This window comes from uncultured Shewanella sp., assembly GCF_947497935.1.
In the GTDB taxonomy this organism is placed as follows: Bacteria; Pseudomonadota; Gammaproteobacteria; order Enterobacterales; family Shewanellaceae; genus Shewanella.
This window is the reverse complement of the sequence record NZ_CANMIO010000010.1, coordinates 57,672-115,342: the sequence shown is the minus strand read 5'-3', so window position 1 is coordinate 115,342 and position 57,671 is coordinate 57,672. Positions and strand designations below refer to the sequence as shown.

Annotated in this window: 52 protein-coding genes and 1 tRNA gene (1 of these 53 only partly in view); 41 read left to right on the top strand and 12 right to left on the bottom strand. The window is 45.0% G+C overall.

What is annotated here, in order from left to right:
- On the top strand, positions 1-824 hold the 3' portion of the coding sequence (locus Q1A86_RS13195; protein WP_299807273.1) for a DUF6268 family outer membrane beta-barrel protein. It extends 76 nt beyond the left edge of the window; the window shows 824 of its 900 coding nt (coding positions 77-900); the start codon falls outside the window, past its left edge; it ends in the stop codon at positions 822-824.
- 19 nt (positions 825-843) lie between these two features.
- On the opposite strand, the gene Q1A86_RS13190 is transcribed toward Q1A86_RS13195, so the two are convergent.
- The 3 genes from Q1A86_RS13190 to Q1A86_RS13180 all read right to left on the bottom strand — a co-directional run bounded on the left by Q1A86_RS13190 (position 844) and on the right by Q1A86_RS13180 (position 4,466).
- Complete coding sequence (locus Q1A86_RS13190; protein WP_299807271.1) at positions 844-1,419, bottom strand: chalcone isomerase family protein; 576 nt, start codon at positions 1,417-1,419, stop codon at positions 844-846.
- Between the two features lie 29 nt (positions 1,420-1,448).
- Positions 1,449-1,928: a DUF2947 domain-containing protein gene (locus Q1A86_RS13185; protein ID WP_299807269.1), complete on the bottom strand. Its 480-nt coding sequence runs from the start codon at positions 1,926-1,928 to the stop codon at positions 1,449-1,451.
- Positions 1,929-2,036: 108 nt separating this feature from the next.
- On the bottom strand, positions 2,037-4,466 hold the full coding sequence (locus Q1A86_RS13180; protein WP_299807267.1) for a 6-hydroxymethylpterin diphosphokinase MptE-like protein: 2,430 nt from the start codon (positions 4,464-4,466) through the stop codon (positions 2,037-2,039).
- Between the two features lie 343 nt (positions 4,467-4,809).
- Here Q1A86_RS13180 and pseB point away from each other — a divergent pair, with 343 nt between their 5' ends.
- A complete protein-coding gene (gene pseB, locus Q1A86_RS13175) occupies positions 4,810-5,811 on the top strand; it encodes a UDP-N-acetylglucosamine 4,6-dehydratase (inverting) (protein ID WP_299807265.1) in 1,002 nt (333 codons plus the stop codon).
- Positions 5,808-6,956, top strand: coding sequence for a UDP-4-amino-4,6-dideoxy-N-acetyl-beta-L-altrosamine transaminase (gene pseC, locus Q1A86_RS13170; RefSeq protein WP_299807263.1), 1,149 nt, complete (start codon positions 5,808-5,810; stop codon positions 6,954-6,956). The genes pseB and pseC overlap by 4 nt, the downstream gene beginning before the upstream one ends.
- A 58-nt stretch (positions 6,957-7,014) precedes the next feature.
- Here pseC and Q1A86_RS13165 read toward each other — a convergent pair whose 3' ends face one another.
- Positions 7,015-8,220 carry an NTP transferase domain-containing protein gene (locus Q1A86_RS13165; protein WP_299807261.1) on the bottom strand — a complete coding sequence of 402 codons (1,206 nt, stop codon included), beginning with the start codon at positions 8,218-8,220 and terminating at the stop codon, positions 7,015-7,017.
- Positions 8,221-8,223: 3 nt separating this feature from the next.
- The gene (locus Q1A86_RS13160) at positions 8,224-10,173 is read right to left on the bottom strand and encodes a glycoside hydrolase (RefSeq protein ID WP_299807259.1); all 1,950 of its coding nucleotides are present in this window, start codon (positions 10,171-10,173) and stop codon (positions 8,224-8,226) included.
- A gap of 347 nt (positions 10,174-10,520) precedes the next feature.
- On the opposite strand from Q1A86_RS13160, the gene Q1A86_RS13155 reads away from it, so the two are divergent.
- The 6 genes from Q1A86_RS13155 to Q1A86_RS13130 all read left to right on the top strand — a co-directional run bounded on the left by Q1A86_RS13155 (position 10,521) and on the right by Q1A86_RS13130 (position 17,555).
- Positions 10,521-11,471 carry a hypothetical protein gene (locus Q1A86_RS13155; RefSeq protein ID WP_299807257.1) on the top strand — a complete coding sequence of 317 codons (951 nt, stop codon included), beginning with the start codon at positions 10,521-10,523 and terminating at the stop codon, positions 11,469-11,471.
- Positions 11,472-11,618: 147 nt separating this feature from the next.
- Positions 11,619-12,539 carry a class I SAM-dependent methyltransferase gene (locus Q1A86_RS13150; protein WP_299807255.1) on the top strand — a complete coding sequence of 307 codons (921 nt, stop codon included), beginning with the start codon at positions 11,619-11,621 and terminating at the stop codon, positions 12,537-12,539.
- Positions 12,540-12,574: 35 nt separating this feature from the next.
- Entirely contained in the window at positions 12,575-13,786 is a 1,212-nt protein-coding gene (locus Q1A86_RS13145; RefSeq protein ID WP_299807253.1) for a methyltransferase domain-containing protein, read from the top strand.
- Positions 13,787-13,788: 2 nt separating this feature from the next.
- The gene (locus Q1A86_RS13140; RefSeq protein ID WP_299807251.1) at positions 13,789-15,567 is read left to right on the top strand and encodes a 1-deoxy-D-xylulose-5-phosphate synthase; all 1,779 of its coding nucleotides are present in this window, start codon (positions 13,789-13,791) and stop codon (positions 15,565-15,567) included.
- Positions 15,567-16,319, top strand: coding sequence for an SDR family NAD(P)-dependent oxidoreductase (locus Q1A86_RS13135; protein ID WP_299807357.1), 753 nt, complete (start codon positions 15,567-15,569; stop codon positions 16,317-16,319). Before Q1A86_RS13140 ends, Q1A86_RS13135 begins: the two co-directional genes overlap by 1 nt.
- A gap of 3 nt (positions 16,320-16,322) precedes the next feature.
- Positions 16,323-17,555, top strand: a complete 1,233-nt coding sequence (locus Q1A86_RS13130; protein ID WP_299807249.1) for an ATP-grasp domain-containing protein — start codon at positions 16,323-16,325, stop codon at positions 17,553-17,555.
- Positions 17,556-17,648: 93 nt separating this feature from the next.
- Here Q1A86_RS13130 and Q1A86_RS13125 read toward each other — a convergent pair whose 3' ends face one another.
- Positions 17,649-18,518, bottom strand: coding sequence for an N-acetylneuraminate synthase family protein (locus tag Q1A86_RS13125; RefSeq protein ID WP_299807247.1), 870 nt, complete (start codon positions 18,516-18,518; stop codon positions 17,649-17,651).
- Between the two features lie 434 nt (positions 18,519-18,952).
- Here Q1A86_RS13125 and Q1A86_RS13120 point away from each other — a divergent pair, with 434 nt between their 5' ends.
- The gene (locus tag Q1A86_RS13120; RefSeq protein ID WP_299807245.1) at positions 18,953-19,705 is read left to right on the top strand and encodes a class I SAM-dependent methyltransferase; all 753 of its coding nucleotides are present in this window, start codon (positions 18,953-18,955) and stop codon (positions 19,703-19,705) included.
- A 424-nt stretch (positions 19,706-20,129) separates the two neighbouring features.
- The gene (locus Q1A86_RS13115; RefSeq protein WP_299807243.1) at positions 20,130-21,383 is read left to right on the top strand and encodes a dicarboxylate/amino acid:cation symporter; all 1,254 of its coding nucleotides are present in this window, start codon (positions 20,130-20,132) and stop codon (positions 21,381-21,383) included.
- Positions 21,384-21,522: 139 nt separating this feature from the next.
- Here Q1A86_RS13115 and Q1A86_RS13110 read toward each other — a convergent pair whose 3' ends face one another.
- From Q1A86_RS13110 to Q1A86_RS13100, 3 genes are all read right to left on the bottom strand, one after another.
- Entirely contained in the window at positions 21,523-22,353 is an 831-nt protein-coding gene (locus Q1A86_RS13110) for a sterol desaturase family protein (protein ID WP_299807241.1), read from the bottom strand.
- 534 nt (positions 22,354-22,887) lie between these two features.
- Positions 22,888-22,963, bottom strand: a tRNA-Arg gene (locus Q1A86_RS13105).
- A 176-nt stretch (positions 22,964-23,139) separates the two neighbouring features.
- Positions 23,140-24,309, bottom strand: a complete 1,170-nt coding sequence (locus Q1A86_RS13100) for a flagellar assembly protein FlgT (protein ID WP_299807239.1) — start codon at positions 24,307-24,309, stop codon at positions 23,140-23,142.
- A 277-nt stretch (positions 24,310-24,586) separates the two neighbouring features.
- Between Q1A86_RS13100 and Q1A86_RS13095 the strand changes: the two genes are divergently transcribed.
- Complete coding sequence (locus Q1A86_RS13095) at positions 24,587-25,216, top strand: FlgO family outer membrane protein (protein ID WP_299807237.1); 630 nt, start codon at positions 24,587-24,589, stop codon at positions 25,214-25,216.
- Position 25,217: 1 nt separating this feature from the next.
- Entirely contained in the window at positions 25,218-25,664 is a 447-nt protein-coding gene (locus Q1A86_RS13090; protein ID WP_299807235.1) for an LPP20 family lipoprotein, read from the top strand.
- 358 nt (positions 25,665-26,022) lie between these two features.
- Here the strand turns inward: Q1A86_RS13090 and Q1A86_RS13085 are convergent, their stop codons facing one another.
- From Q1A86_RS13085 to flgA, 3 genes are all read right to left on the bottom strand, one after another.
- A complete protein-coding gene (locus Q1A86_RS13085; protein ID WP_299807233.1) occupies positions 26,023-26,448 on the bottom strand; it encodes a flagellar export chaperone FlgN in 426 nt (141 codons plus the stop codon).
- A 96-nt stretch (positions 26,449-26,544) separates the two neighbouring features.
- Positions 26,545-26,862, bottom strand: a complete 318-nt coding sequence (gene flgM, locus Q1A86_RS13080; protein ID WP_299807231.1) for a flagellar biosynthesis anti-sigma factor FlgM — start codon at positions 26,860-26,862, stop codon at positions 26,545-26,547.
- Between the two features lie 89 nt (positions 26,863-26,951).
- Positions 26,952-27,725 carry a flagellar basal body P-ring formation chaperone FlgA gene (gene flgA, locus Q1A86_RS13075; RefSeq protein WP_299807229.1) on the bottom strand — a complete coding sequence of 258 codons (774 nt, stop codon included), beginning with the start codon at positions 27,723-27,725 and terminating at the stop codon, positions 26,952-26,954.
- 207 nt (positions 27,726-27,932) lie between these two features.
- Here flgA and Q1A86_RS13070 point away from each other — a divergent pair, with 207 nt between their 5' ends.
- The 28 genes from Q1A86_RS13070 (at position 27,933) to fliJ (ending at position 57,559) form a co-directional block, all read left to right on the top strand.
- Positions 27,933-28,853 (top strand): chemotaxis protein CheV, encoded by a 921-nt coding sequence (locus Q1A86_RS13070; RefSeq protein ID WP_299807227.1) that lies wholly within the window; start codon positions 27,933-27,935, stop codon positions 28,851-28,853.
- Positions 28,854-28,990: 137 nt separating this feature from the next.
- Positions 28,991-29,824 carry a protein-glutamate O-methyltransferase CheR gene (locus Q1A86_RS13065; protein ID WP_299807225.1) on the top strand — a complete coding sequence of 278 codons (834 nt, stop codon included), beginning with the start codon at positions 28,991-28,993 and terminating at the stop codon, positions 29,822-29,824.
- A 165-nt stretch (positions 29,825-29,989) separates the two neighbouring features.
- Positions 29,990-30,388, top strand: coding sequence for a flagellar basal body rod protein FlgB (flgB, locus tag Q1A86_RS13060; RefSeq protein ID WP_299807223.1), 399 nt, complete (start codon positions 29,990-29,992; stop codon positions 30,386-30,388).
- A 2-nt stretch (positions 30,389-30,390) separates the two neighbouring features.
- On the top strand, positions 30,391-30,807 hold the full coding sequence (flgC, locus tag Q1A86_RS13055) for a flagellar basal body rod protein FlgC (RefSeq protein ID WP_012154594.1): 417 nt from the start codon (positions 30,391-30,393) through the stop codon (positions 30,805-30,807).
- A gap of 34 nt (positions 30,808-30,841) precedes the next feature.
- Complete coding sequence (gene flgD, locus Q1A86_RS13050; protein WP_299807355.1) at positions 30,842-31,645, top strand: flagellar hook assembly protein FlgD; 804 nt, start codon at positions 30,842-30,844, stop codon at positions 31,643-31,645.
- An 88-nt stretch (positions 31,646-31,733) separates the two neighbouring features.
- The gene (gene flgE, locus Q1A86_RS13045; RefSeq protein ID WP_299807218.1) at positions 31,734-33,095 is read left to right on the top strand and encodes a flagellar hook protein FlgE; all 1,362 of its coding nucleotides are present in this window, start codon (positions 31,734-31,736) and stop codon (positions 33,093-33,095) included.
- A gap of 668 nt (positions 33,096-33,763) precedes the next feature.
- Complete coding sequence (gene flgF / locus Q1A86_RS13040; protein WP_299807216.1) at positions 33,764-34,507, top strand: flagellar basal-body rod protein FlgF; 744 nt, start codon at positions 33,764-33,766, stop codon at positions 34,505-34,507.
- 10 nt (positions 34,508-34,517) lie between these two features.
- On the top strand, positions 34,518-35,306 hold the full coding sequence (gene flgG / locus Q1A86_RS13035; RefSeq protein ID WP_220760114.1) for a flagellar basal-body rod protein FlgG: 789 nt from the start codon (positions 34,518-34,520) through the stop codon (positions 35,304-35,306).
- Positions 35,307-35,328: 22 nt separating this feature from the next.
- Entirely contained in the window at positions 35,329-36,003 is a 675-nt protein-coding gene (flgH, locus tag Q1A86_RS13030; protein ID WP_299807213.1) for a flagellar basal body L-ring protein FlgH, read from the top strand.
- Between the two features lie 40 nt (positions 36,004-36,043).
- Positions 36,044-37,135, top strand: coding sequence for a flagellar basal body P-ring protein FlgI (locus tag Q1A86_RS13025; RefSeq protein ID WP_220760202.1), 1,092 nt, complete (start codon positions 36,044-36,046; stop codon positions 37,133-37,135).
- Positions 37,136-37,163: 28 nt separating this feature from the next.
- Entirely contained in the window at positions 37,164-38,270 is a 1,107-nt protein-coding gene (gene flgJ / locus Q1A86_RS13020; RefSeq protein ID WP_299807211.1) for a flagellar assembly peptidoglycan hydrolase FlgJ, read from the top strand.
- Positions 38,271-38,313: 43 nt separating this feature from the next.
- On the top strand, positions 38,314-40,236 hold the full coding sequence (gene flgK, locus Q1A86_RS13015) for a flagellar hook-associated protein FlgK (protein WP_299807209.1): 1,923 nt from the start codon (positions 38,314-38,316) through the stop codon (positions 40,234-40,236).
- A 51-nt stretch (positions 40,237-40,287) separates the two neighbouring features.
- Entirely contained in the window at positions 40,288-41,478 is a 1,191-nt protein-coding gene (flgL, locus tag Q1A86_RS13010; RefSeq protein WP_299807207.1) for a flagellar hook-associated protein FlgL, read from the top strand.
- A gap of 94 nt (positions 41,479-41,572) precedes the next feature.
- Positions 41,573-42,394: a flagellin gene (locus Q1A86_RS13005; RefSeq protein ID WP_299807206.1), complete on the top strand. Its 822-nt coding sequence runs from the start codon at positions 41,573-41,575 to the stop codon at positions 42,392-42,394.
- Between the two features lie 291 nt (positions 42,395-42,685).
- Positions 42,686-43,504: a flagellin gene (locus Q1A86_RS13000; protein WP_299807204.1), complete on the top strand. Its 819-nt coding sequence runs from the start codon at positions 42,686-42,688 to the stop codon at positions 43,502-43,504.
- A gap of 140 nt (positions 43,505-43,644) precedes the next feature.
- Positions 43,645-44,031 (top strand): flagellar protein FlaG, encoded by a 387-nt coding sequence (locus Q1A86_RS12995; protein WP_299807202.1) that lies wholly within the window; start codon positions 43,645-43,647, stop codon positions 44,029-44,031.
- Positions 44,032-44,073: 42 nt separating this feature from the next.
- Positions 44,074-45,438, top strand: a complete 1,365-nt coding sequence (gene fliD, locus Q1A86_RS12990) for a flagellar filament capping protein FliD (RefSeq protein WP_299807200.1) — start codon at positions 44,074-44,076, stop codon at positions 45,436-45,438.
- 32 nt (positions 45,439-45,470) lie between these two features.
- Positions 45,471-45,791 (top strand): hypothetical protein, encoded by a 321-nt coding sequence (locus Q1A86_RS12985; protein ID WP_299807198.1) that lies wholly within the window; start codon positions 45,471-45,473, stop codon positions 45,789-45,791.
- Positions 45,792-45,797: 6 nt separating this feature from the next.
- The gene (fliS, locus tag Q1A86_RS12980; protein ID WP_299807196.1) at positions 45,798-46,208 is read left to right on the top strand and encodes a flagellar export chaperone FliS; all 411 of its coding nucleotides are present in this window, start codon (positions 45,798-45,800) and stop codon (positions 46,206-46,208) included.
- Positions 46,209-46,488: 280 nt separating this feature from the next.
- Positions 46,489-47,922, top strand: coding sequence for a sigma-54 dependent transcriptional regulator (locus Q1A86_RS12975; protein WP_299807194.1), 1,434 nt, complete (start codon positions 46,489-46,491; stop codon positions 47,920-47,922).
- A 444-nt stretch (positions 47,923-48,366) separates the two neighbouring features.
- Entirely contained in the window at positions 48,367-49,476 is a 1,110-nt protein-coding gene (locus Q1A86_RS12970) for an ATP-binding protein (protein ID WP_299807192.1), read from the top strand.
- Positions 49,469-50,821 (top strand): sigma-54 dependent transcriptional regulator, encoded by a 1,353-nt coding sequence (locus tag Q1A86_RS12965; RefSeq protein ID WP_299807190.1) that lies wholly within the window; start codon positions 49,469-49,471, stop codon positions 50,819-50,821. The genes Q1A86_RS12970 and Q1A86_RS12965 overlap by 8 nt, the downstream gene beginning before the upstream one ends.
- A gap of 875 nt (positions 50,822-51,696) precedes the next feature.
- The gene (fliE, locus tag Q1A86_RS12960) at positions 51,697-52,029 is read left to right on the top strand and encodes a flagellar hook-basal body complex protein FliE (protein ID WP_299807187.1); all 333 of its coding nucleotides are present in this window, start codon (positions 51,697-51,699) and stop codon (positions 52,027-52,029) included.
- A gap of 42 nt (positions 52,030-52,071) precedes the next feature.
- Positions 52,072-53,772, top strand: coding sequence for a flagellar basal-body MS-ring/collar protein FliF (gene fliF, locus Q1A86_RS12955; RefSeq protein WP_299807353.1), 1,701 nt, complete (start codon positions 52,072-52,074; stop codon positions 53,770-53,772).
- On the top strand, positions 53,762-54,811 hold the full coding sequence (gene fliG / locus Q1A86_RS12950) for a flagellar motor switch protein FliG (RefSeq protein ID WP_299807185.1): 1,050 nt from the start codon (positions 53,762-53,764) through the stop codon (positions 54,809-54,811). Before fliF ends, fliG begins: the two co-directional genes overlap by 11 nt.
- On the top strand, positions 54,811-55,761 hold the full coding sequence (gene fliH / locus Q1A86_RS12945) for a flagellar assembly protein FliH (RefSeq protein WP_299807183.1): 951 nt from the start codon (positions 54,811-54,813) through the stop codon (positions 55,759-55,761). Before fliG ends, fliH begins: the two co-directional genes overlap by 1 nt.
- Complete coding sequence (fliI, locus tag Q1A86_RS12940) at positions 55,733-57,073, top strand: flagellar protein export ATPase FliI (RefSeq protein ID WP_299807181.1); 1,341 nt, start codon at positions 55,733-55,735, stop codon at positions 57,071-57,073. The genes fliH and fliI overlap by 29 nt, the downstream gene beginning before the upstream one ends.
- Before the next feature lie 39 nt (positions 57,074-57,112).
- Entirely contained in the window at positions 57,113-57,559 is a 447-nt protein-coding gene (fliJ, locus tag Q1A86_RS12935) for a flagellar export protein FliJ (protein ID WP_299807179.1), read from the top strand.
- The last annotated feature ends 112 nt before the right edge of the window (positions 57,560-57,671 follow it).

Genomic DNA, 57,671 nt, shown 5'->3' with positions numbered 1-57,671 from the left:
AGCCGCCATCCTCTTCATATCGACCTAGCCCTTTTAGCCTGAGTGCGTCGCGGATCACGACCAGTACAGCCGATGTAGGAGATGCAGGTAATGAGTTGCAGCGTGATCAGTGGATGTTTGATTTCAAAGCCAGTATGTCGTTAAACAGGCAGTGGTCGATTGGAGCGGGGGGGGGTTACGATAATCTTGATTATGATTGGCGCTCGCCAAGTTTGCGCGATAACACCCAAACTTGGGATAAGATTGAGCGTTACAGAGCGAGTTTAACGCTTTCATATCGGCCTAATAAACACTGGATGTTTATGTTAGCGCCAAAGCTGCAATATGCTTATGCCGATACGGCGTCAGCCAGTAATGCTGAGAGTTATGGTGCGGTGTTGTCAGGTATGTACCGCTTCGATTCTGGCAATATGTTAGGTTTCGGCGTGGCTTACTTAAACGATATTGATGAAGTCAGAACCGTGCCATTTTTAGCGGTGAACTGGCAAATTACTGAAAACTTGAGACTCGGTAATCCCTTCTCGGCAGGCTTTAGTGGCCCTGCGGGTCTGGAGCTGAGTTATCAATTAAGTTCTGATTGGAATGTGGGTCTTGGTACGTCAAAACGCACAAACCGATTTCTTATTGCCGATGAAAAACAGACGGCGGAAATTGAGGAGTGGGTGAGTTTTGCCAGAGTGGGTTGGGATATTTCCCGCTCGGTAAGCGTTAATGCCTACGCGGGGTATTTCTTTAATGGCGAGTTAGAGTTAAATCCACAAAATACCAAAGAGAATATCGACAACCAAGGCGCAGCGGCCTTGGATGTCACATTTAAATTTTAGATTGACTCTAAAGTTTAAATTACTCGCCCAACATGGCTTCTTTTAGGCTGTCTTGGGCAGGTTCTTTTCCTAACCAAATCTTTAATACCGCTTGGCGGAAATCTTCGCCGGCGATTGTCGCTTGAGCCTGACCATTTTTATAAGCGGTCACGCCAGTGGCTTTATCTGCAAGCAAGGTAAATTGGTCGCCCTCAACAATTTCTGCGCTAAATAGCCCCATAAACTGCTCGATTTTTGCTGCAATCGGCGCGGTATTGCCATCGGTTGCATCATCAAACCCTTGGTTAATCGCATCTTTCATCTTATCGGCAGTGATCATGCCTGATGTGATATTAAGACGAACGGCGCTGCTGGGGGCATCGATTACCGCTTGGGCTGAATCTAGGTTTGTAGGCACATATAAGCTACCAACATACAAGTCGATAAAGAACTTACTGCGCACGCCAGCACCGTTAAGCACCAGAGTTTTGCCGTCGAGTTGCACCGAATCATCGAGTTGTACGCCAGAGACTTCTTTAGCCTGTAGTGCCGATGAAACTAACATGCTTGTTGCTAGCACACTGGTTGCTAATAGTAGGGTAGAGAGGGACTTCATAAAAACCTCAAAAAATAAAAACGCGGTAATTAACCGCGAGAACCTAACTGGAATTGGCCGCTTTGGTGGAATATTGCAGCTTGTTTTTGTTTTGGAGAGACCAGCAGTGGACCATCATCGAAGAACAGGAAGCACTTCCAGTTACGTACAAAAACATCCCAGCGTGTTTCAATTACTTGGTATTTTTCATAGCAAAAATAAACGGTTGCATCATCAGTCCAATCAAAGTGCTCGATAAAGCCTTCTGGTAGAGCGGTTTCTTCACTGTCCCAAGGGCCCTGCCAGTCTTCAGTTAACACCCAAGCACTGTCTTTGGCTGCCCAGTCACCTTTGGTGAACTGTTCGGTGCGGCTACTCTTGTTGCTAATCCATTTATTCCATACTTCCATCGACGACTTTTGATCGAGCGGTGAGATCAACGCCTTATCTTCATCGCTAACCGGAAGATCTTTATGATTAAAAATCCATTTACGTTTGTATTGTTCAAATGGAATATAAGTATGTGCCAAGCGATGCTCTCCGAAACCAAATCATAGAAAATTAATGATGGCGATTATAAGACTTTGTATGGGATTTAGATACCGCTGCTAACACAATGTTGGCAGCGGCTTGAGGCGTTAAGCTATCTTGGCTAATTGATTGATTGCAATTTGATTGTTTGGGTCAAGGTTAAGTACTTGGTTAAAGACATCTTTAGCCGTTTGTATTTGTTCGATTTCATACAGAAATGAGCCCAACTTTAACCATATTAAGATGTCATTAGGATATTTATTTAGATAATCCATATAGGTGTTCAACGCGAGTTGATCTTGCCCTTGAAGCTTGAGTAAATGTGCATATTGGGGCAGGTACTCATCGCTTAAACTTACCAACTGTTGTAATGCAAGGGCTGCTAGTTCTAGTTGACCAAGTTTTAGTGACAACACACTCACTTGTTTAAACTCAACTTCAGTAAATAGATTAGAACCTAACTCTAGCAATGTAGTGAGTGCCTGTTGAGGCTTGCCCTGTAGATCTAAACAGTAGGAGTCAGCTAAGTGATACAAGCGTTTTGCTAGATCACTTTCTACAGCCCGAGGCTTGAGTGTGCTAGCCATGAGTGTAAGTCCTTGAAGGTTTTTCTTGATGACCAAAGTCATTATCTTATTAAAGGCTTCTTCAAGGGAGTAACCCGCTGCAAGCTTTGACTGGTAACGCTGATGATCGGTTAGTTGTAACTGAAACTCATGAGCCAAAGGTTCTAATGCTAATACTTCTTCTGTAGATAGTTCACGAGTTAAATAATGTGTCCAGACGAGTGAACGTCCTGGTTGATTATCTTGTAGCCATTGTTGAATTAGAGGCTCCACATCGCTTTGTGGGTTTAATTCGTCAAGGCGTGAAAGGCAGCGTTGTTGTGCTTGCTTGAAGATGACTTCAAGCTTTGTAGACACGCTGATAAACGCCTCATAGTAGTTGGCTGTCATCTGCTCAACGTGTACTTGAGACCACTGACTACTCTCAGTTGTAGAGAGAAAACGGCTAAATTCCAAGTAGCCGTAGAATTTAATGACTTTAGCAAGCTTACCGTGATGTTTATTGATCTTGTGTTCAATTTTATCTAGCTGTTCTGCTTGGTCTCGTTTTTGATTGAGTTTTAGGGCATTGGTTGCCAATTTTAATATTGCCTGTAGGGATGACACGGCCTCACTCATCTGTTTTAGACAATATTGGTAGTGCTTTTTCAAATCAACTGTTTGGCTATCAACGAATGAAAATAGCTCTTGGTGGCTACAGTTCGCTGCTTCAATAACGATATTATCCAATGCTAGATGAGCCACATTGGCTATGACTGCAGCATTAAGTGATAGGTTGATGACATTGCACTGTGGCAGGGTCGACACCTGATAGGCTAAGGCTTTTTTGGCTTCAGTTAATTGGAAAATAGTCTCGGCTTTATCGCCACTATAAGTTTCAACCCAGTCACCTATATGACCCATATTGGGCCCTAGATTAGCCTCTAGGGTCCCGCTGGTGTGAGTATGCCCAGTTTTCGAGTAGCAAAAATCTGCACCAGTTAGTAGCACTTGAGTAAAACCTAGTTCCGCTGCAATTGTGATAGCTGCATTCGTCACCGTTGGGCCAACAGATTCAATATTGTGTTTATCGTTAGTCTCATCCCATAGCAGGCGATTGCCAGTGAATAGGTGGCGTCCACGCCATTGAGAAAGAATTCTTGAACAGATGTGATAGGAGTGAATGAGCAAAGAGCTGTCATACAATGCCATCATTTCGCTGTTGACTTCTAAGCTAAGCTCTTGGGGATCGACAGAAACAATAATCTGCGGTGGCACTCCTTCTTTGGTTAATTTAGCTGCGACTCTCGAAACCGCAATAATAAAGAGCTTGTCTTTATTATCCTTAATCCATGGCATATGTTCATCTAATGAGGGCCCGCCAGCGGTGACAATACAGGTTTTGCCTTGATAACGTCCTTTTAGGATTGATGCCGGAATATGGTTTTCAGTTAAATTAAGCAGTTGTTGCTCTACGAAGATCTCTTGGTTAAAAGAGGTTTTATGTTCGCATGTTGCTTGATTAACCACAGCCATAACATCACTGCTCAATTGGGCATATTCGGCTAAATGCTGGGCTCTTACACCAAGAGACTGGTGAACGGCAAGCTTATCTTTAATGATGTAAACGGGATTACTACGACTATTGAGTATTTCAGCAAGCTCGTTAATAGTACAAATAGAGACTTGTTGTTTTAATGGCTCAGGGATTTCTACATTGAGTAGCTCCAATACACTATCTAGTTCAACAAATATAAATTGGCTGTCGGCAGGAAGGGATGACTCAAGAACATAGTTGGCAAGTAGCCCTGAATCGATACCGATAATAACATGCAGCTGATTCTCTTTGGCAAACTCGATTTTAAATAATTTGTCGAAGTGAGTTTTCGAATCAATAGTTTCAAAGATTTGGCGATTGACACTAGGTAAGTAGTATTCGTTAAACTGACTTATCGCAAAAGTGTTAAAGGTATTTGGATTGGTGCTTTGCATTTTGTCCTCAGTGTTTTGATCGCGAGTGCTTCGGAACTTGTTATTACACGAGCATTACAGCTAGAAAATCGGTATTCTTTTAATAAAGCAATTTTAATACCACCTTTGTTAAATAAATAGGAGCTAGCTCCTATGAGAATGCTTATTTAGTGGTATAAAGACGTTTTCTGGTTAATCGATGTTGTAGTATGTATGTTTTTCGGTAGTTTACAGCTGATTTTATCGATTAGAGCAGCGGTGAGTGTTTTATTTTGTGGCACACTTTTTGCCACAAATTGTATTAAAGATAACCCAGTGATATTTTTTTGACAGCTTATATTCTGAAGGGCGATGGTGAAAAATAATGTTTAATAATAAATCAATTTTGATAACGGGTGGAACAGGTTCATTTGGAAGAATGTACACAAAAACCATCCTTGAACGTTATAAACCAAAACGTCTTATTATATTTTCACGAGATGAGCTAAAACAATACGAGATGCAGCAAGAGTTTAACCAGCCTTGCATGCGCTACTTTATTGGTGACGTACGTGACGGCGATAGACTTAAGCAAGCGTTTCGTGATGTGGATTTTGTTATTCACGCAGCAGCACTAAAGCAGGTCCCCGCAGCTGAATACAATCCGATGGAGTGCATTAAGACTAATATTCATGGCGCAGAAAATGTGATTAAGGCCGCCATCGAAAATGGTGTAGAGAAGGTTATCGCACTATCAACAGATAAAGCGGCTAACCCAATCAATTTATATGGTGCGACTAAGCTAGCTTCTGACAAATTGTTTGTCGCTGCAAATAACATTGTCGGTGAAGGAAAGACACGATTTTCCGCTGTGCGTTATGGCAATGTAGTTGGTTCTCGTGGCTCTGTTGTACCGTTATTTAAGTCGATAGTGGCAAAGGGCGAGACGTGCTTACCTATCACCCATGAAGAGATGACTCGTTTTTGGATCTCTCTACAAGATGGGGTCGATTTTGTCCTGAAGAACTTCTCGCGTATGCAAGGCGGTGAGATTTTTGTACCTAAGATCCCATCAGTACGTATTACCGATCTAGCTAAAGCTTACGCCCCAAATTTAGAACATAGAATCATCGGTATTCGTCCTGGCGAAAAGATGCATGAAATTATGTGTCCAGCTGATGACTCCCATCACACAATCGAGTTTGATGATCATTTTGTGATCACACCGAGTATCACCTTTTTTGGCCGAAGTAATGAATACTCAACCAATATGCTAGGCGAGCAAGGCAAGTTAGTTGAGTTAGGTTATGAATACCATTCAGGTAATAATCCTCACTTTCTGAGTCCGAGTGAAATCGTCGCCTTGGATGAGAGCTTGGGTTTATGATCCAATACGGAAAACAGCAAATTAACCAAGAGGATATTGATGCTGTTGTGAGTGTGCTTAAGTCTGATTTTCTGACCCAAGGCCCGCAAGTTCCTTTATTCGAATCGCGATTATGCCAGTTCACTCAAGCTAAGTATGCTATAGCCGTTAATAGTGCAACTTCGGCACTGCATATTGCCTGTTTAGCCCTTGGGGTCAGTAAGGGAGACAGAGTTTGGACCAGTCCGATTACATTTGTCGCTTCTGCTAATAGTGCGCTGTACTGCGGCGCTGATGTGGACTTTGTCGATGTCGAGCTGCTCACTGGTAATATGGATATGACTCAGTTACGGCTTAAACTTGCAGATGCTAAGCGTAAAGGGCTGTTACCTAAGGTCGTGATCCCGGTTCATTTAGCTGGCCATTGCTGTGATATGAAATCTTTAGCGCAGCTGGCCAAAGAGTATGGCTTTAAGGTGATTGAAGATGCCTCTCACTGTATCGGCGCCCGCTATAGGCAATCCCCAGTTGGTCACTGTCAATATAGCGACATTAGCGTATTTAGTTTTCATCCTGTGAAGATCATCACCACTGCAGAGGGCGGCGCTGCGACAACCAATGATGCCGCTTTAGCTAAGTCTATGCAGTTATTGCGTAGTCACGGGGTGACGCGGGATGATTTACATTCAGACCATAGTGATGAAGCTTGGTATTACGAGCAACAGGCATTAGGTTTCAATTACCGAATGACTGAGCTTCAGGCTGCGTTAGGTGTTAGTCAGTTTAATCAATTAACTGAATTAGTCAGCCGTAGAAATATCCTTGCAGATTATTACGCTGAGCAACTAACGGCACTAAATATTGAGTTTGTAGCGCCGAGTGAAGACAGCTACAGCGCTTGGCACTTGATGATTATTTTGTTGCCAGAGTTGGTCGATAGAAAGTCTGTTTTTGATCAGTTACGTGAGGCGGATATTGGCGTTAATGTGCATTATATCCCCGTTCATACTCAGCCATATTATGGCAAACTCGGGTTTAAGGCTGGAGACTTCCCAGTGGCTGAAGCATTCTATCAGCGTATTATCACCTTGCCATTACATCCACAATTAGAGTTTGCTCAACTCGATTATATTTGTGAGCAGTTAAAGTCTTTCATTTCTCGCTAAATGGACTTTCTAAAATATAAATAGCGGCGATAATTGCTGGCCGCTATTTTACACTGGGCTATAGCAAGCTTGTTATGAGTTTCGTTAATTGTTCAAGGGTTAACCCATCGATTACAACATCTTGCTCTGTGGTTTGTTCTACTCCGTTATTTAACCACTTAAATGCGATATTGCGGGAGGACTGGCAGTGATCTCTAGCATCAAAAAGCTCAATGGCAAGGCTGTTATTAGCTGAAATCGCATGCTTAAATTGCTCGACTTTGTGCTGTAAGAGAGTAGGGAGCAGACAAAGTGTTAGGTGTTGAGTGTCGTGTTTTAATGCGTCAATAAATACCTGTTCATCATGGTAGTTTTGGCTATTTTGTGACGCTGTTGCTTGCAGCTCTTCTCTTGTAAGCACATGTAGTTGAGTGCCTAAGCCGTAATGCTCCTGTAACGAAGCACCTAGCTTTACACTCAATTGATATAGGGCGTCATCAGCAGCTTGATAAACGCAATAAAGTGACACCGACAGGTATTTCTGATCCGCTTTTTTTTGCTTAACATGACCATTTATTAGTCTTAGAGAGGTCTCTTCTTTAAGAGTGTGTACGACCCACTTCAAAGGCACGATGGAATCGGAACTGTTTTGTGCATACCAACGTTGATATATCTGTTGCATAAAAAGGTAATCGGCATTGGTATCGACTGAAATCCTATGTTCTATGCCAGAGTAGTCATCACTGTCTTGGATTAATAACGGAGTTAGGCAATGGCATCTTTGATTAGCATAGCCGACATGCTCTTTTTCCATATCACTTACGCTATTAATAAACAGACTATCCCAACCTTGGCGTGTATAAAATGCCATTCCCTCATGGATTGAGCGCACATCTGGCGCAAGAGAGATACTATTGGCTTGTGGATTTTGACGTAATTGGTTGACTGCATGGTCGATAAAACCGGGATCAATAAGTGGGCAATCCCCGCAAATATAGACGACTATATCGGCTTGATACTGCTCGACAACGGCATTAATCCGCCCCATCAAGTCATTAACATCGCCAGAATAAGCAAGGCATTGGCTATTATCATTTGCCCAGTCTATGAGTGGCTGGTTGAATTCATCTAAGGTGGTAGCCAGCACGATTTCCGTCAATGTCTGACAGCGCTCTAGGCGGTTTTGAATATGCGCAATGATAGGCTTCCCAGCAAGGGGAAGAAGATGCTTTCCCGGAAGGCGGCTTGAGTTTAGGCGAGCACCGATAATTGCTATGATGTTCATGACTTAACTGATATCCGTTTTAAAGCATGGAGTGATTTGATAGCTAAAGTTCAACAGCTCGCCATCCGCTTTGAGCGTTTCATCGGCCTCAGAGAGTGAAAACCAGGCACGATTTAAGTAACTATCATCGATCCTTTGGCTAGAAAGCATAGGCAGGGCGGCGCAAGACTGAGGCGACCAGCTGATCTTAAGACCTAGCTCGTCGCAACCAGTGTAAAAAACACCTTCTGTCGCACCTAAGGCACTATTAGCGGAAACAATTGATGATACTGGGGTTCCATGGTTAAAGTCTTGTTCTGCATGATAGAACTCCAACAATTTTCCGCCATTGTGACAGGCGAACCAATTGCGTAGCTTGCAGTTTAGTAGTGTGAGATAGCCGAGTCTGATAGTCGCTTCGGGTCGATGTTGATTCTCAAAATCGAAACCACACTCGACTTGCTCGCTTTCGAGTCTATACCATTTAGTTAATTTACCCTGTGGTGTTGTTATCTCTGCACTGATGAGTAGCCCCGTGCTGGTGTGAGTCACATTAAACTGAGTTCGGCTTAAGTCTGTGACTCGGTCTCTCTCGCTATAGCGTTCAATGACTAAATGGTTCGAATAAAAATCGGCGGCATAGCTGATATGATCAAAATACCCATGGGCAAGCGTACCTATAATGGGCTTAAAATTGTGCCGAGCAAAAGCCAGTGACTTTATCGTCATGCCTCGTTTACCATTAAGCACTAGCTTAAGTTGAGGGTGTTCAACAGTGAGTATGTTACGTTCGCTACAGTGATAAACCTGATAGTCGCTATTAGATTTACAGGCAGCATCTAAATATGCTTTTGGAGCCGTTTGGCATGCCGCTCTTTGCGCGATGGGGTAACGGCTCAGTAAGTCTTGATAGCGCTTATGAGTAAGGTGTGTGCGTAAATCACTGGCCCAGAGACGGCAAAGCTCTCTCCACTGCTGCTCACTGACGTGTTCTAAACCCTTTAGCTGGGAAAACTTTCTATAACAGAGGCTGTTAAGGCTAAGATCGTTTCGTCCCGATAGCGCCCAGCGGGTTACATTGTATTTTGCCTGTTTCTTTACCGAGATGGGATGGGCAGGCGTCTGAACCTTAAGCGTGGTGCACTCTTGAGCCACAGATAATAGCTCGCTTGGAGCGACCCAGCGGTATTGTTCTTGGGATTTTATCTGAGTAAATAAGCGTTCAATGCGTTGCCACTCATCTAAATCGAGTTTCGTTTCTGTATTAAAACGCCCTGGTCGGTAATTGAAGACTTCAGCATCACTGCCATAGAGTGAGAAGGCTGTTGCGCCGTTAGTCGCCTTCGCTAGGTATTCGAAGTATTCGGCTAGGGTCATTTCATCATGGGCATAGCGCTGAAACTTTTGAAAAGCCACGGCATGGTTCCAGATTACTTTGATAGTCCGTCCAGAAGCCGCTACAAGTTGCTGCGGCTGATCGCGAGATGATTTATCCCAATCTGTATTGTGAGAAAAGGGGTTATCCCATTCAACAACAACAGCATCAAAGCCGCAGTCAATATAGCAATCTAATAACCCTGCCGATACGGCTTGCTCATTGATGTAGGCAATCTTAGGTTGGTAGCTGACGAGGGCTTGGTAACTTTTTTGCCCAAGTGACAAGTTTTGTATATTCACTTCCCAAGGCAGCAGTGGCCCAATAATTTGGCTATCTCCGCTGGCGATAAGCTCACAACGCCTCTTTGTCAGTAGAGCTTTAAATTTTTCGATCCAGCTAGAGTCAACTGCTTGGATACATTCGAGAGTATAAGCGGTGAGCTCAATTCCTAAAGGGATATTATCGCGCTCAATTAAGTGCAGCAACGGCCAGTAACACAGATCGACTACACGTTGATGTTCGCTGGTGTCGATAGAGGAAAACGCTAAGTTTAAATGGAAAATCGCGTAGACATTAGGGAGCTGGGTGTTGACCATAGGGACTCTTAACGCAATAAAACTTTTTAACAGTAAACAGCTTTATAGCTGTCAGAGGGATTTTAGTTTAAGCATAAATGAGGCGATTCTCAATCACTAGTCACGGTAATTGTTTGACCTAAGATGGTGAATCACTGCAATAAACGCACTTGAATCTTAGCTTTTAGCTACAGGTGTTTTGGTGTGCTAACAAATTAGCACCGATAAGCTACCGTTTGGACTACAAAAGTGTTAAAAATGCAGTTCATTACATGGAAGGTGGATAACTTACTTTATACTGTGAGCTTTGCTTTATGTTGGTCGTGACATTTCATTATACAGCTACTAAATATGGGTACTAAAACAATATGACTATTCAACATGTGATGTTTCGCTGTGATGCATCAATTCAAGTCGGAATGGGCCATGTTGTTCGCTGCATCTGTTTAGCTAACTCCTTCGTAGAAGCGGGTCATAGAGTCACCTTTGTGGTTAATAATGATGCTATTGCTATGCAGGCATTAGAAGGGCATGGCTTTGATGTGCAGTTGTTTGAGCACCTTGATTACATGCAATGGTGCCAGCAAGTGATTAAGCAACAATGCCCTGATATCTTTATCGGTGATATTCGTGATGGTCTGCCTGTGCAGGTAATAGAGACAATGAAACAAGCGAATATCTTGACCGTAGCTATCGATGAACCAAGTGATTACCGCTTAGGTTGCGATCTACTCTTTTATCCTCCGAGCCCGCTAGTGGAAGCGCTAAATTGGCAAGGCTTTAATGGCACTCGATATGTGGGCTGGGATTACTTACTTGTCAGAGGGGCGTTTTTTGAACCATTTGTAAAGCCCTGTAATCAAGTGCGTAAGGTGTTGGTCATGATGGGGGGAACCGATCCTCAGCTTTTAACCTTGCCCGTTGTTGAGCGGTTATGTCAGTTGGACAGTGAACTTTCCCTACATGTTGTTATAAAGCAGAGTCATCCAGACTATACGTCTTTGAGCCACCAACAGCAGTTGTCTGAAAATTTAACCTTGTATTCCAATCTTACGAATATAGCTGAGTTAATGCGGCAGATGGATTTTGCTGTTATCACATTTGGCATGAGCGCATATGAGCTTGCCGTGCTGAATATTCCAGCCTGTCATATCTGTACTCAGCCCGATCACCATATCGCCAGCCAAAGTTTTGCCGAAAAACAGATCGCCAGAACGATTGATATGACAGAGTTGCACAAAATTTGTTTATTTGAATCCGAACCATGCTCAATTCCCAATGGCATAGACAATATTATGAGTAAAATACTCACCGCATGATTTTTGCCAATTAATGATCCTTCCTTTAAAGGTTAGTGAAAAGTTCGGCCTAGCTTCAACATCACTTTTGGTGTTTTTTATTCGTCAAAATTTTATCGGTACGTATTTTGCTTATCACAGCGAAGAATGCGTAAAGGAGAAGTAAACATGGCTGGCACAAACAACGATGCTCAACAGCACACTGGTAAAGTCATCGATAATCGTCATGGCTTCAATGTCATCGATTGTGAAGTATGCGGTTTTAAGCATGTATCGCCAATGCCAACAGCACAGGAGTTGGAGCAGGTTTATCGGGAAGAGTATTACACAAAAGATAAACCTTTGTTTTTAAGCCAAAGCAAAGAGGACGCTATCTGGTGGGAGCGTGTTTTTGCAGACCGATTTGACACGTTTGAAGCGCATCTACCTGTGGGAAGCCGGCGTGTCTTTGATGTCGGCGCTGGTCCAGGTTTTTTTCTGCATCACGGTCAGCAACGAGGATGGGAGACTCAAGGTATTGAGCCCTCAAAGCAGGCGAGTGAGCATGCCAGAGAACTGGGGCTGGATGTGGTGAGTGACTTTTTAAGTCCTGCTAGTGTAAAGCAATTTGAACCTTTTGATGTGGTTCATGCTTGTAACGTGCTAGAGCATATCCCTAATCCTATCGAGTTACTGGAGTGTATTCACTTATTAGTCAAGGAAGGCGGGCTGGTATGTATCTCTGTTCCCAATGATTATAACCCATTCCAAAAGACCGTCAGAGAGGTCGATGGACTTGAGCCCTGGTGGTTAGCGCCTCCTCATCATCTGAATTATTTTGATGCCAACTCTCTGACTCAATTGTTGAATAACTCGGGGTTTGATGTCTTCTTGAAAGAGTCTAGTTTCCCGATAGATATGTTCTTGTTGATGGGGGATAACTATGTCGGTAACGATGAGCTAGGTAGGGCCTGTCATAAGAAAAGAATGAAATTTGAAATGAGCCTGATCGAGTCTGGTCAGAATGATCTGAAAAGGGCTTGGTATCAATCCATGGCTGAAATTGGTGTAGGCAGAGAGATCTGCATATACGCCCGTAAGCGCAGTTGATAATGCAAAATAAAGCCGCTTCAATAGGAATTAACATGATAAAAACAAGAGTATTAGTGCAAGCCAGTTCACGCTCATGGGCTGGTGGCGTCGATATCTGTATGGGGATGGTAGAGGACGAGATTGCCGTTGTTCGAACTATTCGCCGTGTCTTGAGCCACTTTACCGATTTAGACGTTGTCTTGGTTGCTCCAGAGTTTGATCGCGGTGGAGAGCTCGACGAGATCGTTAAGCTTATCGATGATGAGCGTCTCTCTCTGTACTACGGCCACGATGCAAGTCCGCTTAATCGAATGATTGATGCTTGTTCAGATTTAGCTGATAACGATTATGTCATCAGAGTCGATGGTATCCATTTTTGCTTCGACCCTCAAGCTAGTCTAGCAATGCTGGATATCGCGATCAGTGAGCAATTAGATTGTATTAAGTTACCTGATGATTTTCCTGTGCATTTTACTTCAGAAGTCTTTCGTATCGGTGCACTTAAAGCTATTAATGATGAACTAACTCAGCCTGAGAATGCCAAGTTTCTTGTGCACCCTAAGTGCTACTTTTCGATGAATGCTCAGCGGTACAAAGTTAAGTTCTTAACAGAGTTACCAAGCTATGCAGATGATTACTTGAATGAATGTCGCCGCTTAGCAACGCAAATATATGCGATTCCGCGTCAAGAGGTGAATGAGCACCGTATTGTCTCTGGAGACCGATTGGGCTTTCATTACGAGCTCGCCTTGCAGCATCTTAAGCCTGATATGAAGATTATCGACATCGCCTGTGCCGATGGTTACGGCGTCAACATTATGGCGAGTCATTTAAAAGAGGTTCATGGAGCCGATTTAGATGAGCTGAGTGTGGAATTTGCTAAGAAAAATAATAGCGCTGCCAATACCGATTACTTTGTCGAAGACATCACTAAGTTGTCCTTTGCAGATGAGTCCTACGACGCTGTAACCAGCTTTGAAACTCTTGAGCATGTTCCTGAGCATGAGTGCTTAAGTGAAATAAAACGCGTACTGAAACCTGGTGGTGTCTTAGTGTTAAGTACACCTCAAAATAGCATAGGCCATATCCCCGTTAACTCTTGCCACCTTATTGAATATTCTCTCGATGAGCTACTGGCATTAGTTAACCAGTATTTTATTGTCGTCAAAGTGATCGGTATTAAAGCGGGTATTATTTATGACGAAACAGACCCCTATGGCACCAATACTGTGCTTATCTGCGTAAAGCCTAATAGTAAGGATTGATAATGAAAACCCATCAATTAATTGTGCCGACTCTCAATGAATTGAAACTGCAGTCGGCGGCGCAATTAACCCAATTAGCCGAAGATATTAGGCAGTTTCTTATTAGCAATATTTCTGCGACAGGCGGACACATCGGCGCTAACTTATCAGTGGTCGAACTCACGGTTGCCATTCATGCACTCTTTGACTCTCCAGATGATAAAGTGATTTTTGATACGGGCCATCAAGGTTATACCCATAAGATTTTAACGGGGCGCGTGGATAACTTCGCCACATTAAACCAATATCGCGGCATGAACCGATTCGTTGCCAGAGATGAAAGCGAGCATGACGCCATCGATGCGTCACATGCCGGCACTTCACTCTCTATTGCGTCAGGCTATGCCAAAGCCCTTAAGCTTACTTCGCCAGCTCACTATGTCGTTTCTTTGATCGGTGATGGCTCAATGGTTGAGGGGATGGCTTTCGAAGGGCTTAATTACTGTGCTGAAGATAAAGACAGTAAGCTTGTGATTGTGATTAACGATAATGAAATGGCGATTGCTAAGTCTGTTGGAGGAATGCGCAACCTTACAGCAGGGAAAAACTGGCAGAGCAATAGCCGAGCCTTCTTTGAAGGGATGGGCTTTGCCTATCTGCTGGTCGAAGATGGCCATGATATGCCGACTCTACTTGAGCAATTAGCTGTTGCGAAGCAATTAGCTCGGCCTGTTATTGTTCATGTTAAAACCGAGAAAGGTAAAGGCTTAGCATGTGCAAAAGATCATCCCTATAAAATGCACTTCTCTATGCCATTTGATGCAGCTACCGGTAAAGGTGCAGCAGCAACAGTTGTGGGGCGAACCTACGCGGTTGTCGCGGCTGAAGCGCTGAAGCAGAAGATGGCAACGGATGACGATGTATTTGCTATGACACCAGCTACCCCTTACGCCTCATCATTGGATGAGTGTTTGGCTCTGTTTCCTGAGCGTGCACTGGATGTGGGAATGGCTGAGCAGCAAGCGGTAGGTATGGCATGTGGTCTAGCTCTAGGTGGTAAGAAGCCCGTTGTCTGTATGCAAACGACCTTTATGCAACGCGCCTACGATCAGCTTATTCATGACGCTTGTTATATGGATTTACCTGTGACGGTATTTGGCGTACGTGCAGGCTTTGCTGGTTATGATGGCGCAACCCACCACGGAATTTATGATATTCCCTATCTGCGCTCATTCCCAAATATGCAGGTGGTGTACCCCGCGAGCTCTGTTGCATTAACAGAATTGATTGAGAAGCGTCTCGACAATCCTCAGGGACCGATGGTTATCCTATATCCCTATGAGCCAATTCCAACTCCAGAACCCGATGCTGGCTTGATTGAGCCTTGTGGCCTATCTGTCCCAGTGCAGGGTTGTGATGGCTATTTAGTCTGTTTGGGCAACCGTTTAGTTGCGGCATATGAGCTTAAAGCATTATTAGCAGCGCAAGGCAAAGACTACGGCATCATCTGTGTGCAATCGATTAAACCTTTCCCTGCAGAGCGTTTTATTGAGTTAGTTGCACAAACAAAGCACCTGATAACACTTGAAGAAAGCGTGCTAAATGGTGGTTTTGGCTCTCTAGTGCTTGAAACCCTTGCCGATGCAAACTTATCTATGCAGGTACTGAGAAGCGGTGTTGATGACAAGTTTGTTTACCCAGGTAGTAAAGATGAGTGCAGCAGTGAGTGCGGCATGATGCCAGGGCAAATCATTGAGCAAATTGCACAGCAATGGCCAAACTATTTAGGAGTAAACAAGTGATGCGTTTAGCCGGTAAAGTCGCGGTTATAACTGGATCTTCAAGAGGCATTGGTGCCGCGATCGCACAGGAGTATTGCGCTCAAGGAGCCAAGGTCGTGATCAATTATGTCCATAGTGAAGAGCAAGCTAAGGCGTTAGCCGATAAGCTTAATCTGGATGGATACAATGCCATAGCTATTAAGGCTGATGTTACCGAGCGAGCAGAGATAAAGCAGCTATTCGAACAGGCTGTAGCCGCTTTTGGAAAGATCGATATCTTGGTCAACAATGCCGGGATCAATAAGCGCGGTTGGTTTGATGAAGTGACCGATGAAGCTTGGGACGAGATAATGGGAGTGAATCTTAAAGGACCTTTTATCTGTTGCCAAGAAGTGTTCCCTTACATGCAAGCGCAGCAGGGCGGTCGCATTATCAATATTTCATCTGTAGCCGGACAATACCATGGTCCTAAAACGGTTCACTATGCGGTATCTAAAGCAGGGCTCAATAGCTTAACTAAGGTGATTGCACGATATGGTGCAGAGCACAATATTCTTGTTAATGCCGTCGCGCCAGGGATTGTTCGTACAGATCAAACCGCTGATGAGATAGATAGTCCTGCGGGGCAAAAAGTGATCGATATGACATTGCTAAAGAAGGCGGCTCGTATGGAAGATATCACCAGTGCTTGTGTGATGCTGGCGTCTGATGAGCAACAGTATATGACGGCTCAGGTACTCGCCGTGAGTGGCGGCGCCATTTTAGGAGCTTAATGGATGTCGCTAACCAAATGTCATAAAACAGTATTGCTACTTGGTGGCAGTCGTGATCAGCTATTTTTGATCAAAACAGCGAACAAGATGGGCTTACACACGGTCGTTGTCGATGCAAACCCGGAATCTCCCGGGTTTGCGATTGCCGATGATTATGCTGTTGTCAGTACCATGGACTTAGTAGCCTTAAAAGCTTTTGTCGATGACTACCAAGAGCGGCATCGAAAAATTGATGCCGTGTGCGTCATGGGCAGCGATATATCACAATATGTCGCTCAGCTGGCTGAACATATTCAGGTGCCACATATTCCAATCGAAGCGGCAATGGTTACCACCAATAAGCTTAAGATGAAGCAATGCTTTGAGCATCATGGTATTGCCATTCCTTGGTTTTGCTTATTAGAAAGTGCCGAGCATTTGGCGGATATAGCAGCTAAAAGAGGGCTACCGTTAATCATCAAACCACTCGATCGCTCCGGTGCCAGAGGGGTGTTTTTACTGACACAGGACTCGGATTTATCAGCGCTTTATGACAAGGCGAAAAGTGAGTCTTTTGCTGGTGAAGTTATGGTGGAGGAGTATCTTGCAGGGCCTCAAATAAGCACTGAGACCATCATGTATAGAGGACAAGCCTATACACCAGGTTATGTCGATCGTAACTACGAAATGTTAAGTCGCTTTGCACCTAATATTATTGAAAATGGTGGTTGGCAGCCAAGTTTAATTCAAGGTGAAAAAAGAGCTAAAGTTGAAGCCTTAATTGAGCAAGCAGCTTTAGCTCTTGGTCTGACAGATGGCGTTATCAAAGGAGATATCGTTTATACCGATGTTGGACCGAAAATTATTGAGGTTGCAACTCGTCTAAGCGGTGGTGATTTTTCTGAAAGCCTGGTTCCTTTAGGCTTAGGGATTAATTACGTAGAAGCGGCGCTCAAAATTGCCTTAGGTGAACCTCCTGAGTTAGAGAAGCTAACTCCAATTATCGACCAAGCGGTAGCGAATCGTTACTTCTTTCCAAAGCCTGGAAAAGTCACGTCGATCTCGGGAATTGAAACTATTCAAGCTGAAGACTTTGTTAAGAAGCTTGAGATCTGGTATCAAGTGGGTGACGTGGTACCTGAAACCACCAGTCACGCGAGTCGGTTCGGAGTCTTTATCGTCACCGCCGATAATCGTCAGCAATTGGAGCAGAGAGTAAACTGGGTGTATGACACCTTAAAAGTCTCAACCCTATAGCGTTAACATGAAAGCCCTTAAGCAGTGATAAGGGCTTTTTGTTAGGAACAAGCTCCGTCTCGTAGTAGAGCTCCCCCCCTGAAAACTATTTCGTTAAGCGTTATCTCCCTGAAAGCTTTCACGGATCTGTTTAAAAGGGCGTAAACCATCATCGGGATCGGCGCGCCACTCTCTATCTGAAGTTTCACAGGGTACAAACTGTTTAATAGGGTTACCATCAATAGCATCTATCAGTTTTGCACCTCGAATAACTGGGGCAATCTGTTGCGGTAACCAGCAGTGTCCTGCGGCGTATTCTGCGCCTTGCTCATCAAGATCGAGGTGAAATTCAATGGTGTCGGCCTGCCAGCGATGAATCGCGCGATTGAGCACCGCTGGTGATACCGTATGATCAGACCAACCGACTTTGACGCCATATCGCTCTCTAAAGCTCTGTAGCACGGCTAAGTTACACTGTTCTTCAGGAGTGGGATAAGCAGAAACACAGTGGAGTAGGGTGATATCTTCTGCGCCGTGTTCCTTCAAGGTGGCGATTGCTGTATCAATTTCTTCAATGGTTGCCATGCCACTCGAGATGACAATGGGCAATTTAGTTTTGGCACACTCGATGAGCAAGTCTGTCCAAAGCAGCTCATAAGATGCGATTTTGAAAAAATGCACGTAAGGTTCTAGTTCTTTTACGGCCTTTAGATAGAAAGGCGTACAGGAAAACTGAATATTAAAGTGCTCACAGGCTTCCCGTAGTGCTGGAATAAACTCGACCGGGAGTTCCCACTCTCTTCGGTCTCGGTGCATCGCGCTTTTTTCAAGGATCTCAGGCGAAAACAACTCATCAATTTTAAAAAGTTGGAATTTGACGGCATCGCAGCCAATTGCTGCTGAGGTTTCAATAAACTCGATACAGCGATCTAAGCTTTTGTGGTGATTACTAGAGACTTCTGCAATAAATAGGGGGTGACTCATAGAATTATAATTTCCTATTTTCGAGGAACAATTGAAAGCAGTTTTAGTTCTGTTACTGTTTAGTTTACTAGGCTCGGTAAATTTAAGCTCAGCCAAGTGAGAATACCACAACCTAAGGCATTGGCAGCCGAGAATCTATCCGATTACCAATAAGCGTTGGGGATTTTTATTTATCGACCGCCTTTCGTCGTGATTTAGCCTGTTTTTACTCAAGCGTGAACCGTTAAATAACAAGCAGTCTCATAGGTCAAGTTACTGTATTTCTAGTCGGGGAAGGAGTCGCAGACGCTAACCCTGTGGACGCAAACTTCTAGGATGTTCTGGCGCTAATTTAGTGAAATTGAGAACTGTGCTAAAAGCGCTCAATTATCTGCTTCGCAAATTTGAGCAATTAGTATAGTATGCGCCACCCAAAAAATTCACGGTAAACCCCCTTGCTTACAACGCAAACCAATGCCTTATACACTGACCTGTCTGGTTATTATGATTTAATGTGTGCCGACATTAACTATCAGGCACAGAGTGACTGTATACGCCGTCTGCATCAGCTATTCGGAAACAGAGGTGTACGTCACCTAGACTTGGCCTGTGGTACAGGGCCGCACGTTCAATATTTTATTGAAAATGGCTATCAAAGTACCGGGCTCGATATCAACCAGCCTATGCTAGATATTGCCAAGTTACGCTGCCCCGATGCCGAGTTTGTCTGTCATGATATGGCGAACTTCACGGTCGATGAGCCATTGGATCTGATCACCTGTTTTCTCTATTCAATTCACTACAGCGATGGAATTGAAAAGCTAAAAGAGTGTATTCGCAGCGTACATAAAGCGCTGAGCCCTGGTGGCATGTTTTGTTTTAATTCTGTCAAGAAGAGCAGAATTGACAACAGTTCAGTGGTTAGCCATAGCGCAGTTCACGAAGATAGTCAGTTTGTATTTAGCTCAGGTTGGTATTACTCGGGAATGGGTGAGAAGCAGGCACTGAAACTCAGCATACAAAAAACAACGGGTGATACCACTCAGTCTTGGCAAGATGAGCATCCTATGGTTGCAATCGGTTTTGCAGAATTACAATTACTTCTGCAGCCTTACTTTGAAGTGCATATTCTTGAGCATGACTATGACAGATTAATGCCTTGGGATGGTGTCTCCGGCAATGCCATATTTGCCTGTGTAAAAATCTAATTGCATGCTCAATAGCAGCCAGCATAAGCAGTTGAGAGTTTGAGAGCCATCTAGATTAGATGGTAAATCAGTATCATTGCATCAAACACGCCAGTGAATGAACAATGATACTGAGACTCGCAGCTGTTTAATCTACTTTTCTATAAGACTAATAGCAGGCCATACGCAGTAAATTCAAATACATATAAATTAATTATTACCAGCGAGTAATAGTAAATTACTAAATCAGATAATTATCATTTCTTCATTATTCCCTATAATCCCGCCCCCGACTCACTCATTAGACTCATTTATTAGATTCGCTCATTAGGCGCGCAATAGTTTTAACTGCGATTGACTCGCTATTCGTCAGTTGTTTAACCCTAACCGTTATAGAGCAATGGTTCATAGCCCGTTAACCCATTAAGTCAATTTGGAATGCCCCATGTGGAATAAAATTCGCAGTTCTTTGCCACTGCAGTTAATCATAGCAGCGGCCGCAGCATGGTTATTCGCAACCTCGCTAACCTCTCTTGCTCAACCTAACGCGATAGCTGAAGTTGGACAGCAAGCTTGGTATCAATTTTTGATGCTGGGTAAAACCGTATATATCGGTTTGCTTAAGATGGTTGTAGGCATAATGGTGATGCTGTCGCTTATCGAAGGGATAAGTAACATAGGCGCGATAACTAAATTAAAAACATTGGGATTGCGTACGCTTGGCTTTTACACCTTCACCACCACGATAGCGATAAGTCTCGGTTTGGGGGCTGCGTTATTTTTGCCTGAGTGGCAACCTTTAACTCAGCCAGTGCCTCTAGCCGAAGGGACTAGGCTTATTGGCGAGCAGGCTGCATCGGGCGGGGCCATTGCCACTAAGCTGCTGAATATGGCGTTAACTAATCCGGTTGCTGCAATCTCAGATGGAAACCTGCTCGCGGTGGTGGTGTTTTCAATTATGTTTGGCATCGCACTGTTAACGGCGTTGCCAGAAAAGCACCCGCTGTTTGAGGTGATATCGGGTCTTAACAAGGGCATTAACGCCATGATTGGCGGTATTATTCGCCTATCCCCTTTGGCAATATTTGCCATCGTATTCGAGTTTTCCCTCACGGGAGGCGAGGCGCTATTTAGTCAATTAGCCCTATTTGCACTTTTAGTTTTTGTATTAACCATGATCCATGGGCTGGTGGTATTACCTAGCCTAGCTAAGTTGTTCACTGGGATTAAAATAACTACCCTGTTTAAAGGCATTAGCGCGCCGTTAGCGATGGCCTTTGCGACCTCATCGAGCGCAGCGACTCTACCTTTGTCGATGCGAAGTGCTGAGGAGCTAGGGGTATCACCTTCTACCAGTAGCATGGTGCTGCCCTTAGGTTCGGTGATGAATATGGACGGTACCGCGTTATTTGAAGGGGTCGCCGCTATATTTCTCGCGCAACTGTTTGGTGTAGATATGACGACAACAGGTATGGTGATGATTTTTATCATGGCGATGGTGTCTTCCATCGGCGCCCCAGGCATGCCATCGGGCTCGATGTCGGGAATGCAGTTAGTGCTATTAGCCGCAGGGATCCCCTTAGAAGCTATCGCAATCTTGCTGATTATCGAGAGACCACTTGATACCTTCCGCACAGCCGTTAACGTTGAGGGTGACATCATCGCTGCGCTAGTGGTGGATAAGTGGCAGAAAGATTAATGGGTTACTGATGGTATGGCGGATAGTGTAAATGGCAATGTGGCAGCTAGTATAATTGCGTGTGTAAGTGCACATGTAAAAAGTAGAGATAGGACAGCTCTCTGAGAACGAAAGGGAAAGGAGATAGCTGCCAGCTGCATTAAGTATCGATTTTTTTTGGTTGTGGTGCCTCAGATTTTTTTAAATAAGAACTTAGTTTAAAGGGGTAAAGTAATTGACCTAAAATACTCCCTCCGACATTGTAAGATACTCCAAGAGGAATATGACAAAGTCCTGGAACTCTGTATGTACCGAAAGCACGGTCAAAGATTGAGAATATAGTTGCGAAATTAGTATGGTAGGCAGCAGGATCAGCGGCGTGATGCCATTGATGCATTACTGGTGATACGAATACTTTATTCCACGCACCATAATTCCACGGCAGATCTGCATGGATAAAGTAGCCATAATAGTGACGAACAAGATTATTAGCGACAAGTGCATAGGGAGGAAAACCTAGACACATTAATAAACCCGTATCAATAATCAGTGTAGATATGCGATTAAATGGATGAAACCTTTGTAGAGTCAGCCAACTCATTTGAGTATCAGAATGATGCATAGCATGGGAAGGCCAGAGTATTCGAGAATGCTCAAATCTGTGCCGCCAATAGCCGATAAAGTCACCACAAAAAACCGCAGATAGAATCACTAGCCACTCTGGAAGTGATGCCCAAATCTGAGATAAACTTTCCCCAATATCTATCGAATATAGCCACTTAAGGTGATTCGAAATTAATGAGATAAAAATCAAGTTAAAACACATGATACTAATATTGAAAATACTATTAGGTAAGCTGGTACGAAATGCTGTTACTGCTTGTTTTCTTTTAAGAAGGTAGGCGAATAGGCAAAAAAATAGCATTGGGAAGATTAAGTGCTGTAGGGCTGTTCCCACATTTCCAATTATGTTGTAGAACTCATCTATCATTGAGCTTCCCTAATCAATTTTCAATGTGTCGGTTAGTTATCTATTTAAGCATATCTGATACATCTTGCTAATAATCTTTAAAGGGGATTGCGCTTCTCATGGTCTGCTTGCATAAACCAGGTGCTTACTGCGATTTTAAGCCTAGGTATAAAGGAAGTATTCTGGGGAGGTATTGAGAGTTCAGAATCTGCTAACTCTAAAACTAGCGCAGGTTTGCTTGATTTAACGGTTTCTGAAGTTTGGTTTTTGGAATAACTCTAAGGGAGCGAACTGTGCAGCGCGATACAGAAAAAGTTCCTATGCTGACTTCTAAGAGGAATAAACATAAGAGTAGTTACTACTAACGCTTAAGCCTGTGAGGATAGTCATTAGAGCCACTTATACTTATGCCCTGTAGCGATAAGGCTTTGCTGAGTCCGCTCTTAATCACTTCGCTTGCTCTGAAGTAAACGGATTTTATATCGTAAGCAGCTTGGTTACAACAGAGAGTAACGGACTAAAACTTATTGAATTGCATATACAAAGGAGTGTATATGGTCTCCCCACAGGGACTCGAACCCCGATCGATCGCTTAGGAGGCGACTGCTCTATCCTGTTGAGCTATAGGGAGACGTGAGTGATTATACTGGTTTTACTCTAGATGAAAAGAGCTGATGAAAAGTCTTTAAATTTAGTTGCTTAATAAATGTTCGCAACGGGGCGTTTTGCAGGCTAATCGTCATGAATTCGCTTTAGCTTGTAGCTATTGCTTGTCATACGAGCCTGCAATTTTACTCAATACTTTAGCTATAGCTTTATCGCTAGGTCATTGATTTGGATGTTTAGCGATGCGGCTATGCCATCTAATACTGCGGTGGCGCTCTCTTCTGTTACTTGATCTATGGTGATGCTTGCTTTGCTTTTACCTGCTACTGCGCGCATGTTATCGAGCCTGTCTGGCATATTTTGTTGTAATACTAGCTGCAGGGTATCACCGACGCGAATGCCATGACGCCTGCCCAGATTAAGGATGATTCTATTGGCTTGTCTTGAAACAACCTGGCCCAGTAAAGGGCGACAGTTAAGGCTGCTATCTATATCGTGACTCACCTTGGCGAGTACTTGATCGATTGCTTGGCCGTACTCACTGCTCCAGAAGTTTTCACTGTTTGAATTTACCGTTTGTTGACGCTTAAACTCCCACTCTGCAGATTGGCTATATTGCTGGCTCCAGATTTTTTCGCCGCTGATGCCGTGGAACAAAGAGACGCGAATATGGAAATTGCGCATAGGGTCATTGTCCCAAAGCCCCAAGGTCGTGGTGAATGGCTCGGTTGAGATATCGATGATCTCTGGTAGTAAAATATACTGACTGTCGGTGATTTCACTTAGCCAGCTGGGTAAGCGATAGCCGCGCACATCCACTAGGGCTTGATCTATGTCTAAACGTTCATTGGCGTGAGTCAGTGGAAAGCTGTTACTGGCGCTCTGCTCTAGGGTGCTAGCGAGACGTTCAGATAGGTTTTGTTCGAAAAGGCCAAGGTTGCCGTATCTAAGTTGGGTTCTATCTTTAATCAATGCCTGAGGGATTAAGATTGCCGCTTTGAGTTGAGTGGCTTGGCAAGTGTCGTTGAGCGGCTCAATCATATCGATGCGTACGTTAACCGTGATTTGACCGTCTTCAATAAGCTCACTCACCAGTTCAACATTCTGGCTTTGTGCTTGCTGCTTAAGGGTAAAAGAGTCGTTAACCAGTTGGCCATTTTTGACAGTCTGTTGACTGCTAAAACGCGCACCAGATTGCAATGTTGCATAGCTAATGGCTTGATGAATGGCGTTCTCTCTAGCTTGATTGACATTGTTGTCATTAATTTGGGCTTGACCGCTGGCGCTGATCCACTTTGCTTGAACCGGTAAAGTCATTACTGATGACGCTAAGCACACGAGTGCGATTGTAAAATATTGCGCTGGTTTCATCTCACCTTTCCAGTTTTAGAAATTGATAGCCGAAGATATTGCATGTCGGATAACTGACGAACTTGAATGCTTAACCTAGTATTAAGCAATTTGCGTGCCGCTCCTAGTTTTTGAGGGCGGTTTCTTAAGATGAAAAGCGATAAAGTTATTCGCATATTTGCCGATAATAATTAATAGCGCTAACTTCTGTCGATAAATCTTGTCCCAAAAATGGGCTGAGAGTGAGATAGTGAGCGAGGTTAACCGTGGCGATTACTGCCCAACAGGAATTTAAAAAATGTATAAACTAATCATTTTTTTACCTATTTTGTTTGCTTTAGGCTGCACAAGCACTGAAGCCGATAATCAGGCTGAACTACAGATGGCTAACGGCCATGGCTTGCCGCATACCGAGGCAATTAATCATTTGTCTAAGCAGATGGTGAATGAACTGGTGCGTCAAAATGACGGTTTACGCTCAAATCAGCCTTTACTGGTTACGACACCAGTGTTGTTGTCAGATATGAAGTCTACCAATGCGCTAGGGCTGCAATTTCAGCAAGGCCTGATTGCTAGTTTGCATGATCATCAGTTTAATCTTGTCGATATCAATGTTAGCGATACTCTAAGAGTGACCCAATCTGGGGAGTTTATTTTGACTCGAGATTGGCAGCAGTTACCGGCAGATGTTCCAATTGAAAATGTGGTTGTGTCGACCATGAGCTTATCGACTCAAGGTGTCGCGTTAAATAGTCGCATCGTTAATATCAACAATAACCGAGTGATATCGGCGGCGCAGGGCTTTGTTAATGCGAGTGCTATGCCTGGGTATATTAGCCAATCTGAAAAAGTCGTTTCACAAGATGGTTTACTTTATCGAGATGCACAAGCTGGACAGCACACGGTTCAATTAGTAGGGGGTCAATAAGATGAAGGCCGTTATTTTATGTGCTGTGTTAGCACTCAGCGCGTGCTCAGCACAAGACAGATATGTGCAGTATGAAACCGAGGCGCCGAGCTCTTTTCCTAAGTTGACTGCGATAGGGTATGCACCATTGGCGACTCAGCCAGCAACAGAACAATCCCAGCGTGTATTAATGGCAATGCAGGCGTCCAAGATTTCAGCTTACCGTGAGCTTGCCGAACAGGTGTATGGTCAGCAACTTAGCGCGACTAGTCAGGTTCGAGACTGGATGTTAGCGGGTGATGAAATTCAGGCATCGGTGTCTGGTGTGATCCGCGGCGCGAAAGTGGTGAAGAGTTATCCTGCTGGTGAGCATTATGTGACAGAACTTGAACTGGATTTCGAGCAAGTGTGGGCGCTGTATCAGCAGCAAAACCGCTCACAACGAGTGAAAGAGATTACGTATTTTTAGAGCTAAGAAGGGCGCTTCGCTTCTAGGAGCTAGGAAAAGCACAAGCAAAGACTGATACGAACGCTTGGCTTACGGATGACGGAACGTTCACAGGCTCACTCACAGAACGCTTCGCTGACGGTTAAAGCTGAGATGATTAAAGCAAAGACGGTTTAAGCTGAGACTGTTTGAATCAAAGTGATTACCTACTTTCTTGAATAAGCCAGAAGATGAGTCTTCTGGCTTTTTTATTGCCGTCGCTTTTAATCTTTTAAATTTTTTTCGTAAGAGAAGCGTTCCGTAGTGACCTTCTATTCAATCATACAGTCACGTGCCGTAAGGCCGCAGGCCGTTCGTCTTCGCGTTTCCCGTCTAAGCTTTAAGCTTTTAAATTATTTCCAAGCGTCGAGATACTTGAGGTTTGGCCTTTACCATCATAGGTCAGGCTAGAGGAGTTGCGGCTGACTTGCAGTGCCTGAGAGAATCGATTTAAGCTGGCTAAACTTAATTCAATTAAGGATTCATTCTCGGCATTGAGCTGTTGGCAATCGGCTAATAGCTGCTTGGTATTAGTAACTTGTTGCGATAGCTCGGGGTCTGTTTTTAATAAGGCTAGATCTGGTTGGACGGCAATCATCTCATCATTGTGCTTCAGACTCGCCAATAGATTTGCCTTAGTGCTAGCTAACGACAATAAAACATCGGCCTGCTGTGCGTGCAAAGCTTGCTTCTCTTGGCTGATCAATTCTATTAGCTCGTTCAAAACTTGGTGCTGTGAGCTAATGAGTTGAGATAAATTCGTCATAATTGCCTGTCTATTTTGAGTCAAACGTGTTGGTTACATTATATTTTGTTGAGCCCAGTGACCGCGACGTTGTAAACGAAAGCAGGAACACTAGGCTTAATTTAAATCTTTAAGATCATTCTCAAAGTTAGCGATGTTAGTTGCCAGTTTTTCAGGGTCGATTTTGTACCGACCTTCAGCAATTGCAGCTTTGATTGCATCTACTTTCTTTTGATCGATTTCAGGCATGTCAGCCATCTTTGTCTGTACGTTTTGAATTTGTTGAGCCTGCGCTGTAATCGACACTGAATCGCTTTTCTGTACGCTTGCAGCGGGCGTTGCTGATGCGGTTTGAGCCGGCGCACCTTTCGCATTCATTCCTGTGCCTATACGAGTATTGGCATGGGGGTTTACTTGTTTAATATCAATAGCCATTTTGAGATCCAACAGTTACTAAAGAGAGTTTATTACACATGCTATCGGCAGCATGGCTCAATACTTTAGGATTTTTACTACTTATATTCTTACATTCTTACTTCGACTTGGCCAACACCAGTGACACGAGCATCGAGTTTTTTATGTGAATGACTGTTTTTTATTCGAATTTTATCACCAACATTACCATCTTGCTGTGCCTCACCAACGGTTTTAATCTCAAAATTTTCAGAGCGGGCAAATATAGACACACTGTCGCCCTTGCAGACGATACAGAGTTGATTGGCAAAAATGGGTTGCCCCGGAGCCACACGTCTTTTAAGTCTTGCACCAACAACTTGAGAGATCTCCTCAAATTGCTGGCCGCGAAGACTGCTCTGCTCAATATATTCAATTTCAATATCACCTAAAGCGAGCAGGTCGCCTGGCCCCATGGTCGACTTTGCTACGACTATGGGGTAGAGGATATCGACTCGAACCGAGAGGAAAATCTGCCATGGGTAGCTTAAGTCTGGGCTGTTGCAACTAACTTTAACCGTATTATTACGACGAATTGCGCGGTCACTGGCTATCTCGGCCTTAATAGGCTGGTAGCAATTAGGTAAATTGACTCGAGAATCTAGGCTTTGTGGCGTGATATTAATCCGAGCTTTTTCAGGAGCATCAATTTTTTGCTCAACTGCGGCTATAGCTAATCGAGATATGGTCGATATAGAAGGAATACTGGCAGCTTCAGCTGCAAGTGCTAGAGTTGGCATCACAAGTATGATGAAAAGCGAGCCAATAAAAGCTTTTATAATGAATGCAGTAGCTTGATTCGCTATAATGCGCGTATATTTTGGAATGTGTTGGACCGCAGTCATCTCTATCCTTTTGCATCTTTGAGCGTCATTAGTTTGACTGAAATTGTATTGCTAACTCAGATAAGTTTTAGTTAAGCAAGTAGTATGCCTAAAAAGGAAACTGTATGGAATTGAGCGGTAGAGGCCAGAATTCAGTGTTTATTTGCGCAGATCTTTTAATTTAAATTAGATATAAGCCTATGAGAAGTAGGTACAAGGCAAAAATGTATGTCGAATATTCTTGAATCAGTAAACAAACGGACCCAATTGGTAGGTCAAAATCGATTGGAGCTATTGTTATTTAAATTAAATGGACGTCAACGATTCGGAATTAATGTGTTTAAAGTTAAGGAGGTATTACAGTGTCCTCCATTGACTAGCCTGCCTAAGTTGAACTCAAAAGTACGTGGTGTCGCCCATGTACGTGGCATGACCATCTCGGTGATTGACTTGAGTGCAGCTACAGGCGGTAGACCTATTGAGAATATTGACAACTGTTTCATTATCATCTCCGAGTATAATCGCAGCGTACAAGGCTTTTTGGTGAGTTCAGTTGAGCGTATCATCAACATGAACTGGGAAGCCATTATGCCGCCGCCTCAAGGGGCCGGGAAATTCTCTTACCTTACAGCTGTGACTGAGATTGATAATGAGTTAGTTGAGATTTTAGATGTTGAGAAAATTCTCGATGAGATCTCGCCTGTTAATACTGAAACCAGCCAAGAACTAAATGATGCCTTAACTATTGATAAAGAGCAGCACTATCATATTATGGTCATCGATGACTCTTCGGTGGCTCGTAAACAGATTATTCGGGCATTAACTTCGCTGGATTTACAAATCGATACGGCAAAAGATGGTAAAGAAGCATTAGAGAAACTCAGAGCAATGTCTGCCGAGCTGGATGATGTTTCAACTGAAATTCCTTTGATTATTTCAGATATTGAGATGCCTGAGATGGATGGCTATACCTTAACGGCTGAGATCCGCGATGACCCAAAGCTTAAGAACATCAAAGTAGTATTACATACTTCACTCAGCGGCGTGTTTAATCAGGCTATGGTGCAAAAAGTCGGTGCCAATGACTTTATTGCGAAATTTAATCCTGATGAGTTAGCGGCTGCAGTGAACAAGCATTTAAGTCTTTAGTTGAGTAATTTAGCAGAGTCGGAAACATCTCTTGCTTGTGTTTGACTTGATGCTAAGGTATAACGCTGCGTTGTTTTTTTGCTGTGTTTAACCGAGCGGGTTGAAGCGGTTTGTTTTATTGATATTAGGATAACAGAGTGCCAAATAAATCTCTTGCTGAGAATGAGTACAAGCAATTTAGATTATTTCTAGAGCAGCACAGCGGTATCGTGCTGGGAGAGAACAAGCTGTATTTAGTGCGGAGCCGATTAGCACCTCTAATGGGTAAGTATAACTTGCCCTCTTTATCAGAAGTGGTAAAGCAGTCGATGAAGCCGACAGAGCGTCAGTTGCGCACTGAGGTTATCGATGCCATGACCACAAACGAAACATTATGGTTTCGTGACCGTTATCCATTCGAGTTATTATCGAACAGCATATTACCAACATTCAGCCGCTTAGGCCGACCGGTAAAGATCTGGTCGGCAGCTTGTTCATCAGGGCAAGAGCCCTATTCTCTAGCGATGACTATCTTAGAGCACCAACAGCGTAAGCCTGGAAGTTTGCCTAGTAATGCCAGTATTTTGGCAACCGATTTGTCGCCATCTATGCTAGAACGTTGTAAAAGTGCCGAGTATGATAATCTCGCTTTAGGCAGAGGTTTGTCTGACGAACGCAAGCGTCAGTTTTTTGATATTTTGCCATCAAGTAACATGGTGGTTAAGGATAACGTTAAGCGTTTAGTCAATTTTAGAGCGCATAACTTACTCGAGAGTTACACCTTACTCGGCAAGTTCGATATTATTTTTTGCCGCAATGTATTGATCTATTTCTCTCCAGAGGCAAAGCGGAAAATACTGCGGCAATTTGCTGCCGCATTAAATCCTAACGGCATTCTGTTTCTAGGCGCATCCGAGTCTATAGCGGGTTTGTCAGATGAATTTGATATGATCCGTTGTAATCCGGGGATCTATTATCAGAAGCGAGTTTAACTCGGTTCTGAACAGCACTTAGCCAAGTTAACGCGTCTATCTAGACGCGTTTTTTGTTTGTGGCTAAGCCTACTTGAGCTTTTTCTCATCATAAACTTCTCTTTATTATATTAATTTGGCATAACTATTGCTTTATTTCAGCCATAGAGCTGAGGAGGCAATTTTATGGCGATTAGTTTTGATAAAGCGTTAGGAGTTCATCAACACACTTTGGGCGTTCGTTCCCAACGTGCAGAGATCCTTTCTTCAAATATTGCTAACGCCGATACGCCAGGCTATAAGGCTCGCGATGTTGATTTTTCAAAAGCAATGAACGCGGTCCAATCTCAGCAAACAGGTTTAGCCATGGCTAAAAGTGACAGTAAGCACTTCGATATGGCGGCGTTAACTCAGCAACATTTAGGCTATAGAGTGCCAAATCAACCCGATACCGGTGACGGTAATACTGTCGATATTCAGCAAGAGCAGTCAGCATTTATGCAAAATGCCCTTGAATATCAAATGTCACTGGGTTTTCTCGACAGTAAGTTCTCTGGTATGAAAAAAGCGATTAGAGGCGATTAATTATGAGCTTATTTAATATTTTCAATGTTGCGGGTTCAGGGATGTCTGCTCAGTCAGTCAGACTCAATACCACAGCCAGTAACATAGCTAACGCCGATTCAGTATCGAGCAGTGTTGGAGAGACCTATCGCGCTCGCCATCCAATCTTTGAAGCCGAGATGAGTAAAGCGCAGCAGCATCAAAGCGCTGCGCAATCGGTGGCTGTTAAAGGGATTGTAGAAAGTGATTTACCACTAAATAAAGAGTTTTCGCCAGATCACCCAATGGCGGACACCGACGGCTTTATCTATAAGCCAAATGTCAATGTGATGGAAGAGATGGCGAATATGATCTCAGCTTCCCGTTCTTATCAAATGAATGTTCAAGTCACTGAAGCCGCTAAATCTATGCTTCAGCAGACACTTAGAATAGGCAAATAAACTCAGTGAAAGCTGGAGGTAAATTTTGAGCCTTATAAATCCGCTGACCGCAACGCAGACGGCGCCGAGTCAGACTCAACAGACGAATGCTATTTCGCCGCAAACTGCTCAAGCGGCGACCCAAAGTACGACAGCATCGGCGACCAACACTGAACAGACATCTACAGGGAATCCGTTTCTTGATGGCTTACGTCTGCCTGAAGAAAATCCGATCCCAGAGCCTAATAGCCAAGAATTGACCCAAGAGGATTTCTTTTCGCTGTTGAGCCAACAGTTGTCGATGCAAGATCCGTTTAAGCCTGTTGAAAATGATCAGATGATCCAGCAGATGGCTTCTTTTTCAACCGTAGATGGGATCAGTAAGCTAAATGAAGAGATTATAAACCTTAATGCGTTAACCAGTTCGAGTCAGGCGTTACAGGCATCGGGGCTTGTTGGGCAAAAGGTGCTTATTCCCTCCGATACAGCTCATATCTCTGCAGATGATCCGAGTATGAAGGGCATTATTAGTACGCCTAGTCCTATCGAATCTATCACTGTTCGTATTGAAGATGATAAAGGACAGTTGGTCACTACCTACAGCGTGGATGGTAGTGCTGGTGGCAATATCGATGTGAGTTGGGATGGTTTAGACAAAAATGGTGAACCTGTTGCCGAGGGAAGTTATACCTTCAAAGCCAGCGGCAAGGTAGATGGTACGAGTGAAGAATTACCAGTATCGACCTATGCCCACGTTACCAGTGTGTCATTGGGAACCGCTGCGACGGGCGCTATTTTGAACTTACGCGGCGTTGGTGGCATTAAGATCAGCGATGTCTTAGCGGTATCAGAAACTTAATTGCTAGACAGATATATTCAGGGGCGATTGGCTACAAGCTATGTATCAATTTCCCCGAAATCGAATTTAATAAGGATTGAGGTGAATCATGTCATTTAACATTGCATTGAGCGGTATATCGTCTGCGCAAAAAGATCTAAATACAACTGCAAACAACATCGCAAACGTAAACACCACAGGCTTTAAAGAATCCCGTGCTGAATTTGCTGATGTCTATGCAAGTTCTATTTTTGCCAATAGCAAAACCACGGTCGGCGGCGGTGTGGCAACCAGCCAAGTCGCGCAGCAGTTCCACCAAGGTAGTATGCAGTTTACCAATAACTCACTCGATATGGCGATCAATGGCGGCGGCTTCTTCGTGACTTCATCTGAAGTCGGTTCACAAGATCACTCTTACACTCGCGCCGGTGCTTTTAAGTTTGACTCTAACAATTATATTGTGGACTCTGCAGGTAATTTTTTACAGACCTTCCCAGTCGACAAAGATGGTAACTCCACATCTGTGAGTTTAACCACGACTAAGCCTGTACAAATCCCAGATACTGCAGGTAGCCCAGTAAAGACAGATAACGTTGGCATTCAGATGAACCTCAATGCGGGTGAGGGCACACTTGACCCAGCTGCTTTCGATCCAGATGACCCAGAGACATTTAATAACTCTACGTCTGTCACCATCTATGACTCACTCGGCGAGCCACACATTCTTACCTCTTACTTTGTTCGTCCACCAAATGCGGCCCATACAGGTGAAAGTAACTGGGTAGCATTCTATGCGGTGGACGGTAAGCAAGTCGATTTAGATCCTGCTGCTGGAGAGTATGATATTGATACCGATGGTGACGGCACAGTCGACGGACAAGCAAGCGCTGAGAACGCAGCGGGTTGGAAAGGCGCGGCTGTTTCATTTAATGATACTGGAGCCTATACCGGCAGTAACCCTGCTGTTATCACAACAGTGCCTCTAGGTGTGGGTGGCGCTAACGTATTAGGTCCTGGAGCCGACGGTAGCCAGACTCTGACACTTAACTTTAATAATCCGACCCAGTACGCCTCGCCGTTTGAAGTGACAGAATTGACTCAAGACGGTACAACAGTAGGTCGTTTGACTAACGTTGAAGTCGGCGCCGATGGCTTGATTAATGCGAGTTACAGTAACGGTTCTACCGTACCATTAGCACGTGTTGCCTTGGTGAGCTTTGCAAACGAGCAAGGACTATCTCAAGCGGGTAATACCTCTTGGAAAGCCAGCTTAGATTCGGGCCCAGCGTTAGCGGGTGAGGCAAACAGCGGTACCTTTGGTAGCATTCGCTCATCGGCGCTTGAACAGTCAAACGTTGACTTGACAACTGAGTTGGTTGACTTGATTTCGGCGCAGCGTAACTTCCAGGCGAACTCAAGAACCCTAGAAGTGAATAACACGCTACAGCAGACAGTTCTGCAAATTCGATAAGCTTTAAAAGCTAAGAAGGGCGGACTCCGTCCTTCTAGGTCGCTTCGCTTCTAGGACGTTCGCAGGCTCACTGCGAGATCCTAGGAAAAGCACAAGAGCCGAACGCTTCGCTCACGGAAGACGGAACGTTCGCAGGCTCACAAACCGATAAGGTTCTAGGGCGTTCGCAGGCTCACTCATAGGGCGGTATAAGCTAAGAAGAACGCCCTACGGGCTGCTAGGGCGGACTTCGTCCTGCTAGATCCTAGGGAAAGCACAAGAGCCGAACGCTTCGCTTACGGATGACGGAACGTTCGAAGGCTCGCTCACAGAAACGCTTAGTTGACCACATCAGACGGGACAAAATTTTCCGGCTTTTTCGGCTAAGCTTTATTCGGCTTTAAATCGTTTATGCTTTAATCTGTTAAGTCTTTTCCGTAAGCGAAGCATTCCGTAAGGCCACAGGCCGTTCCATCTTTGCATTACCATCTCAGCTTTTCTCATCTTAGTTTTAACCTAGAACCTATTTTTTAAACCTCGAACCTTCTTTTAACCTAGGATCTAGAAGTCGCAACGCGACGCCCTCGAAGTGACGTAGTCACGTCCTAGCAGCGAAGCGTCCTTCTTTATCTATCTTGGCACGATGTTTGCTATTTATTTCGTTAGACGGAAGTTTGACGGAGTGTTACGTGGACAAATTGCTCTATGTCGCGATGAGCGGCGCAAAACAGAATATGAATTCGTTGGCGGTCAGTGCCAACAATTTAGCCAACGCCAATACCGATGGATTTAAATCCTCTCTCGCCCAAGCTCGCTCAATGCAGGCATTTGGCGAAGGTTTGCCTACACGCGTGTTCTCCATGACCGAAACTCCGTCAGCTAATTTTGCCAGTGGTCCGATAAAGACCACTGGGCGTGATTTAGATATTGCCGTAAAAGGTGATGGCTGGATTGCGGTGCAAGCCGAAAATGGCGGTGAAGCTTATACCCGCTCAGGCAGCCTACGTTTCGATAACTCTGGTGTACTGCGTAATGATAAAGGCACCGCAGTGATGGGCGACAATGGTCCTATTGTATTGCCGCTGCCGATTGAAAAAGTCGAAATCTCTCAAGATGGCATCGTGTCTGTACGTCCATCGGGAGCGACTGCCGAGGTGGTTGAAGAGGTTGCCCGCATCAAGTTGGTCAACCCAGGAAATGAAAATTTAATGCGCGGGGAAGACGGTTTGTTCCGTTTGATGTCTGGTGAGAATGCACCGGCTGACCCGAGCGTTGGTCTGCTAAGTGGCGCAGTCGAAGGCAGCAACGTCAATGCAGTCCACGAAATGGTATCTATGATTGACCTGCAGCGTCAGTTCGAGATGCAAGTGAAAATGATGAAAACCGCAGAAGAGAACGATCGCGCGTCCTCTTCCTTAATGCGCATAAGCTAGGAGAGATACTATGCATCCCGCTTTATGGATAAGTAAGACTGGTTTAGACGCTCAGCAAACCGATATTTCTGTAATTTCTAACAACGTGGCTAACGCCAGCACCGTTGGATTTAAAAAAAGCCGTGCGGTGTTTGAAGACTTGCTCTATCAAAACGTCAATCAAGCCGGTGGCATCAGTGCATCTAATACTAAGATGCCAAATGGCTTAAGTATTGGTGCGGGTACTAAGGTCGTGGCCACCCAAGAGATGTTTACCCAGGGCAACATGCTCACAACGGATAACTCGTTAGATTTGATGGTTGAAGGACCTGGATTTTTTGAAGTGCAACTTCCAGACGGTACTGCCGCTTATACCCGTAATGGCCAGTTTAGCTTAGATGATACCGGACAGATCGTAACGCCAGGGTCGGGTTATGTGGTCCAGCCTTCGATCACTATTCCAGACGATGCCACCAGTATTACGGTATCGGCAGAAGGTGAGGTTTCAGTTAAGACCCCAGGTAATGCTGAAAACCAAGTGGTGGGGCAGTTAGCGATATCTGACTTTATTAATCCGTCAGGACTCGATCCTATGGGGCAAAACTTGTATATGGAAACGGGCGCGAGCGGCACACCAATCCAAGGCACCGCTTCGCTTGATGGTATGGGTGCTATTCGTCAAGGTGCGCTTGAAACTTCAAACGTTAACGTGACCGAAGAGTTGGTTAACTTGATCGAGAGTCAGCGTATTTATGAGATGAACTCAAAAGTGATCTCAGCGGTTGACCAGATGCTGTCTTACGTTAACCAAAATCTTTAAGATTTTTTAAGAGGCTTTGATTATGAAGCGTTTGTGGGCATTTATCTTTATGGCTGCCTTATCGGGTTGCAACTCGACCAATGGTAAGCCGATTGCTGACGATCCCTATTATGCGCCAGTTTATCCCGAGGCGCCGCCGACTAAAATCGCTGCAACAGGCTCTATGTATCAAGATAGTCAGGCATCTAGCCTCTATTCAGATATTAAAGCCTTGAAGGTGGGTGACATCATAACTGTGATGTTGATGGAGCAGACTCAGGCGAAAAAGAGCGCTAATAACGAGATCTCTAAAGGTACCGATTTATCGCTTGATCCCATTTATGCTGGCGGCGGCAATGTCACCATCGGCGGTAATCCTATCGATCTGCGCTACAAAGACAGCATGAACACCAAACGTGAATCAGATGCAGATCAAAGCAACAGTTTGTCAGGCAGTATCTCGGCGAATGTGATGCAGGTGCTGAACAACGGTAACTTGGTGATCCGCGGTGAAAAATGGATAAGCATTAATAACGGTGACGAGTTCGTTCGCATCACAGGTATTGTGCGAGCGCAAGATATTCGACCAGACAATACGATTGACTCACAGCGAGTCGCCAATGCACGTATTCAGTACAGCGGCACCGGAACATTTGCTGAAGTGCAGAAAGTGGGTTGGTTAGCTTCGTTCTTTATGGGTAGCTGGTGGCCATTCTAGGCCGACCTTTGGTATGAGCCCAGATTAAGGATTTAGGATGATGAAATTAAAATTGGTTTTGCTCTGTGCAATCTTAGCCTTGAGCGCCCCAGTACATGCACAGCGGATCAAGGATATCGCTAATGTACAAGGGGTTCGTAGTAACCAGCTGATTGGTTACGGCTTAGTGGTGGGTTTGCCGGGGACGGGTGAGAAGACCCGCTATACCGAGCAGACCTTTAAAACTATGCTGAAAAACTTTGGTATTAATCTGCCTGATAATTTCAGACCTAAGATTAAAAACATTGCGGTTGTTGCCGTGAGCGCAGAAATGCCGCCGTTTATTAAACCGGGTCAAACCTTAGATGTGACGGTTTCAAGCTTAGGTGAGGCAAAAAGCTTACGGGGTGGCATGCTGCTGCAGACCTTTCTAAAAGGGGTCGACGGTAATGTGTACGCGATAGCTCAAGGCAGCATGGTGGTCAGTGGCTTTAGCGCCGAAGGCATGGATGGCTCAAAGGTGGTGCAAAACACGCCAACAGTCGGTCGAATTCCCAATGGCGCCATCATTGAGCGTACCGTGGCGACGCCTTTTTCTACGGGCGATCACTTGACCTTTAACTTGCGCCGCGCCGATTTCTCTACCGCGAAGCGTTTAGCTGATTCGATTAATGACTTACTAGGCCCAGGCATGGCAAGACCTCTCGATGCGACATCGGTGCAAGTGAGTGCCCCAAGAGATGTATCTCAGCGAGTGTCATTTTTGGCAACCCTTGAGAATATTGAAGTCGAGCCAGCTGCTGAGTCTGCCAAGGTGATTGTCAATTCTCGTACTGGCACAATTGTTGTGGGTCAAAACGTCAAATTATTGCCAGCAGCTGTAACCCATGGTGGCTTAACGGTGACAATCGCTGAAGCCACCCAAGTTTCTCAGCCTAATGCCTTCGGTAATGGGCAAACTGTAGTGACGACAGACAGTACAATTGATGTGGCAGAAGAAGACAGTCGCATGTTTATGTTTAACCCCGGCACCACGCTAGACGAGCTCGTCAGGGCTGTTAACTTGGTAGGCGCAGCGCCTTCTGATGTACTTGCTATTCTAGAAGCGTTAAAGATGGCAGGCGCTTTGCATGGTGAACTGATAATTATCTAAATATTGTCAGTTTTATTGGAAAGGTGTCATGGAAAAGCTGTCGAACGCATCGCAATTTCTGGATCTTGGAGGCTTGGACTCATTAAGGTCCAAGGCTCAAAACGATGAAACCAGTGCGTTAAAAGAAGTTGCTCAGCAATTCGAAGGGATCTTCGTACAGATGCTGATGCAAAGCATGCGTGACGCCAATGCTGTGTTTGAATCTGACAGCCCAATGAACAGCCAGTACACCAAGTTTTATGAGCAGATGCATGATCAGCAGATGTCGCTCAATCTGTCGGGTGAAGGTATGTTGGGCCTAGCCGATTTAATGGTGCAGCAACTTGACCCAGCCAACAGTCCAATGACGCCGGCCTCTGTACTACGTGGTGATATCAACGCCGGCTCTAAGGCTGCAGCATTGACCATGGGTAGACCGGATATGCTGCAGATGCCGAGTTCTCGTGTTGCCACTGCTGATGTTACATCTGTTCAAGCTGATCCATTTGCTCAAGCTGCTCCCTTTGTGGCTCAGTCTCAGGCTAATAGCGCTCAAGTTGCTCCAGCACCAACTTTTAGCGCCAAGACTCAAACATTAGATTCAGTATTGAGTGGCAAAGTATTGCCGTCGGCGGCAGCCAATGCTGATAAGTCTCAGGCAAATTTTACCAGCCAAGATGAGTTTGTGGCGCGTTTATATCCTCATGCACAAAAAGCGGCTCAAACCTTAGGAACCACACCCGAAGTCTTGATTGCACAATCTGCGCTAGAAACAGGCTGGGGTCAAAAGATGGTGAAAGGCCATCAAGGTCAGCAAAGTAATAATCTATTTAATATTAAGGCTGATAACCGTTGGCAAGGCGAACAAGCATCGGTGAGCACCCTGGAATATGAGCAAGGGATCGCGGTTAAGCAGCGAGCTAATTTCAGGGTTTATGACGATATCGGTCAGAGCTTTAATGACTTTGTCTCATTTGTCTCCAACGGGGAGCGATATCAAGATGCAATGAAGCAGGCAGCTAATCCACAAGCTTTTATTCGCTCTTTGCAAGATGCTGGCTACGCTACCGACCCTAAATATGCCGATAAGGTTATTCAGGTGATGAAAACGATTACTCGAGACTTCAAAGATGTCTTACAAGGGGTTAAGCAATGAAAAATCATTTTGTGAAACCTCTTGAAGCAAGGAGCCAGTACGCATGTCTTTAGATCTAATGAATATTGCTCGCACAGGTGTACTGGCTTCACAGTCTCAGCTGGCGATAACCAGTAATAACATCGCCAATGCCAATACGGCAGGCTATAACCGCCAGGTGGTCTCACAGTCGGCGCTGGACTCACAGCGCATGGGCAATGACTTTTATGGCGCGGGTACCTATGTGTCTGATGTCAAGCGTGTCTATAACGACTATGCCACAAGAGAGTTACGCATTGGCTCTACCGCTGTCAGTGAATCACAAACCACTTTTACTAAGATGAGCGAGCTTGACCAACTGTTCTCGCAAATTGGTAAGGCGGTACCGCAAGGATTAAATGATTTCTTCGCTAGCATGAACGCACTGGCTGATATCCCCGGTGATTTGGGGCTACGAGGTTCAATGCTGACCAGTGCTAACCAATTAGCTAACAGCATTAATCAGATGCAAGGGCATCTCGATAGTCAGATGACTCAGACCAATGATCAGATCTCAGCGGTTACCGACCGAATAAATGAGATCAGTAATGAGCTAGGCAGCATTAACCGTGAACTGATGAAGTCTCAGGGTCAAGATATGCAGTTACTGGACAAGCAAGATGCCTTGATCCTAGAGCTGAGCGAGTATGCCTCTGTCAACGTAGTGCCGCTTGAATCCGGTGCTAAGAGCGTGATGTTAGGCGGATCTATGATGCTGGTTTCCGGCGAGATGTCGATGCAAATGGGCACAGTGCAGGGCGACCCCTACCCGAATGAGTTACAGATCACCGCGCAATCGGGTGATAAAAGTATGATTGTTGATGCAAGCAAACTTGGCGGCCAGTTAGGGGCTCTAGTTAATTATCGCGATGAAACATTGCTGCCCTCGCAAATGGAACTAGGTCAATTTGCCTTAGGGGTAAGCGACGCGTTTAATCAAGCTCAAGCACAAGGCTTCGATCTCAATGGTCAAGTGGGCGCCAATATTTTTACCGATATTAACGATCCTTCGATGCAACTAGGTCGTGTTGGCGCACTATCAAGTAATACTGGTACAGCAAATCTAAGCGTTAACATTGATGATGTGGGCAGTTTAACAGGCAGTAGTTATGAGCTTAAATTCACCGCACCATCGACCTATGAGTTAAAAGATGCCGTTAGCGGCAATATTACGCCGCTAACACTTAACGGTACCAAACTTGAAGGCGCTAATGGTTTTAGTATCAATATCGATGCAGGTGCGCTGGCCTCGGGTGATACCTTTGAAATTCGCCCAACTTCAAGTGCAGCGGCTTCATTATCGGTTGAAATGACCGACCCTAAAGGTATCGCAGCAGCAGGTACTAAAATTACCGCCGATGCGGCGAATACTGGCAATAGCCAAGTTAATCTCGTAAGCATCGATGATAGAACCGACATTAATTTTCCCGTTACTGGCTCTGAGCTCACATTTGAAGTCGACCCATCGGCGGTACCACCAACATTTGAAGTGTTTGATGTTAACGGTACCTCACTTGGCGCGGCTGCGGCTTACACTCCGCCTAATATCAGTGCTCACGGTTTTACCTTCGAGATTGATTCTACTGCGGCGACTACAGAGAAGTTTACTTTCGACTTGTCCTTCGCCGAAGGTGATAACAGCAACATGGTGAACATGGCTAAGTTAAACGAAGCCAAACTGATGAATGGCGGCAAAACAACGCTTACGGATGTATTTGAAAACACAACTGTGGGGGTGGGCAGTAAGACTAAGTCGGCAGAAATGTCTATGGGATCGGCTGAAGCGATTTTTAACCAGGCCTATACCCGAGTTCAAAGTGTGTCTGGGGTTAACCTTGATGAGGAGGCGGCAAATTTGATGCGTTTTCAGCAGTCTTATCAAGCATCGGCTCGGATCATGACCACAGCCAATGAAATATTTAACACACTATTTAGCTCACTGCGCTAACTCTGAAGCTTTAAAGAGTGACCACAGGAATAGGATTTAGGAATTAAGACTATGCGAATTTCAACCGCGCAAATGTTTCATCAAAACATTAATAGTGTGACTCAAAAGCAATCGCTAACGAGCCAGATTATAGAGCAGTTATCGACAGGGAAGCGCGTTAATACTGCTGGGGATGATCCGGTTGCGGCTGCGGGAATTGGCAATCTGAATCAACAAAATGCCATAGTCGATCAGTTTTTGAAAAATATTGATTATACCAAAAACCGTCTGTCTATCTCTGAAAGTAAACTTGGCAGTGCGGCAACGATCGCTAGCAGTGTCAGGGAGCAAGTTCTTAGGGCAGTAAACGGCACATTAACCGACTCTGATCGGCAAACTGTTGCCGATGAGATGCGCGGAAGCCTAGAAGAGTTGATGGTGATAGCCAACAGTAAGGATGAATCGGGTAATTACTTGTTCAGTGGATTTAATACCGACAGTCAGCCTTTTGAATTCGATGCCAGCGGTAATGTGGTATATCACGGTGATAGTGGCGTACGAGATAGCGTGGTTGCATCGGGCACGACTATTGGTGCCAATATTCCTGGTGATCTCGCTTTTATGAATTCTGCTAATGGTTTAGGGGATTATAGCGTCAATTATTTGGCCTCTCAAACGGGTGAGTTTTGCGTCGAGAGCGCTAAAGTGACAGATCCAGCGACACACCTTGCAGATACCTACACATTTAACATGGTAGGTAATGATTTAGAGGTTAGAGATTCGTCAAACACAGTAGTAACCACGGTGACAGCATTTGATCCCAACAACCCAGTTTCATTTAACGGTATAGAAGTGAAACTCGATGGTAAACCCGCACCGGGGGACTCATTTACCATGGAGCATAAGCCTGAAGTAAGTTTGCTGGATACCATTAATAGTGCCATTGCGCTAATCGAAGATCCCAATAAGGTAAATACACCCGCAGGTAAGTCAGAGTTGGCACAGATGTTGAATAATATCGACAGCGGAATGAAACAATTGGATGTTGCACGAGGTGTAGCTGGTAATAGCTTAAAAAGCTTAGACAGTTATAGCGCGACTCATGAAGAAGAAAAGATTGTAAACAACTCGGCTTTATCTATGTTGGAAGATTTAGATTATGCCGAGGCGATAACGCAATTGGAGCAACAGCAACAAGCTCTAAATGCCGCATCAAGCGTATTTACTAAGGTCGGCACAGTGTCACTATTTGATTATATCTAATAGGTAATGTGGGCCTAAATAACTCGAACTCAAATTAACCGAAATTAGCCAAGTCTGAAGTCTTGGCGGCAACTTTAGATAAAGGAAATTAAAGATGGCTATTACCGTTAATACTAACGTTACATCGATGAAGGCACAGAAGAACCTTAATACCTCTAGTCAGGGTCTAGCGACATCAATGGAGCGTCTATCTAGTGGTCTTCGTATTAACAGTGCAAAAGATGATGCTGCAGGTTTGGCGATCTCTAACCGTTTGAACTCACAGGTTCGCGGTCTTGAAGTTGGCATGCGTAACGCTAACGATGCAATTTCGATTGCGCAAATCTCTGAAGGCGCGATGCAGGAACAGACAAACATGCTGCAGCGTATGCGTGACTTAGCTATCCAATCTGAAAACGGTGCCAACAGCGCTGATGATTTAACGGCTATTAAAGAAGAGATGGATCAGTTAGTCACTGAAATTACAGCTATTGGCGACAGTACTGCTTTCGGTAATACCAAGCTATTGACGGGTGATTTCTCTGGCGGTAAGAACTTCCAGGTCGGCCACCAAGATGGTGAAGATGTAACGGTTACCGTTAAAAAGACTGACGCGACTACGCTGTCTGTTAATGCGCTAGATGTAACAACTTCAGCGGGCCGTGATACCGCTATTGGTCAGATTGATGCGGCGATTAAAAATATCGATACACAACGTGCAGAGCTCGGTGCGGTACAAAATCGCCTGTCTCATAACATCAGTAACAGTGCTAATACTCAGGCAAACGTTGCCGATGCTAAGAGCCGTATCGTGGATGTCGATTTTGCTAAAGAAACCGCTGAGATGACAAAGAATCAGGTACTACAACAAACAGGTAGCTCTATGCTTGCTCAAGCTAATCAGCTACCACAAGTTGCACTATCTCTTCTTGGCTAATGTTCTAGCTGAATTAGACAGATAATCTGCAGTAGCAGATGAGTGAGAAAGATCCATATTGACTGCCGAGGCAGTGAATATGGATTTTCTGTTTATATCAACAAATTATCATTTTTATATTTCTTTAAGTTATTGTTTTATAAAGGTGTGCATTAAAAGTACTAAATTTTTTTTAAAAAGCACTAAAGATTAAAAAATCACTGCCGTTAAAGTTACTGTAACCCAATAGACCCGCCTGGCGTAAATAGACAGGCAAGTTTTAAAGCCAGGTATTTTAAGAGGAAACAAATTATGGCTATTACAGTAAATACAAACGTGACTTCAATGAAAGCACAAAAGAACTTGAATGCTTCTAGCCAAAACTTGGCTACCTCTATGGAGCGTCTATCAAGTGGTCTTCGTATTAATGGTGCGAAAGACGATGCTGCGGGTCTTGCAATTTCTAACCGTCTAGATTCACAGGTTCGTGGTCTAGAAGTTGGTATGCGTAACGCTAACGATGCAATTTCGATTGCGCAAATCTCTGAAGGTGCGATGCAGGAGCAAACAAACATGCTTCAGCGTATGCGTGACCTTGCCATTCAATCTGAAAACGGTGCAAACAGTGCAGACGACCTAACAGCAATCAAAGCTGAAATGGATGAGTTAGCGACAGAGATCACTTCTATCGGTGACACTACCGCATTTGGTAATACCAAACTAATGGACGGTGGTTTCTCTGGTGGTAAGAGCTTCCAAGTTGGTCACCAAGATGGTGAAGACGTAACGGTTACCGTTAAAAAGACTGATGCTACAACACTGTCTGTTGGTACACTAGACGTAACGACTTCAGCTGGTCGTGATGCTGCAATTGGTAAACTTGACGCGGCAATCAAAAATATCGATGGTCAGCGAGCAGAGCTAGGTGCGATTCAAAACCGTCTATCTCACAACATCAGCAACAGTGCAAACACTCAAGCTAACGTTGCAGATGCTAAGAGCCGTATCGTAGATGTGGACTTCGCTAAAGAAACTGCTGCAATGACTAAGAACCAAGTGCTACAGCAAACAGGTTCAGCTATGCTTGCACAGGCAAACCAGTTACCACAAGTCGCTTTATCTCTTCTTTAATCGAGTTTGCTCCAGTTTGAGAGTAAAAGCTTAAAGCGGTAATTTAAAAGGGAGATTCGTTATGAGTCTCCCTTTATTGTTTGTATTATATGGCGTTATGAGTAGAGGTTGGCGTCTTTAAGAGTGTTGTGGAGGTAGATATGACAATGGATGTGAGTTACGCAGGTTCCACAAACCCTACAGCGATAAAATTGGAAGTCTCCCCTCCTGTTCAGGAGACTGAGAAATCGGCAGGTTTAGGGCAACAAAACCAGAGTAATGATGCGCTAAATAATGCTTTGGTTAATGAGGAGTCTGAAACGCAACAGGAAATGCTACATGGTGTCGTTAATGAGCTTACTGATATGATGTCATTGATGCGCAAAGGCTTAGCTTTTAAAGTTGATGAATACTCAGGTCAGAGCGTTGTTAGTGTTATGGATGTCGACTCAGGCGATGTTATTCGGCAGATCCCAAATGAAGAAGCGTTAGAGTTGGCACAAAAGCTTGCAGAAGTGGCGGGATCCTTGCTTAAGACTGAAGCATAACAGGCGCGTCAAAAATTAAACTATTTTGTCTAGGGGGCAAAAATGGCATTAACAGCAACCGGTATAGGTTCTGGCTTAGATATCAACACCATTGTTGGGGTGTTAGTTGATGCCGAAAAAATACCCAAAGAAGCGATTTTCGATAAAACGGAAGAGACTATTGAATCAAAGGTCTCCGCTATTGGTACTCTTAAGAGCCAGTTGTCGACTTTCCAAGATGCTTTAGAAAAACTGAGCGATCCAAATGCACTTAATATCCGCAAAGTCTCTACCGGTGAAAGTGACTTTTTTACCGCGACTGCAGATAAGAATGCACAATCGGGCAGCTATCAAGTACAAGTAGAGCAGCTAGCTAGCTTTCATAAAGTGGCTGGCGTTAATGTGGCTGATGCTACGGCACCTGTTGGTCAGGGAACTCTCGATCTTTCCGTTAATGGTAAAGCCTTCTCTGTTGATATTGAGGCGGGAGATTCACTTGAAGCTATCGCTAAAAAAGTTAACGAATCAGCCGATAATTCAGGTGTTACTGCAACCATTATTAAAAGTGATGGCGGTAGCCGGTTGGTCTTTAGTTCAGATGAGTCTGGTACTGACAACCAAGTCAGCGTAACAGCAACTGATACGGTTGGCTCTGGCCTCAATGATATGTTTGGTGCGGGTAACTTGACCGAATTACAAGCGGCACAAAATGCCGTGGTTTATATTGATGGTCAGAAAGTGACTTCGCAAAGCAATAATGTTGAAAATGCAATTGCAGGTGTAACGCTATCGCTTACCGATGCCGATGTTAATAAAACCTCCACCTTAAAAATTGAGCAAGATGATGAGGCTGTTAAGGAAAACATTAAAGGTTTTGTTGATGCCTATAATACACTCATTGAGTCAATAGATAGCCTGTCAAAATATGATGTAGAAAAAGAGGAGGCTGCAGCCCTCCAAGGTGACTCGATGATCCGTTCTATCGAATCACAACTGCGTAATATGATCAGTAACCGTGTTGATGTCGATGGTGAAACGATTGCGCTTTATGACATTGGCATCGAAACCGACAGATACGGCAAGATGTCCATCAATGACGAAAAGCTTGATAAGGCATTGACCGAAGACATGGGGGCCGTTGAGGGGTTGTTTTCCACTCCAGATACGGGGATTGCCAGCAGCTTAGATACGGTTGTAGATGGCTATGTGAAGTCTGGTGGGTTAATTGATAGCCGCAATAACGCATTAACAGCGGAGCAGCAGCGATTGGATGATCAACGAGAATCATTTTCATTAAAGATGGAAATGCTGCAAGCCCGTCTGTTCAAACAGTTTAACGCCATGGACTTGATTGTAGGTCAGTTGAACCAACAAAGCGCAGGCCTTGCTGAGCGTCTGAATTCATTGCCTGGTGTCGTTGGACAATAGTTATTTCGCTTTAGTTAGTTTAGGAGTTTAGTTTGCAGTCTTTATCTGAGTTAAACCAAGAACTGGAGAAGGTGTTAGTCACTCTTAATCAAGTCGTAGCTGAAGATGAGTCTACCGATGAGTTGGTATCATATTTGCAAGAACTTGTTGGGAAGCGTCAACTTTTACTCGCAAGCACATTTGCTAATGCAACCGATGCCGATGCTGCACAGTTGAAAGAGCAGCTATTGATAACGCAATCATTTGAGGCTAAAGCTAAAGTGATTAAGGAACATCGGCAATCCCTGCTTCATGCTGGGCGTAAAAGTAAACGACAGCTGAATGTTTACAAGGCTATAGATGCTAATAGGTAGGTTAAAATGAGAAGTTCTCTTCAATCATATCGAAAGGTTTCGCTAGAAAGTGAGATAGCAGTCGCATCACCACATCGCATCATTCAAATGATGTTTGATGGTGCGTTGCAACGTATTGCACAGAGTCGCTATGCGATTGAAAATAATGACCTTGCTAATAAAGGTATATTTATTGGTAAAGCTATCGGGATCATTACTGGTTTGAACAACAGTTTGAATATGGAAGCGGGTGGTGATGTTGCCAAGAATCTTAATGATCTTTACGACTTTATGCTGCGCCGGATCTCTGAAGCAAATTTAAATAATGATGTGAAGGCATTAGATGATGTCAGTGCGATCATTAGAACGATTAAAGAAGGTTGGGACGCCATTCCAGCTGATAAGCATCATATTGACTCTCATGCAGATGCTATATAGAAGTTGAGAGTAAAGAGGGGACAATTATGTCTCCTTTTTGTCACCTGTCAAAAATACGTCTAACTACTGATTGTAAAGTAGAGTTTTTAACCTAAAACTTACTAAGCTCCTCATAAAATACATCAGGGGCTTGCTAATAACGGGCTGATAATACACTATTCTATTTAGTAGATATTTGAGGATAACTCTAGATAACTACTGGCTTGAACAATTAGCTTGAGAAAAGCAACGAACACTAATAATTAATGCGCTGAAATATTTGAGCCTAACGGCCTTCGGAATGATGCAAACAGATCAACGAATTCTACTTGTCGGTAACCAGTCAGAGCGAATTAATCGCTTATCGTGTGTATTTGAGTTTTTAGGAGAGCAGGTCGAGTTGATCGACTTCGATAAACTTGAAACGCATACTAAACAGACGCGCTTTCGTGCGATTGTTTTACCCTCTGAGAACCAACCGAAAGAACTTATCCAGTCATTGACTGGTACGCTTCCATGGCAGCCTTTTTTGATGCTAGGGGAAAGAGGCGACATTAAAACGTCGAATATTCTCGGCTGCATTGAAGAACCTTTAAACTATCCACAGTTAACAGAGTTACTTCACTTTTGTCAGGTCTATGGTCAAGTTAAGCGTCCAGAGATCCCAACCAGTGCAAATCAGACTAAATTATTTAGAAGTTTAGTGGGCCGTAGTGAGGGGATTGCTAATGTTCGTCACCTTATTAATCAGGTGGCTAGCTCTGAGGCTACGGTACTCATACTAGGGCAATCAGGTACGGGTAAAGAGGTTGTTGCTCGTAATATTCACTATATTTCAGATCGCCGTGACGGGCCGTTTATTCCAGTCAACTGCGGCGCAATCCCTCCAGAATTATTGGAGAGTGAGCTTTTTGGTCATGAAAAGGGTTCATTCACTGGCGCAATTAGTGCACGTAAAGGCCGGTTCGAACTTGCTGAGAAAGGCACCTTATTCCTCGATGAAATTGGCGATATGCCACTGCAGATGCAAGTTAAATTATTACGTGTTCTGCAAGAGCGTATGTTTGAGAGAGTCGGCGGCAGTAAGTCGATTTCAGCCGATGTTCGCGTTGTCGCCGCAACCCATAGAAACTTGGAAACCATGATTGAAAAGGGGGATTTTCGAGAAGATCTCTACTATCGCCTCAATGTTTTCCCTGTCGAAATGCCTGCCTTGTGTGAGCGCAAAGAAGATATTCCACTATTACTGCAAGAATTAGTTAGCCGAGTATATAACGAAGGTCGCGGTCGTGTTCGCTTCACTCAGCGAGCTATCGAGTCTTTGAAAGAGCATTCTTGGTCGGGTAACGTACGTGAACTGTCTAACTTGGTTGAGCGTTTAACGATTCTTTATCCGGGTGGATTGGTCGATGTTAATGACTTGCCTATCAAGTATCGCCATATCGATGTTCCTGAGTATTGCGTTGAAGTAAGTGAAGAGCAACTTGAACGTGATGCTTTGGCTTCTATCTTTAATGATGAAGAGCCAATAGAGATCCCTGAGACACGATTCCCGAGTGAGTTGCCACCTGAAGGGGTCAACTTAAAAGACTTATTGGCAGAGCTTGAGATCGATATGATCAGACAAGCACTGGATCAACAAGATAGCGTGGTTGCCCGCGCAGCAGAAATGCTAGGTATTCGCCGTACCACCTTAGTTGAGAAAATGCGTAAGTACGGGTTAAGTAAAGACTAAAGCCAAGAAGGGCGCCCTGCGGGCTGCTAGGACGTTCGCAGGCTCACTCACAGAACGCTTTGCTTCTAGGCCCTAGGAAAAGCACAAGCAAAGTCAAAAGCATGCATAGGTTTATGTATGTTATTGCTTTAGTCTTTATGCTTTCCTAGGATCTCGAAGTCGCAACGCGACGCCCTCGCAGTGACGTAGTCACGTCCTCGCAGCGTAGCGTCCTTCGCCGATTTTCCGTAAGCGAAGCGTTCCGTAGTGACCTGCAATTCAATTAAATAGTCACGTGCCGTAAGGCCGCTGGCCGTTCCATCTCTGCATTTCCGTCTCAGCTTTAACCTAGAACCTAGAAGTCACGAAGTGACGCCCTCGCAGCGCAGCGTCCTTCTTTCAAAAACAACTGGCATAATTCCTGCTTGACCCCCATTCAAATGCAGTTTTTTTGACGGGGTTACCATGTCAGCTATTCCACAGTCACAAGTCGAGGCCAGCGATTCAGCCAGCGCAAGAGCGGCGAAGCGCCCGCACTTGGTTGACGTTCAGCAAGCCGCTAATATGTCTAATCGTATGGATCATATTCTGCAGGCGATGCCATCTGGGGTGGTGATTATCAGCGGTGATGGCATTGTTACCGAGGCTAACCCGGTCGCAGTCGAGCTCTTAGGCAGTCCATTAGAAGGCCAACGCTGGCTGCAAATCATTAACCGTGCATTCTCGCCACAAGATGATGATGGTCATGAAGTATCATTGCGTAACGGTCGCCGAGTAAAACTTGCGATTACACCGCTTACGCCAGAGCCCGGTCAGCTTATCGTGCTGACGGATTTAACAGAAACCCGTTTGCTGCAAAAAAACTTATCGCACCTACAAAGGTTATCGGCGTTGGGGAAGATGGTGGCAACGCTTGCCCATCAAGTGCGAACGCCTTTAAGTGCAGCTCTGCTATATGCCTCAAACTTGGCGAGTCCTAAAATATCAGAGGACTCGCGTAAGCGCTTTCAAGGCAAGCTAGTCGACAGACTCAATGAGTTAGAGCATCAAGTTAACGATATGCTATTAATGGCCAAAGGGCGTCAACAGGAACTCGACTCAATTCTGGTCATCGACGAAGTAGTCGATAATGTATTAAGTAATTGTCAGCCAATAGCGGAGCAAAAAGGCTGTAAGCTGATATTTAACAATGAATCAAAACAGAAAGTTCGTGCTAATGATGCGGCGCTTTGCTCGGCAATAAATAACCTTGTGATGAACAGTTTAGAAGCTGAGGCTAGCCAAATTACCTTGCACGCATATGACACTCAAACCGCATTACACCTAGATGTTATCGATAATGGTAAGGGGCTAGATGCCAACATGCAGCAAAAGGTACTAGAGCCATTCTTTACGACTAAGTCTCAAGGTACAGGTTTAGGTTTAGCCGTGGTTCAGGCGGTGGTGAATAATCATGGCGGTAAGATGCAGTTCAGTTGTCATCTAGGTAATGGCTGTACGGCTTCGCTGAAGTTTCCATTGCTTTCGCTCAATAAGGCTCACAATGAAACTCAAGGAGATAATGAGCATGTCTGAAGGTAGATTGTTACTCGTTGAGGACGATGCTTCGCTGCGTGAAGCACTGCTCGATACCTTGATGTTAGCTCATTATGACTGTGTCGATGTCGCTTCGGCAGAAGAAGCTATTTTGGCGCTAAAGGGGCAAGCTTTCGATATGGTGATAAGCGACGTGCAAATGGAGGGCGTTGGAGGCATAGGCTTGCTCAACTATATGCAGCAACATCACCCCAAAATTCCAGTATTGTTGATGACCGCATATGCGACCATAGATAACGCGGTCAATGCGATGAAACTTGGCGCGGTCGATTATTTGGCTAAGCCGTTTTCGTCAGAGGTACTCCTCAATCAAGTCTCTCGTTATATGCCTGCCAAAGTGGTGGAAGGCACGCCAATCGTTGCCGATGAAAAGAGTATTGCACTGTTGGCATTGGCGCAGCGGGTTGCAGCATCAGATGCCTCTGTGATGATCATGGGGCCGAGCGGTAGTGGTAAAGAGGTATTGGCGCGCTATATTCATCAGAACAGTCAACGTGCCGAACAGCCATTTGTCGCGATTAACTGTGCGGCCATCCCTGAAAATATGCTTGAGGCGACATTGTTTGGCTATGAGAAGGGCGCTTTTACCGGCGCTTATCAAGCCTGTCCTGGCAAGTTTGAACAGGCACAAGGTGGCACTTTGCTGCTTGATGAAATATCTGAGATGGAAGTCGGCTTGCAAGCCAAGCTGCTGCGGGTACTACAAGAGCGCGAAGTTGAGCGTTTAGGCGGCCGTAAAACGATTAAGCTCAATGTACGGGTGTTGGCCACCTCGAATCGCGACCTTAAAGCCATGGCGTCATCGGGCGAATTTAGGGAAGACTTGTACTACCGAATTAATGTCTTCCCGCTGACTTGGCCGTCATTAAGCCAACGACCAGCGGATATCTTGCCACTAGCAAGGCATCTGTTGCAACGCCATGCGTTACTTGCCAACCGCAGTGAAGTGCCAGAATTTAGTGAGTGCGCCACCCGCCGCCTATTGACTCATCGGTGGCCGGGCAACGTACGCGAACTCGATAATGTGGTGCAAAGAGCACTCATCCTATCTGTGTCGGCAGAGGTGACGGCGGCAGATATTATTATCGACTCGCAAGAGCTAGGTTTTACTGCCGAGGTAATACCTATGGCTGAAAGTAAACCTGTTGAACTTGATGGTTTAGGTGACGAGTTAAAGGCACAAGAGCATGTGATTATTTTGGAGACCTTAACTCAGTGTGACGGCAGTCGTAAGCTTGTCGCCGAGAAGCTAGGTATTAGTGCCAGAACACTGCGTTATAAGATGGCTAAAATGCGCGAACTAGGCATACAAATACCGGCTTAAAAGCTAAGAAGGACGAGTCAAAGGCTGAGATGAACGCTTCGCTCACGGAAAACGGAACGTTCGCAGGCTCACTCACAGATAAGGTTCTAGGACGTTCGCAGGCTCACTTACGGAACGCTGCGCTGACGGTACAAGCTAAGATAAACCTAGAGCGGACTTCGTCCTTCGAGGGCGCTGCGCTTCTAGGTCCTAGGAAAAGAACAAGAGCCGAACGCTTCGCTCACGGAAGACAGAACGTTCGCAAGCTCACTTACGGAACGCTGCGCTGACGGTACAAGCTAAGATAAACCTAGAGCGGACTTCGTCCTTCGAGGGCGCTGCGCTTCTAGGTCCTAGGAAAAGCACAAGAGCCGAACGCTTCGCTCATGGAAGACAGAATGTTCGCTGCGCTGACAGTAAAAGCTGAGAGCACATAAAATAATTTTTTGTAGGTTGGGCTTCAGCCCATCAATCAGGGAGGTAAACACAAGGTTTGTCGGGATAAATCCCGACCTACGTTAAAAAAGGGCTAGGAAGAGACGGTACAAGCTAAGATGGTACAAGATTTTCCGATTTTTTCGTCTTAGCTTCATTCGGCTCTAAATCGTTTATGCTTTTATCTGTTTTACCGTAAGTGTAGCGTTCCGTAAGGCCGCAGGCCGTTCGTCTTCGCTTTTCCTAGTACCTAGGACCTTCTTTTATCGCAGGCCGTTCGTGTTTGCTTGTTCGTCGCGGCTTTTTCTAGAAGGGCGTAGCCCGTCCTCGCAGTGACGTAGTCACGTCCTCACAGCGTAGCGTCCTTCTCAGCTTTAACCTTCCGTTGAACAACTGGCAAGCAAATTGCATTATCTAGCTATATCAACATTTTCGTCAAGAAATCGACATGGGAGATAGCTATGCAAATAGGTGCGAATTCATTACTGCAAGAGATGCAGTCACTCAATGGTCAAATCGGCACTTCAAGCATTCAAACTGGGATCACGCGTCAGGTTCAAAATACCTCGGGCAGTGATTTTGGTCAGTTGCTCTCCCAAGCTGTTGGAAATGTGAGCGAACTTCAATCAAACGCTGCTAATCTCGCCACTCGACTCGATATGGGAGATACCACAGTGACGTTATCTGATACCGTGATCGCCAGAGAAAAATCGAGTGTTGCTTTTGAGGCAACGGTACAAGTACGAAATAAGCTTGTAGAAGCTTATAAAGAAATTATGAGTATGCCTGTTTAGGCCTTTATCACTTAAACGTAGGGTACAACAGTGAGTACAGAAATGGTCGTAGGAACAGGCTCTGGTTTAGCAGCGAGTCCACAAACATCAGGCGTTCAAGAAGAGCATAAGCCAGGCATTATGGGCTCCCTTGGTGGCGTCGATATGCTACGTCAAGTGACTATGATTCTGGCACTTGCTATCTGTCTAGCCGTGGCTGTTTTTGTCATGATCTGGGCGCAAGAGCCAGAATATCGCCCTCTGGGACAGATGAACACCGCAGAAATGGTGCAAGTTTTGGATGTGCTTGATAAAAATCAAGTTAAGTACGAAATCCAAGGCGATGTTGTAAAAGTTCCTGAAGATAAATATCAAGATGTGAAAATGTTATTGAGCCGCGAAGGGCTAGATAACCAAGAAGCCAATAATGACTTTTTAAATAAAGACAGTGGTTTTGGTGTAAGTCAGCGCATGGAGCAGGCGCGTCTTAAACATAGCCAAGAGCAAAACCTTGCCCGCGCTATCGAAGAGTTAAAGAGCGTCTCTCGTGCCAAAGTGATTCTAGCCTTACCGAGAGAGAACGTGTTTGCCCGCAACCGCTCTAAACCAAGTGCAACCGTAGTGGTGAGTACTCGTCGTAGTGGTTTAAGTCAGGAAGAAGTCGACTCAATTGTCGATATCGTCGCCTCTGCCGTTCATAACCTCGAACCGAACAAGGTTACAGTCACCGATGCAAACGGTCGTCTGTTAAACTCCGGAACCCAAGATGGCGCTTCTGCCATTGCCCGCCGCGAGCTTGAAATCGTTCAGCAAAAAGAGTCTGAATATCGCACTAAGGTCGAGTCGATTTTAATGCCTATCCTAGGCCCTGAGAATTTTACCTCTCAGGTCGATGTCAGCATGGATTTTACCGCCGTTGAGCAAACAGCAAAGCGCTATAACCCTGATTTACCCGCGCTAAGAAGCGAGATGGTGGTCGAAAATAACTCCGCAGGCGGTACTAGCGGTGGTATTCCTGGCGCATTGTCTAATCAACCTCCTATGGATGCCGATATTCCTCAGGAAGTTAATGCTGTTGAGACGGTAAAACAAACATCAGGTAGTTCTCATAAAGAAGCAACCCGAAACTTTGAGCTTAATACCACTATTAGCCACACTCGCCAGCAAGTGGGTACCCTAAGACGTGTGAGTGTATCGGTTGCGGTTGATTTTAAAAATGGCCCTGTATCGGAAGATGGTAGTGTTAACCGCGTACCACGTACCGAGCAAGAACTGGCCAATATCCGCCGCTTGCTTGAAGGGGCGGTTGGTTTTAATACTCAACGCGGCGATATTATTGAAGTGGTTACCGTGCCATTTATGGATCAGCTTATCGAAGATGCGCCAGCACTAGAGATGTGGGAACAACCTTGGTTCTGGCGTGCGGTAAAGTTAATGCTCGGTGCGCTGGTTGTTTTAGTGTTGATTCTGGCTGTCGTTCGTCCAATGCTGAAAAAACTGGTTTATCCTGATAGCGTCAAAATGCCCGATGAGCCACAAACTGGCGGTGAACTCGCTGAAATTGAAGATCAGTATGCAGCCGATACCTTAGGCATGCTACAACGCCCCGAGGCAGAATACAGCTATGCCGATGATGGTTCTATTATGATCCCTAATCTGCATAAAGACGATGACATGATTAAGGCTATTCGTGCACTAGTGGCTAATGAGCCTGAACTATCGACACAAGTCGTGAAAAACTGGTTACTTGAAGATGACAAATAATACCAATGTAGAAGTTAAGCCTGAAGCTGCGGCCTTAAAGACAAGTGATTTAAGTGGCATCGAGAAAACCGCAATTTTGTTATTAAGCCTGAGTGAGAGTGATGCTGCGTCTATCCTAAAGCACCTTGAGCCTAAGCAGGTGCAGAAAGTGGGTATGGCGATGGCGGCGATGCAAGACTTTGGACAAGAGAAAGTCATTGGCGTTCACAAGCTGTTTCTTGATGAAATTCAAAAATACTCTTCTATTGGTTTTAACAGCGAAGAGTTTGTTCGTAAAGCCCTAACGGCGGCATTAGGCGAAGACAAAGCGGGTAACCTGATTGAGCAGATCATCATGGGTGGCGGCGCCAAAGGCCTAGATTCACTTAAGTGGATGGACGCTCGTCAGGTCGCGACGATTATTCAAAACGAACATCCTCAGATTCAAACTATCGTACTGTCTTACCTTGAGCCGGATCAGGCGGCAGAGATTTTTGGCCAGTTCCCTGAAAATACTCGTTTAGACCTGATGATGCGAATTGCTAACCTTGAAGAGGTGCAGCCTGCGGCATTGCAAGAACTTAACGATATCATGGAGAAACAGTTTGCTGGTCAAGGTGGTGCACAGGCCGCTAAGATGGGTGGCTTAAAAGCCGCGGCAAATATCATGAACTACCTTGATACTGGGGTTGAGAGTCACTTGATGGAGACAATGCGCGAATCTGACGAAGAAATGGCGCAACAGATCCAAGACTTGATGTTTGTATTTGAGAACCTCAGTGAGGTTGATGATATGGGCATACAGGTTCTACTGCGTGAAGTGCAGCAAGATGTATTGATGAAGGCACTGAAAGGTGCGGATGATCAGCTCAAAGAGAAGCTACTCAGCAATATGTCTAAGCGTGCAGCAGAGTTGCTTAGAGATGATTTAGAAGCCATGGGCCCAATTAGAATTAGTGAAGTTGAAGTCGCTCAGAAAGAGATCTTATCTATTGCACGTCGCTTGAGTGACAGCGGAGAGATCATGCTTGGCGGTGGAGGCGGTGAAGAGTTTCTATAATGACTGAACCTAAAAAGCCTCAAGGCGCCAGCATCAATACTAGTGGTGAATTTGAACACTGGGAGCTGCCGGAGATCCGCAAAGAGCAGGCTCCCTCTTCACTGAATATGTTCGGTCGTCACAGCTTGCAACTGCCGGCCGAGGAGCTAGCCGAAGTTGAGTCTATACTGCCGCCGACCTTAAGCGAGATTGAAGATATTCGCGCTCATGCAGAGCAAGAAGGCTTTGCCGAAGGGCAAGAGAAAGGGCATAGCGAAGGCTTAGAAAAAGGCCGCTTAGAGGGGCTTGAACAGGGACACTCCGAGGGCTTTTCTCAAGGTCAGCAGCAAGGTTATCAAGAGGGGTTACAAGCGGCATCTGAGATGCTGCAACGTTTCGAAAGCCTGTTGAGTCAGTTTGAGGCGCCTTTATCTATTTTAGATACCGAAATTGAAAAAGAGCTGCTTAATACCTCAACGGTATTGGCAAAGGCTGTTATTGGTCATGAGCTAAAAACTCATCCCGAGCATATTTTAGCGGCGCTGCGTCAGGGCGTTGACTCATTGCCGATAAAAGAGCAAAAGGTCAATATTCGGGTCACGCCGAGTGATGAGATGCTGATCTCCGAGCTCTACTCTCACTCTCAGCTAGAACGAAACCGCTGGGAAATCGAAGCCGATCCGAGCTTAACCGCGGGTGACTGCATCATCAACAGCGGCCGCAGCCATATCGATATGACTGTTGAGACCCGCATTCAGAGCGTTTTCTTAGAATTAGATAAGCATCAGCAAGATCTATTGCAGCTAAAAGAGCAGCAAGAAGACGCGCTACTCGCACAAAGACAGGCTCTAGTTAATCAAGGTGCTGCAGAGATAGAAGCAACCGATAACGCAGTCGATAATCAACAAGCCACAGCTTCTTTAAATACAAACGAAGGTGAGCATGCCGACCCGTCAGCACCAACTCCGTAATAAGCTGGCTCAACATCAGCAAAAAGTGCACCCATTTCTGGTTGAGGCAAGTGGTCAACTAGTGCGAGTGGTGGGCTTAACCTTAGAAGCAACCGGTTGCCGGGCAGCAGTTGGTAGCTTGTGCGCCATCGAGACCATGTCTGGCGATCTGATTGCCGAGGTTATCGGCTTTGATGATCAGCTGCTCTATCTCATGCCTATTGAAGAACTGCGCGGTGTACTCCCTGGCGCTAAAGTGACGCCGTTAGGTGAACAATCTGGTTTAAATGTGGGTTTATCACTCCTTGGTCGGGTACTCGACGGCAGTGGTTTACCTATCGATGGCTTAGGCAATTTAAAGACAGATCAGAAAGCTTCAAGTCATGCTCCTGCTATTAACCCCCTTGCAAGACGCGCCATCAGTGAGCCTTTAGATGTTGGCGTGAGAGCCATCAATTCTATGCTCACCGTAGGTAAGGGCCAGCGTATGGGATTATTCGCAGGCTCGGGCGTAGGTAAGAGTGTGCTACTGGGCATGATGACTAGAGGCACCACGGCCGACATTATTGTTGTGGGGCTTGTTGGTGAGCGTGGCCGAGAAGTGAAAGAGTTTATCGAAGAGATTTTAGGGCCAGAAGGGCGAGCGCGATCTGTCGTGGTCGCAGCGCCTGCCGATACTTCCCCCCTGATGCGTCTTCGCGCCTGTGAAACGTCGACTCGTATTGCCGAGTATTTTCGAGACTTGGGTTATAACGTGCTACTGCTCATGGATAGCTTAACTCGCTATGCCCAGGCGCAGCGTGAAATAGCCTTGGCCGTCGGTGAGCCGCCGGCGACTAAAGGTTATCCACCATCGGTGTTTGCCAAGCTGCCTAAGTTGGTCGAGCGAGCTGGTAATGGTGGTGGAAAGCAAGGTTCCATTACTGCGTTTTATACCGTATTAACCGAGGGGGATGACTTGCAAGATCCCATCGCCGACGCCTCAAGGGCGATCCTCGATGGTCATATCGTGCTGTCACGAAGCCTTGCCGACTCTGGCCACTATCCTGCCATCGATATCGAAGCCTCGATCAGTCGTGTTGCGCCTATGGTGATAACTCCTGAACATCTAGAAGCCATGCGCAAAGTGAAACAGGTATACTCGCTTTACCAGCAAAATAAAGACTTGATCTCCATTGGTGCCTATAGCCAAGGCAGCGATCCGCGCATCGACAATGCGATTCGATTACAGCCGGCTATGAACGCCTTTTTAAGGCAAACGATGAAAGACTCCGTTACCTTTGACAGCAGCACCTTGATGTTGAGTCAATTAGGGGCCCAATGCCAAGCCTAATCAATTTTTACGTAGTGCTAAATAACGAGATCGCGAATCATGGCTAGAACCGAGCCCTTATTGATGGTGCTAAAGCTTGCCGAAGACGCAGAAGAGCAGGCGTCGTTACAACTTCGTTCAGCGCAGCTTGAGTTGCAAAGACGGCAAAACCAGTTAGAGGCCCTGCAAAACTATCGCCTCGATTATATGAAGCAGATGGAGCAACAGCAGGGACAAACGATTAGCGCCAGCCACTATCATCAGTTTCATCAATTTGTGCGCCAAATCGATGCGGCGATTGTACAGCAGGTCAATGCGGTGCAAGATGCCGATAATCAACGTCAGCACAGGCAAGTGCATTGGCAAGAGAAGCAGCAGAAGCGTAAAGCGGTCGAGTTGCTCTTAGCCAATAAAGCGCAAAAGGCACAACTGGCGGAATTACGTGCCGAGCAGAAGATGGTTGACGAGTTTGCCTCACAGCAGTTTTATCGTAAAAGGCAGCGATAATCGGTTATTTACTTGAACCTTAAACTAATTTAACAACTTAATTTTTAACCTCTTTTAATTATCCCCATAGATTATCAAGCCCCTTCCTTGCTAGAACCCAAGGTTTTAAATA

Bases quoted from the DNA above. Each gene is read 5' to 3' on its own strand.
- Q1A86_RS13190 (WP_299807271.1), bottom strand. From the start codon at position 1,419: ATGAAGTCCCTCTCTACCCTACTATTAGCAACCAGTGTGCTAGCAACA.
- Q1A86_RS13180 (WP_299807267.1), bottom strand. From the start codon at position 4,466: ATGCAAAGCACCAATCCAAATACCTTTAACACTTTTGCGATAAGTCAG.
- pseB (WP_299807265.1), top strand. From the start codon at position 4,810: ATGTTTAATAATAAATCAATTTTGATAACGGGTGGAACAGGTTCATTT.
- pseC (WP_299807263.1), top strand. From the start codon at position 5,808: ATGATCCAATACGGAAAACAGCAAATTAACCAAGAGGATATTGATGCT.
- Q1A86_RS13165 (WP_299807261.1), bottom strand. From the start codon at position 8,220: ATGAACATCATAGCAATTATCGGTGCTCGCCTAAACTCAAGCCGCCTT.
- Q1A86_RS13160 (WP_299807259.1), bottom strand. From the start codon at position 10,173: ATGGTCAACACCCAGCTCCCTAATGTCTACGCGATTTTCCATTTAAAC.
- Q1A86_RS13155 (WP_299807257.1), top strand. From the start codon at position 10,521: ATGACTATTCAACATGTGATGTTTCGCTGTGATGCATCAATTCAAGTC.
- Q1A86_RS13150 (WP_299807255.1), top strand. From the start codon at position 11,619: ATGGCTGGCACAAACAACGATGCTCAACAGCACACTGGTAAAGTCATC.
- Q1A86_RS13145 (WP_299807253.1), top strand. From the start codon at position 12,575: ATGATAAAAACAAGAGTATTAGTGCAAGCCAGTTCACGCTCATGGGCT.
- Q1A86_RS13140 (WP_299807251.1), top strand. From the start codon at position 13,789: ATGAAAACCCATCAATTAATTGTGCCGACTCTCAATGAATTGAAACTG.
- Q1A86_RS13135 (WP_299807357.1), top strand. From the start codon at position 15,567: ATGCGTTTAGCCGGTAAAGTCGCGGTTATAACTGGATCTTCAAGAGGC.
- Q1A86_RS13130 (WP_299807249.1), top strand. From the start codon at position 16,323: ATGTCGCTAACCAAATGTCATAAAACAGTATTGCTACTTGGTGGCAGT.
- Q1A86_RS13125 (WP_299807247.1), bottom strand. From the start codon at position 18,518: ATGAGTCACCCCCTATTTATTGCAGAAGTCTCTAGTAATCACCACAAA.
- Q1A86_RS13115 (WP_299807243.1), top strand. From the start codon at position 20,130: ATGTGGAATAAAATTCGCAGTTCTTTGCCACTGCAGTTAATCATAGCA.
- Q1A86_RS13110 (WP_299807241.1), bottom strand. From the start codon at position 22,353: ATGATAGATGAGTTCTACAACATAATTGGAAATGTGGGAACAGCCCTA.
- Q1A86_RS13100 (WP_299807239.1), bottom strand. From the start codon at position 24,309: ATGAAACCAGCGCAATATTTTACAATCGCACTCGTGTGCTTAGCGTCA.
- Q1A86_RS13095 (WP_299807237.1), top strand. From the start codon at position 24,587: ATGTATAAACTAATCATTTTTTTACCTATTTTGTTTGCTTTAGGCTGC.
- Q1A86_RS13090 (WP_299807235.1), top strand. From the start codon at position 25,218: ATGAAGGCCGTTATTTTATGTGCTGTGTTAGCACTCAGCGCGTGCTCA.
- Q1A86_RS13085 (WP_299807233.1), bottom strand. From the start codon at position 26,448: ATGACGAATTTATCTCAACTCATTAGCTCACAGCACCAAGTTTTGAAC.
- flgM (WP_299807231.1), bottom strand. From the start codon at position 26,862: ATGGCTATTGATATTAAACAAGTAAACCCCCATGCCAATACTCGTATA.
- flgA (WP_299807229.1), bottom strand. From the start codon at position 27,725: ATGACTGCGGTCCAACACATTCCAAAATATACGCGCATTATAGCGAAT.
- Q1A86_RS13070 (WP_299807227.1), top strand. From the start codon at position 27,933: ATGTCGAATATTCTTGAATCAGTAAACAAACGGACCCAATTGGTAGGT.
- flgB (WP_299807223.1), top strand. From the start codon at position 29,990: ATGGCGATTAGTTTTGATAAAGCGTTAGGAGTTCATCAACACACTTTG.
- flgC (WP_012154594.1), top strand. From the start codon at position 30,391: ATGAGCTTATTTAATATTTTCAATGTTGCGGGTTCAGGGATGTCTGCT.
- flgE (WP_299807218.1), top strand. From the start codon at position 31,734: ATGTCATTTAACATTGCATTGAGCGGTATATCGTCTGCGCAAAAAGAT.
- flgG (WP_220760114.1), top strand. From the start codon at position 34,518: ATGCATCCCGCTTTATGGATAAGTAAGACTGGTTTAGACGCTCAGCAA.
- flgH (WP_299807213.1), top strand. From the start codon at position 35,329: ATGAAGCGTTTGTGGGCATTTATCTTTATGGCTGCCTTATCGGGTTGC.
- Q1A86_RS13025 (WP_220760202.1), top strand. From the start codon at position 36,044: ATGAAATTAAAATTGGTTTTGCTCTGTGCAATCTTAGCCTTGAGCGCC.
- flgJ (WP_299807211.1), top strand. From the start codon at position 37,164: ATGGAAAAGCTGTCGAACGCATCGCAATTTCTGGATCTTGGAGGCTTG.
- flgK (WP_299807209.1), top strand. From the start codon at position 38,314: ATGTCTTTAGATCTAATGAATATTGCTCGCACAGGTGTACTGGCTTCA.
- flgL (WP_299807207.1), top strand. From the start codon at position 40,288: ATGCGAATTTCAACCGCGCAAATGTTTCATCAAAACATTAATAGTGTG.
- Q1A86_RS13005 (WP_299807206.1), top strand. From the start codon at position 41,573: ATGGCTATTACCGTTAATACTAACGTTACATCGATGAAGGCACAGAAG.
- Q1A86_RS13000 (WP_299807204.1), top strand. From the start codon at position 42,686: ATGGCTATTACAGTAAATACAAACGTGACTTCAATGAAAGCACAAAAG.
- Q1A86_RS12995 (WP_299807202.1), top strand. From the start codon at position 43,645: ATGACAATGGATGTGAGTTACGCAGGTTCCACAAACCCTACAGCGATA.
- fliD (WP_299807200.1), top strand. From the start codon at position 44,074: ATGGCATTAACAGCAACCGGTATAGGTTCTGGCTTAGATATCAACACC.
- fliS (WP_299807196.1), top strand. From the start codon at position 45,798: ATGAGAAGTTCTCTTCAATCATATCGAAAGGTTTCGCTAGAAAGTGAG.
- Q1A86_RS12975 (WP_299807194.1), top strand. From the start codon at position 46,489: ATGATGCAAACAGATCAACGAATTCTACTTGTCGGTAACCAGTCAGAG.
- Q1A86_RS12970 (WP_299807192.1), top strand. From the start codon at position 48,367: ATGTCAGCTATTCCACAGTCACAAGTCGAGGCCAGCGATTCAGCCAGC.
- Q1A86_RS12965 (WP_299807190.1), top strand. From the start codon at position 49,469: ATGTCTGAAGGTAGATTGTTACTCGTTGAGGACGATGCTTCGCTGCGT.
- fliE (WP_299807187.1), top strand. From the start codon at position 51,697: ATGCAAATAGGTGCGAATTCATTACTGCAAGAGATGCAGTCACTCAAT.
- fliF (WP_299807353.1), top strand. From the start codon at position 52,072: ATGGTCGTAGGAACAGGCTCTGGTTTAGCAGCGAGTCCACAAACATCA.
- fliG (WP_299807185.1), top strand. From the start codon at position 53,762: ATGACAAATAATACCAATGTAGAAGTTAAGCCTGAAGCTGCGGCCTTA.
- fliH (WP_299807183.1), top strand. From the start codon at position 54,811: ATGACTGAACCTAAAAAGCCTCAAGGCGCCAGCATCAATACTAGTGGT.
- fliI (WP_299807181.1), top strand. From the start codon at position 55,733: ATGCCGACCCGTCAGCACCAACTCCGTAATAAGCTGGCTCAACATCAG.
- fliJ (WP_299807179.1), top strand. From the start codon at position 57,113: ATGGCTAGAACCGAGCCCTTATTGATGGTGCTAAAGCTTGCCGAAGAC.